The organism is Streptococcus periodonticum (genome assembly GCF_003963555.1).
In the GTDB taxonomy this organism is placed as follows: domain Bacteria; phylum Bacillota; class Bacilli; order Lactobacillales; family Streptococcaceae; genus Streptococcus; species Streptococcus anginosus.
The window spans coordinates 1,280,931-1,338,601 of record NZ_CP034543.1 but is presented as its reverse complement, the minus strand read 5'-3'; the positions used below and the strand labels follow the sequence as shown (position 1 = coordinate 1,338,601).

At 37.8% G+C, this 57,671-nt stretch carries 55 protein-coding genes and 2 pseudogenes (2 of these 57 cut by a window edge); 46 read left to right on the top strand and 11 right to left on the bottom strand.

Annotated features, from left to right (window positions below):
- From EHW89_RS06495 to EHW89_RS06450, 10 genes are all read left to right on the top strand, one after another.
- Positions 1-908: the 3' portion of a D-alanine--D-alanine ligase gene (locus tag EHW89_RS06495; protein ID WP_126467426.1), read on the top strand. 139 nt of this gene lie to the left of the window's left edge; 908 of the gene's 1,047 nt are visible here — the last part of the coding sequence; the start codon falls outside the window, past its left edge; its stop codon occupies positions 906-908.
- 131 nt (positions 909-1,039) lie between these two features.
- Positions 1,040-2,410 carry a UDP-N-acetylmuramoyl-tripeptide--D-alanyl-D-alanine ligase gene (locus EHW89_RS06490; protein ID WP_126467424.1) on the top strand — a complete coding sequence of 457 codons (1,371 nt, stop codon included), beginning with the start codon at positions 1,040-1,042 and terminating at the stop codon, positions 2,408-2,410.
- A gap of 38 nt (positions 2,411-2,448) precedes the next feature.
- Positions 2,449-2,952, top strand: a complete 504-nt coding sequence (locus EHW89_RS06485; protein ID WP_126467422.1) for a DUF1697 domain-containing protein — start codon at positions 2,449-2,451, stop codon at positions 2,950-2,952.
- A gap of 3 nt (positions 2,953-2,955) precedes the next feature.
- Positions 2,956-3,654, top strand: coding sequence for a YwaF family protein (locus EHW89_RS06480; RefSeq protein WP_126467420.1), 699 nt, complete (start codon positions 2,956-2,958; stop codon positions 3,652-3,654).
- Positions 3,655-3,660: 6 nt separating this feature from the next.
- Complete coding sequence (locus EHW89_RS06475; RefSeq protein ID WP_167747260.1) at positions 3,661-4,341, top strand: YwaF family protein; 681 nt, start codon at positions 3,661-3,663, stop codon at positions 4,339-4,341.
- 133 nt (positions 4,342-4,474) lie between these two features.
- On the top strand, positions 4,475-4,882 hold the full coding sequence (locus EHW89_RS06470) for a helix-turn-helix transcriptional regulator (protein ID WP_126467416.1): 408 nt from the start codon (positions 4,475-4,477) through the stop codon (positions 4,880-4,882).
- Between the two features lie 11 nt (positions 4,883-4,893).
- The gene (locus EHW89_RS06465; RefSeq protein ID WP_106384256.1) at positions 4,894-5,214 is read left to right on the top strand and encodes a hypothetical protein; all 321 of its coding nucleotides are present in this window, start codon (positions 4,894-4,896) and stop codon (positions 5,212-5,214) included.
- A gap of 189 nt (positions 5,215-5,403) precedes the next feature.
- A complete protein-coding gene (locus EHW89_RS06460; RefSeq protein WP_126467414.1) occupies positions 5,404-6,948 on the top strand; it encodes a peptide chain release factor 3 in 1,545 nt (514 codons plus the stop codon).
- 647 nt (positions 6,949-7,595) lie between these two features.
- Positions 7,596-8,504, top strand: a complete 909-nt coding sequence (locus tag EHW89_RS06455) for a magnesium transporter CorA family protein (protein ID WP_106082617.1) — start codon at positions 7,596-7,598, stop codon at positions 8,502-8,504.
- A 319-nt stretch (positions 8,505-8,823) separates the two neighbouring features.
- Positions 8,824-10,380 carry a DEAD/DEAH box helicase gene (locus EHW89_RS06450; RefSeq protein ID WP_126467412.1) on the top strand — a complete coding sequence of 519 codons (1,557 nt, stop codon included), beginning with the start codon at positions 8,824-8,826 and terminating at the stop codon, positions 10,378-10,380.
- Positions 10,381-10,444: 64 nt separating this feature from the next.
- Here the strand turns inward: EHW89_RS06450 and lacD are convergent, their stop codons facing one another.
- Positions 10,445-11,395: a tagatose-bisphosphate aldolase gene (gene lacD, locus EHW89_RS06445; protein WP_126467410.1), complete on the bottom strand. Its 951-nt coding sequence runs from the start codon at positions 11,393-11,395 to the stop codon at positions 10,445-10,447.
- 170 nt (positions 11,396-11,565) lie between these two features.
- Between lacD and EHW89_RS06440 the strand changes: the two genes are divergently transcribed.
- Positions 11,566-12,312 carry a DeoR/GlpR family DNA-binding transcription regulator gene (locus EHW89_RS06440; protein WP_003023761.1) on the top strand — a complete coding sequence of 249 codons (747 nt, stop codon included), beginning with the start codon at positions 11,566-11,568 and terminating at the stop codon, positions 12,310-12,312.
- Between the two features lie 135 nt (positions 12,313-12,447).
- Here EHW89_RS06440 and lacB read toward each other — a convergent pair whose 3' ends face one another.
- Positions 12,448-12,966 (bottom strand): galactose-6-phosphate isomerase subunit LacB, encoded by a 519-nt coding sequence (lacB, locus tag EHW89_RS06435; RefSeq protein WP_126467408.1) that lies wholly within the window; start codon positions 12,964-12,966, stop codon positions 12,448-12,450.
- Positions 12,967-12,984: 18 nt separating this feature from the next.
- Positions 12,985-13,416 (bottom strand): galactose-6-phosphate isomerase subunit LacA, encoded by a 432-nt coding sequence (gene lacA / locus EHW89_RS06430; protein WP_022526652.1) that lies wholly within the window; start codon positions 13,414-13,416, stop codon positions 12,985-12,987.
- A 165-nt stretch (positions 13,417-13,581) separates the two neighbouring features.
- Here lacA and EHW89_RS06425 point away from each other — a divergent pair, with 165 nt between their 5' ends.
- The 10 genes from EHW89_RS06425 to EHW89_RS06380 all read left to right on the top strand — a co-directional run bounded on the left by EHW89_RS06425 (position 13,582) and on the right by EHW89_RS06380 (position 24,473).
- Positions 13,582-14,061, top strand: coding sequence for a PTS sugar transporter subunit IIA (locus EHW89_RS06425; RefSeq protein WP_003023767.1), 480 nt, complete (start codon positions 13,582-13,584; stop codon positions 14,059-14,061).
- A gap of 17 nt (positions 14,062-14,078) precedes the next feature.
- Positions 14,079-14,384 (top strand): PTS sugar transporter subunit IIB, encoded by a 306-nt coding sequence (locus EHW89_RS06420; RefSeq protein ID WP_003023769.1) that lies wholly within the window; start codon positions 14,079-14,081, stop codon positions 14,382-14,384.
- Between the two features lie 130 nt (positions 14,385-14,514).
- Positions 14,515-15,990: a PTS galactitol transporter subunit IIC gene (locus EHW89_RS06415; RefSeq protein ID WP_003036213.1), complete on the top strand. Its 1,476-nt coding sequence runs from the start codon at positions 14,515-14,517 to the stop codon at positions 15,988-15,990.
- Between the two features lie 78 nt (positions 15,991-16,068).
- Positions 16,069-17,001 (top strand): 1-phosphofructokinase family hexose kinase, encoded by a 933-nt coding sequence (locus tag EHW89_RS06410; protein ID WP_126467406.1) that lies wholly within the window; start codon positions 16,069-16,071, stop codon positions 16,999-17,001.
- A 98-nt stretch (positions 17,002-17,099) separates the two neighbouring features.
- Positions 17,100-17,633, top strand: coding sequence for an isoprenylcysteine carboxyl methyltransferase family protein (locus EHW89_RS06405; protein ID WP_126467404.1), 534 nt, complete (start codon positions 17,100-17,102; stop codon positions 17,631-17,633).
- A 254-nt stretch (positions 17,634-17,887) separates the two neighbouring features.
- Complete coding sequence (locus tag EHW89_RS06400) at positions 17,888-18,724, top strand: PRD domain-containing protein (protein ID WP_021001915.1); 837 nt, start codon at positions 17,888-17,890, stop codon at positions 18,722-18,724.
- 10 nt (positions 18,725-18,734) lie between these two features.
- Positions 18,735-20,135, top strand: a complete 1,401-nt coding sequence (gene lacG, locus EHW89_RS06395) for a 6-phospho-beta-galactosidase (RefSeq protein ID WP_022526657.1) — start codon at positions 18,735-18,737, stop codon at positions 20,133-20,135.
- A gap of 13 nt (positions 20,136-20,148) precedes the next feature.
- Positions 20,149-20,472 carry a PTS lactose/cellobiose transporter subunit IIA gene (locus EHW89_RS06390; RefSeq protein WP_003030041.1) on the top strand — a complete coding sequence of 108 codons (324 nt, stop codon included), beginning with the start codon at positions 20,149-20,151 and terminating at the stop codon, positions 20,470-20,472.
- Positions 20,473-20,476: 4 nt separating this feature from the next.
- On the top strand, positions 20,477-22,132 hold the full coding sequence (locus tag EHW89_RS06385) for a PTS lactose transporter subunit IIBC (RefSeq protein WP_126467402.1): 1,656 nt from the start codon (positions 20,477-20,479) through the stop codon (positions 22,130-22,132).
- A 112-nt stretch (positions 22,133-22,244) separates the two neighbouring features.
- Complete coding sequence (locus tag EHW89_RS06380; protein ID WP_126467400.1) at positions 22,245-24,473, top strand: glycosyl hydrolase 53 family protein; 2,229 nt, start codon at positions 22,245-22,247, stop codon at positions 24,471-24,473.
- A gap of 34 nt (positions 24,474-24,507) precedes the next feature.
- Here EHW89_RS06380 and EHW89_RS06375 read toward each other — a convergent pair whose 3' ends face one another.
- The 3 genes from EHW89_RS06375 to EHW89_RS06365 all read right to left on the bottom strand — a co-directional run bounded on the left by EHW89_RS06375 (position 24,508) and on the right by EHW89_RS06365 (position 27,952).
- Positions 24,508-24,765: a GIY-YIG nuclease family protein gene (locus EHW89_RS06375; RefSeq protein WP_022526317.1), complete on the bottom strand. Its 258-nt coding sequence runs from the start codon at positions 24,763-24,765 to the stop codon at positions 24,508-24,510.
- On the bottom strand, positions 24,755-25,501 hold the full coding sequence (locus EHW89_RS06370) for a tRNA1(Val) (adenine(37)-N6)-methyltransferase (RefSeq protein WP_022526316.1): 747 nt from the start codon (positions 25,499-25,501) through the stop codon (positions 24,755-24,757). The genes EHW89_RS06375 and EHW89_RS06370 overlap by 11 nt, the downstream gene beginning before the upstream one ends.
- Positions 25,502-25,597: 96 nt before the next feature.
- Positions 25,598-27,952, bottom strand: coding sequence for a cation-translocating P-type ATPase (locus EHW89_RS06365; protein ID WP_126467398.1), 2,355 nt, complete (start codon positions 27,950-27,952; stop codon positions 25,598-25,600).
- Between the two features lie 119 nt (positions 27,953-28,071).
- On the opposite strand from EHW89_RS06365, the gene EHW89_RS06360 reads away from it, so the two are divergent.
- From EHW89_RS06360 to EHW89_RS06340, 6 genes are all read left to right on the top strand, one after another.
- On the top strand, positions 28,072-28,812 hold the full coding sequence (locus tag EHW89_RS06360; protein WP_126467396.1) for a lysophospholipid acyltransferase family protein: 741 nt from the start codon (positions 28,072-28,074) through the stop codon (positions 28,810-28,812).
- A gap of 306 nt (positions 28,813-29,118) precedes the next feature.
- A complete protein-coding gene (locus EHW89_RS06355; protein WP_126467394.1) occupies positions 29,119-31,200 on the top strand; it encodes a C69 family dipeptidase in 2,082 nt (693 codons plus the stop codon).
- Between the two features lie 189 nt (positions 31,201-31,389).
- The gene (locus tag EHW89_RS06350) at positions 31,390-31,665 is read left to right on the top strand and encodes a helix-turn-helix transcriptional regulator (protein ID WP_126467392.1); all 276 of its coding nucleotides are present in this window, start codon (positions 31,390-31,392) and stop codon (positions 31,663-31,665) included.
- Positions 31,666-31,846: 181 nt separating this feature from the next.
- Positions 31,847-32,038: a hypothetical protein gene (locus EHW89_RS09530; protein ID WP_226997564.1), complete on the top strand. Its 192-nt coding sequence runs from the start codon at positions 31,847-31,849 to the stop codon at positions 32,036-32,038.
- A 15-nt stretch (positions 32,039-32,053) separates the two neighbouring features.
- On the top strand, positions 32,054-32,314 hold the full coding sequence (locus EHW89_RS09525; protein ID WP_226997563.1) for a DUF3169 family protein: 261 nt from the start codon (positions 32,054-32,056) through the stop codon (positions 32,312-32,314).
- A gap of 302 nt (positions 32,315-32,616) precedes the next feature.
- Complete coding sequence (locus EHW89_RS06340; protein ID WP_126467390.1) at positions 32,617-33,318, top strand: CPBP family intramembrane glutamic endopeptidase; 702 nt, start codon at positions 32,617-32,619, stop codon at positions 33,316-33,318.
- Between the two features lie 125 nt (positions 33,319-33,443).
- On the opposite strand, the gene nrdF is transcribed toward EHW89_RS06340, so the two are convergent.
- From nrdF to nrdH, 3 genes are all read right to left on the bottom strand, one after another.
- Positions 33,444-34,403: a class 1b ribonucleoside-diphosphate reductase subunit beta gene (nrdF, locus tag EHW89_RS06335; RefSeq protein ID WP_126467389.1), complete on the bottom strand. Its 960-nt coding sequence runs from the start codon at positions 34,401-34,403 to the stop codon at positions 33,444-33,446.
- A 152-nt stretch (positions 34,404-34,555) separates the two neighbouring features.
- Positions 34,556-36,715, bottom strand: a complete 2,160-nt coding sequence (nrdE, locus tag EHW89_RS06330) for a class 1b ribonucleoside-diphosphate reductase subunit alpha (RefSeq protein WP_126467387.1) — start codon at positions 36,713-36,715, stop codon at positions 34,556-34,558.
- A gap of 255 nt (positions 36,716-36,970) precedes the next feature.
- Positions 36,971-37,189, bottom strand: coding sequence for a glutaredoxin-like protein NrdH (nrdH, locus tag EHW89_RS06325; protein WP_021001901.1), 219 nt, complete (start codon positions 37,187-37,189; stop codon positions 36,971-36,973).
- Between the two features lie 397 nt (positions 37,190-37,586).
- On the opposite strand from nrdH, the gene EHW89_RS06320 reads away from it, so the two are divergent.
- The 15 genes and pseudogenes from EHW89_RS06320 (at position 37,587) to EHW89_RS06250 (ending at position 52,995) form a co-directional block, all read left to right on the top strand.
- Complete coding sequence (locus tag EHW89_RS06320; RefSeq protein WP_003023815.1) at positions 37,587-37,850, top strand: phosphocarrier protein HPr; 264 nt, start codon at positions 37,587-37,589, stop codon at positions 37,848-37,850.
- Between the two features lies 1 nt (position 37,851).
- On the top strand, positions 37,852-39,585 hold the full coding sequence (gene ptsP, locus EHW89_RS06315) for a phosphoenolpyruvate--protein phosphotransferase (RefSeq protein ID WP_126467385.1): 1,734 nt from the start codon (positions 37,852-37,854) through the stop codon (positions 39,583-39,585).
- 150 nt (positions 39,586-39,735) lie between these two features.
- Positions 39,736-41,535 carry an excinuclease ABC subunit UvrC gene (gene uvrC / locus EHW89_RS06310; RefSeq protein WP_126467383.1) on the top strand — a complete coding sequence of 600 codons (1,800 nt, stop codon included), beginning with the start codon at positions 39,736-39,738 and terminating at the stop codon, positions 41,533-41,535.
- A gap of 63 nt (positions 41,536-41,598) precedes the next feature.
- Positions 41,599-42,606, top strand: a complete 1,008-nt coding sequence (locus EHW89_RS06305; protein ID WP_106100966.1) for a hypothetical protein — start codon at positions 41,599-41,601, stop codon at positions 42,604-42,606.
- Positions 42,603-44,324, top strand: coding sequence for an AAA family ATPase (locus EHW89_RS06300; RefSeq protein WP_126467381.1), 1,722 nt, complete (start codon positions 42,603-42,605; stop codon positions 44,322-44,324). Before EHW89_RS06305 ends, EHW89_RS06300 begins: the two co-directional genes overlap by 4 nt.
- Positions 44,325-44,428: 104 nt before the next feature.
- Positions 44,429-45,034: a nitroreductase family protein gene (locus tag EHW89_RS06295; RefSeq protein ID WP_003068452.1), complete on the top strand. Its 606-nt coding sequence runs from the start codon at positions 44,429-44,431 to the stop codon at positions 45,032-45,034.
- A gap of 19 nt (positions 45,035-45,053) precedes the next feature.
- Positions 45,054-46,454, top strand: a complete 1,401-nt coding sequence (gene pepV / locus EHW89_RS06290) for a dipeptidase PepV (RefSeq protein ID WP_126467379.1) — start codon at positions 45,054-45,056, stop codon at positions 46,452-46,454.
- Positions 46,455-46,509: 55 nt separating this feature from the next.
- Positions 46,510-47,367, top strand: coding sequence for an SDR family oxidoreductase (locus EHW89_RS06285; RefSeq protein WP_126467377.1), 858 nt, complete (start codon positions 46,510-46,512; stop codon positions 47,365-47,367).
- A gap of 9 nt (positions 47,368-47,376) precedes the next feature.
- The gene (locus EHW89_RS06280) at positions 47,377-47,958 is read left to right on the top strand and encodes a uracil-DNA glycosylase family protein (protein ID WP_126467375.1); all 582 of its coding nucleotides are present in this window, start codon (positions 47,377-47,379) and stop codon (positions 47,956-47,958) included.
- A 241-nt stretch (positions 47,959-48,199) separates the two neighbouring features.
- Positions 48,200-48,652, top strand: coding sequence for a MarR family winged helix-turn-helix transcriptional regulator (locus tag EHW89_RS06275; RefSeq protein WP_126467373.1), 453 nt, complete (start codon positions 48,200-48,202; stop codon positions 48,650-48,652).
- Positions 48,649-50,181, top strand: a complete 1,533-nt coding sequence (locus tag EHW89_RS06270) for an ABC transporter permease/substrate-binding protein (RefSeq protein WP_126467371.1) — start codon at positions 48,649-48,651, stop codon at positions 50,179-50,181. The genes EHW89_RS06275 and EHW89_RS06270 overlap by 4 nt, the downstream gene beginning before the upstream one ends.
- A complete protein-coding gene (locus tag EHW89_RS06265) occupies positions 50,178-50,897 on the top strand; it encodes an ATP-binding cassette domain-containing protein (RefSeq protein ID WP_126467369.1) in 720 nt (239 codons plus the stop codon). Before EHW89_RS06270 ends, EHW89_RS06265 begins: the two co-directional genes overlap by 4 nt.
- A gap of 23 nt (positions 50,898-50,920) precedes the next feature.
- A pseudogene (locus tag EHW89_RS06260) lies at positions 50,921-51,874 on the top strand (zinc-binding dehydrogenase).
- 106 nt (positions 51,875-51,980) lie between these two features.
- Complete coding sequence (gene ldcB / locus EHW89_RS06255; protein ID WP_126467367.1) at positions 51,981-52,679, top strand: LD-carboxypeptidase LdcB/DacB; 699 nt, start codon at positions 51,981-51,983, stop codon at positions 52,677-52,679.
- 25 nt (positions 52,680-52,704) lie between these two features.
- Entirely contained in the window at positions 52,705-52,995 is a 291-nt protein-coding gene (locus EHW89_RS06250; RefSeq protein WP_049507921.1) for an AraC family ligand binding domain-containing protein, read from the top strand.
- A gap of 129 nt (positions 52,996-53,124) precedes the next feature.
- On the opposite strand, the gene EHW89_RS06245 is transcribed toward EHW89_RS06250, so the two are convergent.
- Positions 53,125-53,370: a type B 50S ribosomal protein L31 gene (locus EHW89_RS06245; RefSeq protein WP_003023866.1), complete on the bottom strand. Its 246-nt coding sequence runs from the start codon at positions 53,368-53,370 to the stop codon at positions 53,125-53,127.
- Between the two features lie 103 nt (positions 53,371-53,473).
- On the bottom strand, positions 53,474-54,412 hold the full coding sequence (locus EHW89_RS06240) for a DHH family phosphoesterase (protein WP_126467365.1): 939 nt from the start codon (positions 54,410-54,412) through the stop codon (positions 53,474-53,476).
- A gap of 151 nt (positions 54,413-54,563) precedes the next feature.
- Between EHW89_RS06240 and EHW89_RS06235 the strand changes: the two genes are divergently transcribed.
- From EHW89_RS06235 to thrS, 4 genes and pseudogenes are all read left to right on the top strand, one after another.
- Positions 54,564-55,007 carry a flavodoxin gene (locus EHW89_RS06235; RefSeq protein ID WP_003030007.1) on the top strand — a complete coding sequence of 148 codons (444 nt, stop codon included), beginning with the start codon at positions 54,564-54,566 and terminating at the stop codon, positions 55,005-55,007.
- 133 nt (positions 55,008-55,140) lie between these two features.
- Complete coding sequence (sufB, locus tag EHW89_RS06230) at positions 55,141-56,526, top strand: Fe-S cluster assembly protein SufB (RefSeq protein WP_106100957.1); 1,386 nt, start codon at positions 55,141-55,143, stop codon at positions 56,524-56,526.
- Positions 56,527-56,968: 442 nt separating this feature from the next.
- Positions 56,969-57,440, top strand: a pseudogene (locus tag EHW89_RS06225) (AAA family ATPase).
- On the top strand, positions 57,433-57,671 hold the start of the coding sequence (gene thrS, locus EHW89_RS06220; RefSeq protein WP_126407453.1) for a threonine--tRNA ligase. It continues 1,714 nt past the right edge of the window; only the first 239 of its 1,953 coding nucleotides appear in the window; it begins with the start codon at positions 57,433-57,435; its stop codon lies beyond the right edge, outside the window. The pseudogene EHW89_RS06225 and the gene thrS overlap by 8 nt, the downstream one beginning before the upstream one ends.

The window sequence follows — 57,671 nt, the reverse complement described above, 5'->3', positions numbered from 1 at the left end:
GTGACTTTATCAAGACGCAAGAATTTTCAAGCAAACCTGCTGACAATGAAAAATTAATGACAAACGATAGTGTTGTTGAAAGTCAAAAGATTAAACCAAGTGATATTTACGAAGAAGGGGCGGTTGTGTTCCCCGTTCTTCATGGTCCAATGGGAGAAGACGGGTCTATCCAAGGATTTCTTGAAGTGTTGAAAATGCCTTATGTGGGTTGCAATATCCTTTCTTCTAGTGTTGCTATGGACAAAATCACGACAAAACGAGTGTTAGCTTCTGCTGGCATTCCGCAAGTTCCCTATGTAGCAGTGATTGAAGGGGAAAATATAGACGAAAAGATTGCAGCAGTAGAAGCCAATCTGACTTATCCAGTTTTTACAAAACCGTCAAATATGGGCTCTAGTGTCGGCATTTCTAAGTCTGAAAATCAAGATGAATTGCGCTCTGCTCTTGAATTGGCTTTCAAATATGATAGCCGTGTCTTGATTGAGCAAGGTGTCAATGCGCGTGAAATTGAAGTTGGTTTACTTGGAAATGAAGGATCCAAAAGCAGTTTGCCAGGTGAGGTAGTGAAAGATGTTGCTTTCTATGACTACGAAGCCAAGTACATTGACAACAAAATCACCATGGATATTCCTGCAAAACTCTCTGAAGATGTCATTGCCACTATGCGGCAATATGCTGAAAAAGCATTCCATGCTATTGGCGGTGTTGGTTTAGCTCGCTGCGATTTCTTTTATACTGATAAGGGCGAGATTTTCCTTAATGAGTTAAACACGATGCCAGGTTTCACTCAATGGTCGATGTATCCGTTGCTTTGGGAAAATATGGGCATTTCTTATACAGATTTGATTGAGAAATTAGTTCTCTTAGCGCAAGAAACATTTGCAAAACATGAAGAGCATTTGTTGTAAGACAAGATTGAAAGAGCCGAAAGGTTCTTTTTTCTATTGTTTTAGTATGTCTTTGGCGAGTGTGTGTAAAAGTAGGTTATTCTGTGGTATAATGAGAGAGTTAGAGAAATTTAAGACATATAGGTGAAAAAATGCAATTAACGTTCTATGAAGTAGCTTCTGTATTGAAAGCACAAAATGATGTTCATCAATTTTCAGATTGTACATTTGGAAAGGCAGAATTTGACAGTCGATTGATTGGAGAGGGAGACTTGTTTGTTCCTCTTAAAGGAGCACGTGACGGGCACGATTTTATTGTGACGGCATTTGAAAATGGTGCTGTGGCAACCTTGTCAGAAAAAGAATTGGACGACTATCCTTATATTTTAGTTGATAATGTGTTGGCAGCATTGCAGCGTTTGGCACAGTATTATCTGGAAAAAATGAAGGTAGATGTCTTTGCAGTTACGGGTTCTAACGGTAAGACGACGACCAAAGATATGCTGGCTCACCTCTTGTCAACAACTTACAAGACTTATAAAACGCAAGGAAACTACAATAATGAAATTGGTCTTCCTTATACGGTTTTACACATGCCAGATGACACCGAAAAATTGGTTTTGGAAATGGGGCAAGATCACATGGGGGATATTCACCTTCTGTCCACAATTGCGCAGCCAAAAGTAGGTATTGTGACGCTGATTGGCGAAGCGCATTTAGAATTCTTTAAAAGTCGTTATGAAATTGCAAAAGGAAAAATGCAAATTGTCGACGGCATGAAAGACGGGGCTCTTTTGGTTGTTCCAGCGGACAAGATTATTAATGATTTTCTACCGAGCCAGCTAAATGTAGTCCGTTTTGGTCCAGACGAAGATATTTTCCTAACGAAATTAGAAGAACGAAAAGATAGTTTGACTTTTGAAACCAATTTCTTAGATAACGCCATTGACCTTCCAGTAACTGGGAAATACAATGCAACAAATGCCATGATTGCAGCTTATGTGGCATTGAAAGAAGGAGTAACACAAGATAAGATCCAAAAAGCATTTGCAACGCTTGAATTAACACGAAATCGCACCGAGTGGAAGAAAGCTAAAAATGGTGCGGATATCCTTTCAGATGTTTACAATGCCAATCCAACCGCTATGCGATTGATTTTAGAGACATTTTCAACGATTCCGTTTAATGAAAAAGGTCGGAAACTAGTAGTTTTAGCTGATATGAAAGAATTGGGGGCTGATTCTAAACAAATGCACGGTGCCATGATAACCAGCCTAAATCCAGAAATTCTCTCAGAAATTTTCCTTTATGGAGAGGACATGGCTGCTCTATTTGCCTATGCTAAGGAAATTTTCCCGCCTGGAAAAGCCCATTATTTTGTAAAAAATGCTGAAAAAGATCAATTTTCTGACTTAGTAAAGGCTGTTAAAGAAGCACTCAAACCAATGGATCAATTACTAATAAAAGGAAGTAACTCTATGAACTTAGCTAGTTTAGTGGAGGAATTGGAGAATGAAGGGTAACAAATAAAGTACAGTATCTTGCCCTCCTTCGTGGTGTGATGCCAACAGGACCAAATCGGATCCCTAAGATGAGTGATTTGGTTCAAATGTTGGAACAATCTGGTTTAGATAATGTTTCAAGTTATATTCAATCAGGCAATGTGATTTGCGAAACAAGCCTACCAGCTGAAGAATTAGCACAACACATGCATCAGGTGATATTGGAAAGCATTGGTGCAAATTTATCCATTATCGTAAAAGAAAAGTCCGATTTAGAAAGGGATATTTTAGGAAATCCCTTTTCTGAGGAGTTGGATTCGTCACGGATTCATCTCGTTTTTACAAACAATTACATTTCAACGGAGCAATTGGCAGAACTGCAAGTAATGAACTTTATGGACGAAATATTTGCAGTTGGAACTACTTGCCTTTATATGTATTTACCAAGAGATGCCAGAAAAAAGAAGTTAAATAATAATTTTCTTGAAAAGAAGTTAGGTATTGTCGCCACAACAAGAAAGCTAAGTGTTATCAAAGAATTAAGTAATAGGATGGATGAGTAGGAGATGAATCTACAAGAATTTTTTACAAGTCATAAAACGGAGGCCCCTCAATTAACTCCATTTTGGTATGGAATGATGTTTTTAGGAATCATTTATGTCATGTATAGTGCTGTAAAATATCATAAAAACAGGCGCTATCAGAACTTTTTGAAAGCTGTACAAGGTTTACAAATTTTAGTGCTTTATGGCTGGTATATTGTGACCTTGTCACCAATTTCTGAATCACTTCCTTTTTATCATTGCAGATTGGCGATGTTTGCTGTTTTGCTACTGCCTGGTTCTTCAACCTATAAACAGTATTTTGCGCTTTTAGGAGTATTTGGACCTATTTGTGCATTGGTCTATCCTTTATTTGACCCATTTGCTTTTCCTCACATCACTTTAGTCTCCTATTTGATTGGTCACTATGCTCTTTTGGGAAATTCTCTCACCTATTTGCTGAATCATTATGATAGCGAGTTATTGAGTTTACGGCGAATTGGAGAGATTAGCTTTAGTATGAATCTTTTATTATTATTTGTAAATCTGGTGAGTGGTGGAAATTATGGATTTTTGAAAGTACCACCTTTAGTTGGAAGTCATGGAATGATTGCTAACTATATTTTTGTTTCATTGATCTTGATTTTAGCAATTTTCGTGGTTTCTCTGATCTTTAAACAAATTAGACGAGAACAAGGAGAAACAGTAAGACAGGAAAATTAAGCTATGCTGAATAATTTTTTAACGACTCAAAAGACAGCACCGCCTCCCATTTCTGCTATGGGCTATGTGACGATGATAGGAATTCTCTTGTTCCTCATTTATATTTCAGTTCGCTATGCGCAAACCCCACTGTATCAGAAAACTTTTAAATATTTACAAGCTTTTCAATTAGTTATACTTTATTCTTGGTATTTTGGTTTCCATATTTCATTTGCAAATAACCTGCCTTTTTATCATTGCCGCTTAGCCATGTTTGTCATGTTGCTGCTGCCAGATAAATGTCGAAGCAAGCAGTATTTTGCTCTTTTAGGTGTCAGCGGGGCGATTTTTGCAATTGGTTACCCAGTTTTTGACCCTTATGATTTTCCGCATCTCACCAGTTTTTCATTTCTTCTGGGGCATTACTGCCTGCTGGTTAATTCGCTGGTTTATCTTATCAACCACTATGACAAGCAGCTGTTGAAGAAGTATGAGATTGTGGGCTACACATTTGCTTTGGATTTGTTTTTAGTTGGTGTCAATGCCGTAACTGGTGGAAATTATGGATTGATGACTCATCCCCCGCTTATAAAAGGAGACCGGATCTGGGTGAATTACATACTTGTCTCACTGGTTCTGGCCACCGCTTTGCTCCTTTTTGATGAATATTTTAAAAGGCGATGGAAAAAGCAATCAAAATTAGTTTAAAGCTTTAAGCATTACATCCTCTGTCAAATTTATTTGGCAGGATTTTTTATTGTTTTTTCTCAATGTAAAAAAATTTTGCTAGATTTTATGAAAGAAAATAGTAAAATAAAGGTAGAAAGATAGGAGAGGGATAATGGAAATTGGTAAAAAATTAAAAAAAGCGCGGCAAATATGTGACCTGACACAAGAAAGTGTCGCAGAAGAATTAAATGTATCTAGACGAACTATCTCAAATTGGGAAACAGAAAAATTTTATCCGGATATTTTATATGTTTTGCAGTTAAGTGATTTATACCAGGTTAGCTTGGATGAATTGCTGAAAGGAGATGAGCGCATGATTCAGCACTTAGAAAATTCGACGAACGTTGTAAAGAGCAACCAAAAGATTTTACTGGATTTTATATGTAATATTTGTCTTTTATTCCTTTTCTTTATTTTTATCATTCCAATCTCCAAGAGTTATCTGCTGACCTTGTTGGCAGTAGCTCTGGTGGTTGGCACCACAGGTTATATATTAGTACAAATTATTCGTAAAATATAGGAGGTTCTATCATGACTTGGTATCTATTGACCTTGATTGGCTTACTCGTCGTAACAAATGGGCTGTTTGTGTATCAATTGTTTAAACTAGTTGAATTAGATGCTGCGGTTCGCGGGATGAAACATCCTAAGTTCTGGGGAGTTTTGGCAGCTGGCGGTCAACGGGGAGAAGGCTTGATTTTATACTTATTAAACCGAAACAAGGCTGTTTTTTCTATGACGGAAGAAGAAAAAGAAGAACTTCAAATGAGAAAACAACGGATTATTTATTTACTGGTTTTAATCATGATATTGGTAATTTTTCTCTTTGCTAGTGTGATTGTGAGATTCTAAAATGTAGTCTCTTGTATCAAGAAACAGAAAATCGCTCGAACAGAGCGATTTTTATATGTTCTAAGCAATTGAAAAAATCCTTTGAATCCGCTATAATAGGTAGGTTGAAACAAGTTAGGAGCAGTCCAATGTAATAAGAGTTTTCACAGAAATCGAAAGAAAAAGTATAAAAAAGAAAAAGAGGATATAATGACGATTCAAGATGAAATAAAAAAACGCCGAACTTTTGCGATTATCTCTCACCCGGATGCAGGGAAGACCACGATTACAGAGCAGTTGCTCTACTTTGGAGGCGAGATTCGTGAAGCAGGTACGGTCAAGGGTAAGAAGACCGGAAACTTTGCCAAATCTGACTGGATGGATATTGAAAAACAGCGGGGGATTTCAGTGACCTCTTCTGTCATGCAGTTTGACTATGCTGGAAAACGGGTCAATATTCTTGATACACCAGGTCACGAAGATTTTTCAGAAGATACCTACCGTACCCTCATGGCTGTGGATGCAGCAGTCATGGTGGTGGACTCTGCAAAAGGGATTGAAGCCCAGACTAAAAAGCTCTTTGAGGTTGTCAAACACCGCAATATCCCAGTCTTTACGTTTATCAATAAACTGGACCGCGACGGACGTGAACCCCTTGATTTGCTGGAAGAATTAGAAGAAGTACTTGGTATTGCCAGCTATCCGATGAATTGGCCGATTGGGATGGGGAAATCCTTTGAAGGTCTCTATGATTTGCACAATCAGCGGCTGGAGCTCTATAAAGGTGATGAACGCTTTGCCAGCATCGAAGAGGGAGAAAAAATATTTGGCAACAATCCCTTTTATGCTCAGGTTTTGGAGGATATTGAACTCCTACAAGAAGCGGGAAATGAATTTTCACAGGAAGCTATTTTTAATGGGGAATTAACCCCTGTCTTCTTTGGTTCAGCCCTAACTAACTTTGGAGTGCAGACTTTTCTTGACACTTTCTTGGAGTTTGCACCAGAGCCTCATGGACACAAAACCACAGATAATCAGGAAATCAGTCCGCTGGATAAGGATTTTTCAGGATTTGTCTTTAAAATCCAAGCCAATATGGATCCAAGACACCGTGATCGCATTGCTTTTGTCCGCATCGTATCGGGCGAATTTGAGCGCGGTATGAGTGTAAATCTGACCCGTATCAAAAAAACTGTCAAACTCTCAAATGTCACTCAGTTTATGGCAGAATCACGTGAAAATGTAGAAAATGCGGTGGCCGGTGATATCATTGGGGTTTACGATACAGGGACTTATCAAGTTGGTGATACTTTGACAGTTGGTAAAAATAAGTTTGAGTTTGAACCCCTGCCAACTTTTACCCCAGAAATTTTCATGAAGGTTGCAGCTAAAAATGTCATGAAGCAAAAGTCCTTCCACAAAGGAATTGAGCAATTGGTCCAAGAAGGAGCTATCCAGCTCTACACCAACTACCAGACTGGTGAGTACATGTTGGGAGCTGTCGGTCAGCTTCAGTTTGAAGTCTTCAAGCACCGCATGGAAAATGAATACAATGCCGAAGTAGTCATGACACCCATGGGCAAAAAGACTGTCCGCTGGATTTCACCAGATGATCTGGACGAGCGTATGTCCTCCAGTCGTAATATTTTAGCCAAGGACCGCTTTGACCATCCTGTCTTTCTCTTTGAAAATGACTTTGCCTTGCGCTGGTTTGCCGATAAATATCCAGATGTCAAGTTGGAAGAGAAGATGTGAGAGCGTTAAAAATCCGACAGAAAATTAGAAAATCTGACGAAGAAGCGATTGCTTCTAGGAGGATTTATCTATTTTCCGAGGATTTAGCTCGAACTCAGTTAGAGAAAATGTAAGACGTTGCCAATGACTAGTAACTGAAGTTACTGTCATTGGACGGCAGCCACTATGTGCGGTCTGCCTAAACGGCCTACTAACTGTGTCGAATAAGTAAAATCGAATTGTTCGACTTCGTGTCGTAACTCAGTCCCAACAATTGGAACTGAAGGTTCCTAATTGTTGGACGCTAGCCGCTGTAGGCGGACTAGTTAACTGCCTTACTAACTTCGTCAGACGAATAAAATTGATTCGTCTGACTCCGTGTCGTAACGCTAGGAAAAATAGGAAACTTTATCTATTTTCCGAGGATTTAGTTTGAACTCAGTTAAAGAAAATGTGAGACTTACCACTGCATATTAGCAGAGTAATTCATTTAAAAACTATGCTATTGTTGGAGTTTTATCGTAATGATTTTTGAAACAGAACTGGGTTAAGTGAGTTCGTTTGTTAGCATATCAAGCATTAGATAAAGAAGTGCAATAACGATTGATGAAGGATTGAGCGTTTTTCTCAATCCTTTAGATTATTTAAAGTCAAGAAAGGAGAAAAGGGTGTTTATTGAAAAAGAGTTGAAAAATGGAATGTCTTGGATAAACTTAGATGCAGATATTTTAAGTCAACATCCAGATTCTTATAAGGAATACAATATTGATGAAGAAACGATTGAGTATGCGTTAGATAAAAATGAACGAGCGCACATGGACTACAATCGTGAGACAGGAACAGTCGTTTTTATTTTCAACGTATTAAACTTAAAAAGGGATAAGGACTATTATGAAACTATTCCTATGACCTTTATTGTACAGAAAGATAAACTCTTAACAGTCAGCAATCGAGCAAATACTTATGTTGTAGACATGATGAAAAACTATATTGAATATCATGAACCTGTGACGGTGTACAAATTTCTATTTGCTAGTTTAGAATTAGTGTGCAATTCTTATTATCCTGTTATCGAAAAAATGGATGAGACAAAGGATCATATCAATCAGTTATTGCACAAAACGACCACCAAGAAAAATCTCTTTGCTTTAGCAGACTTAGAAACTTCCATAGTCTATTTGGTAGCAGCTGCAAAGCAAAATCGTATGCTGTTAGAGCACATTAAAGGACATGCAATTTATCGCCATTTAGATGAGATTGAAAAAGAGCAGTTTGACGATGTCATGATTGAAGCTCGCCAATTAGTAGCAATGACAGACTTGATTTCTCAAGTTCTCAGTCAACTATCTGGTTCCTACAATAACATTTTGAACAATAATCTAAATGATAATTTAACCGTTTTAACAATCATTTCAGTCCTTTTAGCAGTCCTTGCAGTTATTACGGGATTCTTTGGCATGAATGTGCCACTTCCATTGTCTAATGATAAAAATGCTTGGATTTATATTGTTGTTATTAGTCTCGTTCTGTGGGTTGTATTGACCAAAGCTTTAAAATGGCTGGCCAATAAAAAGTAAAACACGCCAAGCGCATGAAGAAATTATCGTTTTCAATTAGCGTGTTTTCACGATAAATATCACTTTTTAAGTATAATTTATGCTATAATTCATTCAAAATGAATGTATTTAGTTTTAATTGGTAAATCTGTTTGAAAATTTTTTTGAAAAATGCATGTATTCCGGAAAAAAGGGTTACATGCATTTTCTTCATGCGTACGGCGTGGAAGTAAAAAATAAAACCTATCTTTTTATCATTCTTTGTGTTATACTAGATAGGTTGCAAATAACTATGTTTTATAAGGTAGCTTCGCACTGCCTTTTTAGAAAGAAGAAAAAATTGAAATTTAATGAATTACATTTATCTGCTGAATTGTTAGCAGAAATTGACAAAGCGGGCTTTGTGGAAGCCAGCCCAATCCAAGAACAAACAATCCCGCTTGCTATGGCAGGAAAAGATGTGATTGGACAAGCTCAGACTGGTACAGGAAAGACAGCCGCTTTTGGTTTTCCGACTCTTGAAAAAATTAACACAGAAAATCCTATTGTTCAGGCTTTAGTCATTGCACCAACTCGTGAATTAGCTGTCCAAAGTCAAGAGGAACTCTTCCGCTTTGGTCGAAGCAAAGGTGTGAAAGTCCGTTCTGTTTATGGCGGATCCAGCATTGAAAAGCAAATCAAGGCTCTCCGTTCAGGTGCGCACATTGTTGTTGGAACTCCAGGACGTTTATTAGACCTCATTAAGCGCAAAGCACTGAAACTCAATCATGTAGAAACGCTTATTTTAGACGAAGCGGATGAAATGCTCAATATGGGTTTCTTAGAAGACATTGAAGCAATCATCTCACGCGTGCCGGAAGAGCGTCAGACTCTTCTCTTTTCAGCTACTATGCCAGATGCTATCAAGCGGATTGGCATGAAGTTTATGAAAGAGCCAACACATGTCAAAATTGCAGCAAAAGAATTGACAACAGAACTGGTGGATCAATATTATATCCGTGTAAAAGAAAATGAAAAATTTGATACCATGACACGTCTAATGGATGTGGAACAACCAGAACTTTCTATCGTTTTTGGGCGTACCAAACGCCGAGTTGATGAATTGACTCGTGGGCTTAAAATCCGTGGTTTCCGCGTAGAGGGGATTCATGGTGATTTAGACCAAGGAAAACGTCTCCGTGTTCTTCGCGACTTTAAAAACGGAAATTTAGATGTTCTTGTTGCGACAGACGTTGCTGCGCGTGGTTTGGATATTTCTGGTGTTACACATGTTTACAATTATGACATTCCACAAGACCCAGAAAGTTATGTACACCGTATTGGGCGGACAGGTCGTGCTGGAAAATCTGGTCAGTCCATTACATTTGTTGCACCAAATGAAATGGGTTATCTTCAAATCATTGAAAGTTTGACCAAAAAACGTATGAAAGGCATGAAACCAGCCACTGCAGAAGAAGCCTTTCAAGCTAAGAAAAAAGTTGCACTTAAAAAGATTGAGCGAGATTTTGCGGATGAAAACATTCGCAACCAATTTGAAAAGTTTGGCAAAGACGCTCGCAAGTTGGCAACTGAATTTACACCGGAAGAATTGGCTTTATATATATTGACCTTAACCGTACAAGATCCAGACACTCTACCAGAGGTAGAAATCGCGCGTGAAAAGCCATTACCATTTAAGTATGTTCCGGGAGCTAATAAAGGCAATCGTAACAACAAAAATGGGCGTCGTAGTAATGATCGTCGTGACCGTACTAATGGGCGTGACAATTACAAAAAGGGTGGTCGTCACGATCGCTTTGACAAAGAAAAACGTTATCGCAAAGACCACAAAAAACCTCGCAATACTTCAAGTGAGAAGAAAACAGGTTTTGTCATCCGTAATAAAGGTGATAAGTAATTATACAATAATAAAAAGGCGAATAGCAATTCGTCTTTTTATGTTTTTATAAGGAGATACAAAGTTATTTAAATACAATAGGCGTAGCAGTCTCTTGGAGAACTGCATCTAATTCAACAATATTTTGTTTACCTATTGTTTCAAGCCATTTAATTGTAGCAGCTTCGCCACCTTCTTGATAGGCTTTGGTAGCACCAGCCCAAGTTGCACGGCCACAAAGGACACCGTTGAAAGTTGAGCCGGATTCCTTAGCAAAGCGAAGTGTATCTTGGAAAAGCTGTGCCGATACTCCAGCAGATAAGAAAATAAATGGAAGAGAAGTTGCATCACTTTGTTCTTTGTAGAAGGCAGCAGCTTCTTCTTTGGTGTAAAGAACTTCATTTTCTGCGAATCCTTCAACATATTTCATATTGACTGGAACTTCAACTTTGAGAACATCTACGCCAAATCGTTCTTGTGAGTAAAGCTTCATTGCTTCAATGACTTTGCGAGGTTTGAGTTTAGCATATTCTTTTTCATCTGTCACATTGGCGTCATAAGAAACCAACTCAAGGAAAAATGGCATGTCTTCTGCTTTACATTCAGAAGCAATCCGTTCGATAAAGGCTTCTTTGACGTCATTGACTGTTCTATCTTCGTCAACATCTATATAGAGTAAGACTTTCACAGCATCAGCACCGTTTGCTTTGAGACGTTGGACGGAGATATTTTCAACGAGGTCAGGATAGCGACCGGGAACAGTTTTGTCATAACCTGTTTTTTCATAGGCAACTAATAATCCAGCGTTTTTATCACGAGCTTCCGCCGCTTTCCAACCTAACTCTGGATCAAGAAGGATAGAAGAAGCGTATTTTGTTAAGTATTTCGAAACTAGCACTTTAAAGGTTTCCAATTGCTCAACTGGAGTATCTTCACCAAGCATGCGACGCAAAGCTCCTCGTTGATCAATAGCTAAAGCGCCGATAATTCCGTTTTTATCACATAAACGTTTTAATTTTTCTTGTTTTGTTGTCATCTTTAGACTCCTTTTGTTTTGTATAGTTTAATTATAGAACACAAATAAAACAAAGTCAAACAATATTTTACAAAAATCAAAAAAATATTGTTTTTAATTTTTCAAAATGAATAAATTGTTGTATAATATATTTGAGGAATAAAATTATATAAAACTAGAAAGGAGATAAAATGAAAGAAGGACGGCATAGAGTGATTCTCCAAGAATTGGATCAGCAAGGAGTGGTTTCTGTCAAGAAATTAAAAGAGTTACTAGATGTAACAGATATGACGATACGTCGTGATTTGATTGATTTGGAAAAGCAAGGCTTGTTGACTCGTGTTCATGGAGGAGCTCACAAAAAAGTAAAAAATGGCTTGAATGAAGCCTCCCATACTGAAAAAACGATGTTAAATATTGAAGAAAAACGAACAATTGCTCAAAAATGTGCCAATTTGATTTTTTCTGGTGATACAGTTTTTATCGGTTCGGGAACAACGACGGATTTTATCGGAGATTATTTGGCTGATAAAAGTGTGAGTATTGTGACAAATTCGCTTCCTATTTTTGAAAAATTAAAAGATAATCCCAATTGTGATATTATCCTGATTGGTGGTCGTTATCGGGTGAAGACACAAACGTTTGTCGGACAATTTGCTAATAAATTATTGAAAGAAATCAAAGTTTCTAAAGCATTTATTGGTGTCAATGGAATTGACGGTCATAATGTCACGACTGCCAATGAAGAAGAAGGAAATGGCAATGCCATTATCTTGAACAATGCGATTGAAAAGTACATTGTGGCGGATAATAGCAAATTTGATAGCTATTCTTTCTATTGTTTCTATCAGTTGGATGATTTGGATGCAGTAATCACAGATGATCATATCTCACCAAAGGTCAAGGAAAAGTATAAATCATATACAAATGTTTTATAGTTAATATTTTAATCACCTGTTCATAGAGGAGCAGGTGATTTTTGTTTTGTATCTTTCGTGCGGTATTGACACATCCTATTAAAAAACAGGCCTCGTCCATATTAGACTGAGCCTGATTTTCTGAGTATTGAGTTTTTAGTCGTGGTATTCACCGCGAGCCCATTTAGCATTTTCTTCATCGAAAATATGGTCATTTTCAGCGATTTCAGGGCTAACTTCAATGCTATTATCGATTTTTTCAATCAATTGTTTGTTGGCTTCTGTTGGTTCGTACTCTGTTTCAAGAAAGACATCAACGATATTGTGAATAAGATTTTGACCAAGAATACGTCCACCAAAAGCGATGATATTTGCATTGAGTTCTTTCTTTGCATAGCGTGCGGTTAGAACGTCACCAACAAGAACTACACGAGTACCGGGAACTTTGTCAGCAGAAGCAGAAATACCGACTCCTGTACCGCAAAGGGCAATTCCAAGATCAGCTTTTCCTGAAACAACATTTTCTGCAATCAGACGACCAAAGATTGGGTAATGAGTCCGGTGAAAGTCATAGGTTCCGACATCAATGACTTCATGACCGAGGTCTTTTAAATGTTCAGAAATTTTCATTTTTGTATCTGTTACGATATGGTCACAGCCAAGAGCGATTTTCATAATTTTTCCTCCTACCCTTTAACATAATTTATTAAGCATATCAATGCGAACTTGGTGGCGTCCAGCATCATAGTCAGCTTTTAAATAAGCTTCTGCACAGGCGTTTGCCAATTCTTCACCGAGAATAGCTGCACCGAGAGTGATAATGCGTGTAGAATTGTGGCGAATGGTCATCATAGCAGAATGCTCATCTGAAACAGCAGCACAAATGATGCCACGGTGTTTATTTGCAACCATATAGGAACCAACTGCAAAGCGATCAAACAAAATACCACGGGCAGTATCATCTTTTCGCAATTCTTCAATAAGAGCGTCTGCCGAGTCGACAAAATCAGCAGCACCTTCTTGTTCGTTGAGATCTTTAATGTCATAACCAAGTTGGAGTAAATGAGTTTTTACTTTATTTTTTAACTCAAAACCATCACGGTCTGTACCTAGTATAACTTTCATTGTTATACCTCCTTTTTTTATTTCACAACAACATCATAACATCTCGCGCAAATATTGTCAAACAAAAAATAACATAAAAAAAACAAAACAAACTATTGACATCGTTTACATATAATGATATACTTTGCTTATAAACAAAATAGAACAAAATAGAAGGAGGCTATGATGGAACTTTATCAGTTGTTCGATAAAGATTTAGTCTTTTGTCTGCATGCTGACAGTCAAGAAGAGCTTTTCAATCAGGTTGCGAATCTCCTTGAGGAGAGACACATTGTAACGTCTTCTTATAAAGACGCCTTGATTGAGCGAGAGAAGTCCTTTCCTACGGGGCTGGACATGGAATTTTTAGGGAAAGATTTGCCGAATGTAGCAATTCCGCATACGGATATTGTCCATAATTTAGCAGAAAAGGTGGTTGTAGTCCGCTTAGATCAGCCGGTGACTTTTCATAATATGATTGTTCCGTCAAATGAAGTACAAGTATCGCTTTTGTTCTTCATTATCAATAATTCTAATGCCAGTCAAACGAATATCTTGGCTCAATTGATGGATTTTTTTACTGCTGACGGCAACCTAGAGTCCTTATCCGAGCTGGATGAGGCAGATAAACTATTTCACTATATATCAGAAACAATAAATCATTAAAAATGGAGGATTTTACAATGATTAAAATTTTAGCAGCTTGCGGAGCAGGAGTAAACTCAAGCCACCAAATCAAAAATGCTCTTGAAGAAGAACTTTCAAATCGTGGCTATGATGTCCAATGCGATGCGGTAATGGTCAAAGATGTGAATGAAGACTTGATAAAAGGTTATGATATTTTCACACCAATAGCAGCCACAGATTTGGGATTTGAACCGGGAATTCCTGTTATTGAAGCAGGACCAATTTTATTCCGTATTCCAGCCATGAGTGCACCAGTATATGATAATATTGAAGCAGCTATTAAGGAACATGGACTTAGTTAAAGTAATTCATTAGAAAAAAACAAGAAAATGAAAAATTGAAATGCTAGATAAAAACAATTTTTATCTACTGAAATAGTTATTTCACTTTTTGTTCACTATCATTCAAAAAATAAAATCGGGAGGATTTTTTATGAATGTCATTATTGACTTAGCGAATCGCTTCTTTAAACCCATTTTGGATATGGGTGCACCAATTATCATGTTGATAGTCTTGACGGTGCTTGCTTTATGCTTTGGAGTGAAGTTTTCCAAAGCCTTGGAAGGTGGTATTAAACTTGCCATAGCTCTTACGGGTATTGGTGCCATTATCGGTATGTTAAATGGTGCTTTCTCGGCTTCACTTGCGAAATTCGTTGAAAATACAGGAATTCAACTCAATATTACAGACGTTGGTTGGGCACCATTGGCGACGATTACATGGGGTTCTGCTTGGACGCTTTACTTCTTACTCATTATGCTCATCGTCAATGTTGTGATGTTAATTACGAAAAAAACGGATACCTTAGATGTTGATATTTTTGATATTTGGCATTTATCAATTACAGGTCTATTGATTAAATGGTATGCGGATAATAATGGTGTTAGCCAAGGAGTGTCGCTCTTTGTAGCAACGCTTGCAGTCGTACTTGTCGGAGTAATGAAAATTATTAACTCTGACTTAATGAAACCAACATTTGATGACTTGCTTAATGCGCCTAGCTCATCACCAATGACCTCTACTCACATGAACTACATGATGAATCCAGTTATCATGGTTTTGGATAAGATTTTTGATAAATTCTTCCCTTGGTTGGATAAATATGACTTTGACGCTGCAAAATTGAATAAGAAAATTGGTTTCTGGGGCTCTAAATTCTTCATTGGATTTATCCTTGGGATTGTAATTGGGATTATGGGAACGCCGCATCCAGTATCTGGCGTTGCCGAAGCAGCAAAATGGTCACTTGTTATCAAAGGTTGGTTATCTCTTGGTTTGACAGCTGGTGTCTGCTTGGAATTGTTCTCACTTATTGGTTCTTGGTTCATCGCAGCAGTAGAACCTCTTTCACAAGGAATTACAAATGTTGCAACAAAACATCTTCAAGGACGTAAATTCAATATTGGACTTGACTGGCCATTTATCGCAGGTCGTGCAGAAATCTGGGCATGTGCCAATGTTTTAGCACCAATTATGCTAGTAGAAGCAGTCCTTCTTTCTAAAGTCGGAAATGGTATTTTGCCACTTGCTGGGATTATTGCAATGGGTGTTACTCCAGCACTTCTGGTTGTTACACGCGGTAAGCTTATCCGAATGATTGTATTTGGAACTTTGTTGCTTCCGCTCTTCCTTCTATCTGGAACACTTATTGCGCCATTTGTTACGGACTTAGCGAAAGGCGTAGATGCATTTCCTAAGGGGGTAGCTAGCACACAATTGATTACCCACTCTACTCTTGAAGGTCCAATTGAAAAATTACTTGGTTGGACAATCGGAAATGCTACAACAGGCGATATCAAAGCTATCTTTGGTGTTATTGTCTTTCTAGTGTTCTATATTGGTATCTTTGCTTGGTATAGAAAACAAATGATTAAGCGAAATGAAGAATACGCTACAAATGCAAAATAGAATAATAAGATAACAATAAGCTGGACTATTCCTTTTGAAATAGTCTGGCTTTTGATTGAAAAAAAGAAAGGAAGAAACATGATCCATTTAGTTTGTCCAAATCCAGCTTTGGATCGGACAGTTTTACTTAGTCATTTTAAAGAAGATGTGGTCAACCGATCAAGTCAAGTTCACGAGAATGCTGGTGGGAAAAGTTTTAATGTTGCTTATGTCCTGAATTGCGAGAAAGGCGAAGAGCAAGGAAATTTTTGCATTCATACAATGTTAGGTGGCAAAATGGGCGAATATATTCAACAATTAAATGAAGAAGACGGTATTCCGCTCGTTGTGACAGAAGTTGATAAAAATACGCGTACTTGTACAATTATGATTGATACAGAATTAGGAAAGACCTATCTTGTGTATGAAGCGGGATTTGAGCTGAATAAGGATTTATTAGAACAATTCACTGCAAATCTTATAAAGTGCATTCAATCTGGCGATAGCGTTGTGTTTTCTGGCTCTTTGATGAAAGGGATGCCAGATGATTATATTGCACAAATTGGTCGTCTTTTGCCAGAGGATGTGAATTTAGTAGTAGACACAAGCGGTGCCGCACTAAAAGCAGCTTTTTCAGCACAACCTGACATTGTAAAAATCAACGATGAAGAATTGGCAGAATTAACAGGATATCCAGTTGAAACTGCAGAAGAAGCAGCAAAACTTCTCAAAGAATATGATGAAATTCCCTATTTCATTGTGACAATGGGAGGAAAAGGAGTCGTCGCACGCCTACAGGATGATGTTTTCCAACTGACGTTTCCAACAATTCATGTTAAAAATCCTATTGCGTCAGGCGACTTTTTCCTTGGAAGTCTCTGCCATGCTTTAGAAAGTAAGGGGAGAGTTGATAGAGAGGCTGTCATTCGTGCCTGTGCTTATGCAACAGCTAACTGCCTGCAATGGACTCCAAAAGTAGATCCAGCCGATGTAAAACGAATTGTAGACGAAATCGAACTAACAACTTTGTAAATTCTTTCTACAGTTTATATGATATTTTTTGAATGTATTGACTTAGGAAATCCCCTCTTTATATAATAAAATAGATTATTTTATTATAAGGAGGTCGTATGACTTTATCAGGACTTATTGTTTTAGCGGTATTTATATTTCGGTTGGTATTTCTAAAAATATCGATGAAGAATGAGAAAGCGATATTGGCAAATGGTGGGCGTGAATATGGCGTGCAAAATACCAAGTATATCACTATTCTTCACATTTTATTTTACCTTTCTTGCTTTGCCGAAGCTACGATACGTCAGGTTCGGTTTGACGCACTTAGTGCTATAGGTTTGGGGCTATTGCTATTTTCAATGTTTATGCTCTATGTTGTGACGCAATTATTAGGGGACATTTGGACAGTGAAATTGATGCTTGTAAACGATCATAAGTTTGTCGATCATTGGCTTTTCCGCTATGTGAAACACCCAAATTATTTCTTGAATATCGTTCCAGAGTTGATTGGTTTAGCATTACTTTGTCATGCACTAATTTCATTTTGTATTCTATTTCCTCTGTATGCGGTAGTTTTGTATAATCGCATCAAGGAAGAAGAGAAACTGCTCAAAGAAGTCATTATCCCAAATGGTATTGCGCAGAAGTAAGTTATTTTTTTAAGTGTAGAATGAAAGATTTTAAATTTATACAAATTATCCATTTTGTATAAATTTTTAAAAAATAAAGTAAGAAAGGGTTTACAAAAGTTTGGAAATGTGTTAAACTCTATTCATAAAGTTAAATAAAACATGGATTGTAACTAAGAAATTAGGCGAGACCATAAATGACCCAAGTAAAAAATCTTGGTTTGTTTATGGTTTTTTTATGTTTTACAAAAATATTGTTAGAAAGGAGGACACAAATGTTTCGAATTGTCCAGCCACTAAATAATAATGTTGCGGTGGTCAAAAATGAAAGTGGTGAACAGGCTGTTGTCATGGGGCTCGGTATCATTTTTAAAAAGAAAAAAGGGGATTTGCTGGCAGAAGAACGAGTAGAAAAAGTCTTTCAACTAAAAAGTGAAGAATCGCGCGAAAACTTTTCTGCTTTGTTAAAAGATGTTCCCTTGGACTTTATCACGACTAGTTATGAAATTATTGATTATGGTATTCAACAGTTCCAATTTCCAGTTCAAGAGTACATCTATGTAACTTTGACAGATCATATTTATTGTAGTTATCAAGCGCTGCAAAGAAATACTTATAAAAGCAACCACTTGCCGGATATGTCGGAGCAATATCCGACGGAGTACAAAATTGCTGAGCATGCTTTGGTGATTTTAAAAGAAAAATTGGATGTGGATTTTCCAAAAGATGAGATTGGGCGGTTGGCCTTACAGTTTATCAATGCGAAAGGCGAAGATGTCGTGATTAGTAAAGATGAACAAACACTGACCCGACAAATGATTGCTTTGGTGCAAGAGGAGCTCTTAAAACATGGTATTAAGCGGACGAAAAAGAATAGTAATTTTTATGATCGTTTAATGATTCATTTGACGTACTTTATTGAGCGTTTGGATCAAGATGACAGTGATTCAAAAGTTTCCATGAAGAATTTAGAAGAACATATCAAAAAGGATTATCCAGAAGCCTATCAAATTGGCGAAGATATTTATGAAGTCATTCGTCAGCATTTGGGTGGAGGGCTTCATCCAAATGAAAAGGTGTATTTGGTGATTCATATTCAAAGATTATTGTAAAGGAGAAGACATGTTTCAATTACCAGAAGATTTTATTTTTGGCGGTGCAACAGCTGCTTATCAAGTAGAAGGAGCTACAAAAGAAGGTGGAAAAGGTCCGGTCGCTTGGGATGAATTTTTAGAAAAACAAGGACGATTTTTAGCAGATCCGGCTAGTGATTTCTATCATCAATACCCAAAAGATATTGAGCTGTGTGAGAAGTTTGGTGTCAATGGTTTGCGCTTGTCTATTGCTTGGAGTCGGATTTTTCCGAATGGACGTGGTGAAGTGAACCAAGAAGGAGTAGATTTTTATCACCGTGTGTTTGCTGAATGTGCGAAACACCACGTCCTGCCATTTGTTACACTGCATCACTTTGATACTCCGAAAGTTTTGTTTGATCAAGGTGATTTTCTCAATCGTGATACGATTGAAGCGTTTGTGGAATATGCTGAATTTTGTTTTCAAGAATTTCCAGAGGTTCATCATTGGAGCACTTTTAACGAAATTTATCCTGTTGCGACCAATCAATACTTGCTCGGTGTCTTTCCTCCGGGGATTCAGTATGATTTGAGTAAGGTGATTCAATGCCTGCACAATATGATGTACGCGCATGCGCGTGTAGTAAATCTTTTCAAGGAGAAGGGTTACCTTGGTGAAATTGGAGTGGTGCATTCTTTGGAAACAAAATATCCAGCAACAGACAGCGAAGAAGATAAGCATGCAGCTTTTCTGGATGATGCGCTTTCTATTCGTTTCTTGCTAGACGCTACTTATCTAGGTTATTATTCAAACGAAACAATGGAAGCTCTTAATGAAATTTGCGCTGCTAACAATGCTAGTTATGAATTCCTTGAAAGTGACTTTGAAGAAATGAAAAAAGCTAGTCACCGAAATGATTATCTTGGAATCAACCATTATCAATGTCATTTTGTTAAGGCTTATCAGGGCGAATCAATTATTCATCATAATGGAACGGGTGATAAAGGCACTTCAGTTTATAAAGTGCAAGGCATTGGAGAACGGATTTACAAGGAAGGGATTGAACGAACAGACTGGGATTGGATTATTTACCCAGAAGGTTTGTATGACCTTTTATTGAGAATTAAGAAAGACTATCCACATTATCAAAAGATTTATATTACTGAAAATGGAATGGGCTATAAAGACGAGTTTGACAATGGTATCGTCATGGATAAGCCACGGATTGATTATTTGAAAGTGTATTTGCAATCTCTAAGCAAAGCTATTGATGCTGGTGTTGTGGTAAAAGGGTATTTTCTTTGGTCTTTAATGGATGTTTTCTCATGGTCAAATGGCTACAATAAGCGCTATGGCTTGTTTTACGTTGATTTTGAAACTCAAAAGCGTTACCCTAAGGAATCAGCTTATTGGTACAAGCATGTTAGTGAAACAAAGATTGTGATTTAAGAAGGGAGATAAGATGAATAAAAACGAATTACAAATGTTAGGATTTGAAATCGTAGCTTATTCGGGGGATGCACGTAGTTGTTTACTGAATTTGCTGAAAGAGGTTCGTCAAGGTAATTTTACAAATGTAGATGCTGCTTTAAAAGAAGCAGATGAAAATTTAAATTTAGCCCACAATTCACAAACGCAGATTTTAGCACAAGAGGCAGCTGGGGAAGATTTAGATTTAGGATTTATCTTTATTCACGGTCAAGATCATTTGATGACGACATTATTGTTAAAAGAATTGATCGTAGATTTTATTGAATTATATAAAAATCAATACAAGGAGGACTAATTCCATGAACGGAATTATCAAACAAATCGAGAAAGGAAAACCTTTCTTTGAAAAAATATCACGCAATATTTATCTGGGTGCTATTCGTGACGGTTTTTTAGCCGCCATGCCTGCAATTTTATTCTCAAGTATTTTTATCTTGCTAGCAGCAATTCCAGAAATTTTTGGATTTAAGTTGCCAAATGATGTTTCCACCTGGCTTTGGAAAGTATATGGCTATTCTATGGGTGTAGTAGCTATTCTCGTGTCTGCTACGACCGCTCTTTGTTTGTCAGAATCAATGAACCGCAATATGCCGACCAACAAGACTATCAATTCGGTTTCTGTTATGTTGGCTTCCATTGTGAGCTTCCTCCTTTTAAGTGTGGATCAAATTGAAAACGGTTTAGCCAATGGCTACATGGGAACAAAAGGGATTTTAGCGGCTTTTGTAGCAGCTTTTATCACGGTGAATGTTTATAAATTCTGTGTATTGAAAGACATTACTATTAAGATGCCAAAAGAAGTTCCTGGAACAATTTCTCAAACTTTCCGTGACGTCTTTCCATTTTCATTTGCAGTATTTGCTGCTGTTCTGATTGATACAATCGTACGTTATTTCTTTGGGCATTCGTTTGCAGAAGCTGTTATCACACTTCTCCAACCTTTGTTTACCGCAGCTGATGGCTATTTAGGAATTTCAATTATTTGGGGAGCAATGGCGCTCTTCTGGTTTGTTGGTGTGCATGGTCCTTCAATTGTAGAACCAGCTATTGTCGCGATTATTTATGCAAATGTGGAAACAAATTTACAGTTGGTAAAAGCAGGTCATCATGCTTCAAACGTGTTGACAGTTGGGCTTGGAAACTTCGTTGGCACAATGGGTGGTACAGGTGCAACATTGGTTGTTCCATTCCTCTTCATGCTCTTTGCAAAATCTAAGCAATTAAAAGCTGTCGGAAAAGCTTCCTTTGTTCCGGTTTGCTTTGCAGTCAATGAGCCATTGTTGTTTGCAACACCGATTATTTTAAATCCTTATTTCTTTATTCCATTTTTAATCACTCCAATGATCAATGTTTGTGCTTTCAAGTTCTTTGTTGATGTGTTAGGTATGAACAGTTTTATGTATGTCCTTCCTTGGGCAACACCAGCACCGATTGGCTTGATTTTAGGTACGGGTGCAGGAATCTTATCTATTGTGTTGATGCTGTTGTTGATTGTAGTTGATTCTCTCATCTACCTTCCATTTATCAAAGCGTACGATGATTCATTAGTAGAAGAAGAAGCGAAAAAGGCAGAAGTGATTGAGCTTGAAGAAGCAGCAGAAGCTGAAATAGACGATCAAATTCAAGCGGTTGCAGATGGAAAGCATCATAATATTTTGGTTCTATGTGCCGGTGCAGGGACAAGCGCCATGCTAGCAAATGCACTAACAGAAGGTGCAGCAGAACTAGGCATAGACCTCAGTTCAACAGCTGGTGCTTATGGTTCGCACTACGATATTATGAAAGATTTTGACATGATTGTGCTAGCTCCACAAGTCAATTCTTACTATGAAGATATTAAGAAAGATACGGATAAATTGGGCATCAAACTTGTTGCGACAAAAGGTGCTGAATATATCAAATTGACGCGTGATCCTAAAGGTGCTGTGCAATTCGTTCTTTCGCATTTTGAATAACTAGCCTTCTTATAAAATGTTCGTTTAAAAACTGATAAAACCTATTTCTTGTTTTATCAGTTTTTTAAAGCGAACACTAAAATATTAAACCAATTAGAAATAGGAAAACTGTATGAAAATAGGATTAAGATTGTCGCTTGTTTTTGCTGCTAGTCTTTGTTTGCTTGGAGGAGTCATTCCTATTAAAGCTAATGAAAATACTAAAATACGTGTTGATAAAGTAGAAAATTTATCATCTGATTTTATCATGGGGACGAATATTTCAACAGTAATTGCTCAAGAAAAAAGTGGTGTAGAGTACAAAGATGAAAATGGAAATATCAAAGATATCTTTGATATTTTGAAAGAAAATTGTGTGAATTACATTCGCGTTAGAGTATGGAATAATCCTTATGATCATAACGGACATGGTTATGGCGCTGGAAATAGCGATATAGAAAAGGCGATTGAGATTGGCAAACGAGCTACAGTACATGGTATGCGGCTACTAGTGGACTTTCATTATTCAGATTTTTGGGCTGATCCAGGACGTCAAGTTCCACCAAAAGATTGGACAAATATGAATGTGTCTGAAAAATCAGAGGCTTTATATCAATACACCAAAGCTAGTCTTGAAAAAATAAAAGCAGCTGGTGTAAATGTAGGAATGGTTCAAGTTGGTAATGAAACAACGAGTAGCGGGATAGCAGGTGAAGCAGGAGAGGAACGCTATCAGTTGTTTGCAGCAGGCGCCAAAGCAGTGCGAGAAGTGGATGCAAGTATACTGATAGCTTTTCATTTTACAAACCCAGATAAAACGGAAACGATACTGAATTACGCAAAAGGTTTATCAGATCACCATATTGATTATGATGTATTTGCTACTAGTTATTATAGCTTTTGGCATGGTAATTTAGATAATCTGACTTCAGTTTTAAAGACAGTAACCGAAAAGTATAGGAAAAAGACACTTGTAGCAGAGACTTCTTATGCCTATACATTAGAAGATGGAGATGGTCAACAAAATGTTATCCGAACACAAAATCAAATGCTGGTAGGTGGCTATCCCGCATCTGTTCAGGGGCAATCGCATGCCTTACGAGATGTCATTGATGCAGCCAATAAAGCAAGTGCATTAGGCATCTTTTATTGGGAACCAGCTTGGACACCGGTTAGTTCCAAAGGAAAAGAAGTAAATACACCTATTTGGGAAAAATACGGTTCGGGCTGGGCTTCTAGTGCCGCCATTGGGTATGATCCAAATGTTAATCAGGAAAATTACGGTGGATCTGAATGGGATAATCAAGCATTGTTTGATTTTACAGGAAAAGCTTTGCCATCACTTGCGACATTTAAATATGTTTATACTGGGTTGAATACAAATCTAAAATATGATAAGAATGAAGAAGCAGAGCTGCAAGAGAGTTTGTTATCAAATTCTAGCTTTGAGGAAGAAGATCTTTCAGATTATACTTTTAACGATTTTATCAAGCGTAGACAAGACACGCCTAAAACAGGCAAGTATGCCATGAATTTCTACAATGGCGCAAACGATTACACAACTGGCATTGAAAGAAAGATAATACTTCCAGCAGGAACTTATCAATTTTCTGCTCAAATTCAAGGTGGTGATACGAATGGCTCTGAAGATATTTATGCTTTTGCTCGTGCTGAGGCAGTAAATGTTCAAAGTGAAAAAGCCAAACTAGCTGGTTGGTCAAATTGGCAGACAGCGAAATTGAACTTTACACTAACAAAAGAGACAGAGGTGACACTGGGAGTATTTGTGAAAGCAAATAAAGGTTCATGGGGAACAATTGACGATTTGCTTTTAACCAGAGAAGGAGTAGATAAGACAAAGTTGGGAACCGCTCTTTCTTCGGCAAAAGAAAAATTAGCGGAAACTATGCATTATACAAAGGATTCACTTGCGAACTTAAAAGAACAAGTAGAAGAGGCGCAAGCTATTTTACAAAAAGATGATGCGACACAAGCAGAGATTGATGCAGAATGTGAAGCATTGCAGACTGCCATTCAAGCCCTTGTACCACTAGAAAATCAATCTTCATCTAATGTTCAGCATGAAGATACCAAAAAAACAAAGGAAAATTCTAATAATAAAGAACAAAAAGGAGAAAACTCCCATGCTGGGTTGACAGATTCTGATTCGTCTAATAAAAATGGGAAGTCTTCTCAAACGAATAGGAACAAGGGAACTTTGCCTACTACAAGTGACAAAAAATTAGCTAAAACCAAAGAATTATTACCAAGTACAGGAACTAGCATGTCATATTTAGCTGGTATCGGTGTTGTTTTTCTGAGCGTATTTGTTGCTGTCATTTCTAAGAAAAATAACCAATAAATCATTGCAAAAAAGTAGAAAGACCTCCCGCTTTCTACTTTTTCTTATCTGCAATATATTCTAATTTTTGTTGTCGTGTTTTTCTTTTAAAGAGGGCTTCGGCTGACATGGCAGAAGGTTTGTCGGGAAATTCTTCTTGATACAAAAGAGTAACAGGTAATCGTGCACGAGTATATTTGGCGCCCTTTCCAGTATTATGTGTATGAAGTCGTTTTTTAACATCAGTCGTGTACCCTGTGTAGAGAGAGCCGTCGGCACATTCCAGAACATACATATAGGCTTTAGTTTCCATAGTAAATCTCATGAATTTCTGGAGTGTAGCTGCCATCTTCATTATGAATGAAAAGCGGTGGCAGGATTTTTAGCCCGTCACGGGAACCATCTTTGATAGCTTCAATGAGGAGCATATTGGCTTCGCGATTTGTCTTTGGGTAAACAAATTGAATGCGTTTTGGTGCTAAATTGTGAGCAGTCATAGTGTCAACAATATCAAGGAATCGTTCGGGACGATGAACTATTGCTAAGCGTCCGTTGGATTTCAAGACCCGTTGGGAAATTTGACAGATTTCTTCCAGATTGGTCGCAATTTCATGCCGTGCAAGTAGATAATGTCGGCTTGCATTGAGATTAGAATGTTCATCCACTTTAAAATAAGGCGGATTGCATAAAATCATGTCCACTTTACTACCGTCGATATAGTGGGTGAGATATTTCAAATCATCCTGAATGACCTGCATTTGGTGGGTTAAGCCATTTAGCTCAATAGAGCGCTCTGCCATATCTGCCAGTCTCTCTTGAATTTCAACTGCTATGATTTGAGCCTTGGTTCGGGTGCTTGCAAAAAGCCCAACGGCACCATTTCCAGCACAAAGATCCACGATAAGACCACGCTTAGGTAAATTTGGAAAGCGAGAGAGGAGCACGCTATCTACTGAGTAGCTAAAGACCTCTCGATTTTGAATAATTTTGACGTCAGTAGAAAAGAGCTGATTGATTCGCTCACCGTCTTTTAAAAGAATTTCTGCCATATATCCTTATTATATCATGATGTAGAGGAAAAGAAGCAACAAAAATAAGCAGTAAGACAAAAATGTACGTTTTTTCTTACTGCTATACCTTAAATTTTATAAATTTTGTTCCCGTTTGTTCTGTATGTGTGTCACGACAATAAAAGTAATTGTAAATAAAATCATCAAAATGATATAGATTGGGAAGCTGTTGCTGGTTAGAGTAGTAATTTCGATGTACTTTTGCAGGAGAACTGCTGTTCCAAAGAATCCAACGAGGGACCAGAGGATCAGCAGGATCCGCCAGAGATTGAGTGGTAGGCAGGCACGGACAACAGATAGAAAGCCGATAGAACCTAATAAATAATAAAGCAAAGTTGAGATTTCTAGTTGTGACCAGCCATGCAGCCCACCGAAAATATTGACAAATAAAACGCTAAAGACGACCATTAAACCGCTCGGTAGAGCCTTAAAAATAGCTTTTTTAAGAAAGTCGGGTTCGACTGGTTTGATATTGCGCTCAAAGGTGAGGACAAAAGGTGGTAAACCTTCAACAAATTGGTCAATTAAGGTGATTTGAATGGGGATAAATGGAAAGACCAAGAGCCATTCTGCTCGTCCCAGTAAGATACTAGAAATACAAATGATTGTCAAAATGAACGAATAGGTTGTTTTAATGAGGAAAATCGGTGCAATGCGGGCGATGTTATTAACAACACGGCGTCCTTCAAAGAGAATTTCAGGGACATCGTTAAAGTCAGAATTGAGCAAAACGAGATTGGCAACTTGTCGTGTTGCGGGATCTCCTTCAGCCATGGCAATGGAGCAGTCTGCTTCCCGTAATGCCAGAATATCATTGACTCCGTCACCAGTCATAGCTGTGGTGTGCCCTGCTTTTTTCAGGGTTTGAATGATAAGTTTCTTTTGATGAGGAGAAACACGACCAAAGATAGCAGTCGTTTCTGCCAGCTCAATCAACTCTTGATTCGTTACTTTTGAGCAATCAACATAACTTTGGTAGTTTGCAAATCCTGCCTTTGCAGCAATGTTTGATACAGTAATTGGATTGTCACCTGAGATGATTTTTAAGCCCACTTCTTGTGAGCGTAAGTATTCCAAAGTATCAGCTGCTCCGTCACGAATCGGATCTGTGATTTCTAAAATGGCAATGGGTTGAATGCTACTTGGTAAGTGAATGTGTTTATGGTCAATGCGTTCAGGACTAATAGCTAAAGCAAGCACACGCGAACCACGCTTTTGAGCGTCCTGTGCTAGCTCAATTTCTTCATGAAAGAGCATTTCAGGCGCACCGAGAAAGACAGTACCTAAGTCCGACATTTCCATAGCTCCCCATTTACGGTCACTCGAAAATGGAATCATATTACTTGTTTGATAGTCAGTCGGAGTAGTAAATTGCTTGCGAATGGCTTGGGCAGTTGGATTATTGTCATCGCTTGCAGTGATATAAGCACTAAGAATGTCAGAGATTGCTTGTTCTGAAAAATCTTCTGTGAGTGGGCTGAAGGTTTCAACGTGCATTTTCCCTTGGGTAATCGTACCTGTTTTATCAAGGCAGAGCATATCAACACGAGCTAGCGTTTCGACGGAGTACATTTCTTGTACGAGGACTTTTCGCAATCCTAACTTGATGACTGCTGTTAAAAGTGAAGTAATCGTTAAAAGTGCAATTCCTTTTGGCAACATTCCCAGAAGAGCTGTCGAAGTATTGACAACCGAGTCTTTGACAGGTAAATGTTTTACAAAGAGAGCTTCTAGAAAGAGCGCAATTCCGAAAGGGATAATGATTTTTCCTGTAAAACCTGCAATCCTGTCCATGGATTTCATGATACGAGAATTGATTGGTTTGACAGTCTTAGCCTCCAGCATCAGTTTAGAAGCATAATTATCAGAGCCTACATGAGTGATTTTGGCAATAACACGCCCGCTGGCAAGAAAACTTCCTGAGAGCAATTGCTCCCCAATCTCCTTTTGAACAAGGTCACTTTCACCTGTCAACATGGCTTCGTTCACTTCTGCAAAACCGTCTAAAACAGTTGCGTCACTTGGAATTTGCTCCCCCGTAGCCAGTTGAATACAGTCATCCAAGACTAAGTCTTCTGGATTGATTTGACTAGATTTACCATCGCGAATGACCGTTATCTTTTCTTTGTTTAAAAGATTCAGTTTGTCGACCATGTGTTTAGCTCGCAATTCTGTCACGATACCAGAGAAAGCATTGAAGCAGATAACGGCAAAGAAGACCAGATTGCTCCATGCTTGTACAATAACGAGTGCTACGGCAATGGCAAAGTTTAACGCATTAAATAACGTAAAAACATTACGCTTGACGATTTGCCAGGTGCTGGTACTTGTATTGGCTGTAAAATCATTGGTGAGTCCTTGTGAAATTTTTTCTTGGACTTGTTGGTGGGTTAATCCCGTAAATTCTTTCATGTTCATGAGGATAATCATACCATTTTTTTAGTAAAATTTCTAATAGAATCCATTCAGCTGTAACAGTTTTAAAGCAAAAAAAGTTTGCGAGTGGGCATTGGATAAGGTATAATGAAAAGGATAAGAAGGGAGAGCCTATGTTTTATAGATATTTAAGAAGATTGGTGATGTTGATTTTATGGGCTTTAAATGGCAATGCGCACTACCATCATTTGGAGAATATTCCGGATCAAGAGGAAAATTATATTTTGGTAGCACCGCACCGTACCTGGTGGGATCCTGTTTATATGGCTTTTGCGACCAGACCTAAGCAATTCATCTTTATGGCAAAAAAAGAATTATTCACGAATCGCGTTTTTGGTTGGTGGATTCGGATGTGTGGTGCTTTTCCGATTGACCGTGAAAATCCTGGAGCATCTGCTATTAAATACCCTGTAAAAATGCTGAAATCAAGCAATCGCTCGTTGATTATGTTTCCAAGTGGAAGTCGGCATTCGACAGATGTTAAGGGCGGTGTAGCCTTGATTGCGAAAATGGCAAAGGTACGGATTCTTCCAGTCGTTTATGTTGGTCCGATGCATTTGAAAGGATTGGCAAAAGGTGAACGTGTAGACATGGATTTTGGGCACCCGATTGATATTTCAGACATCAAAAAGATGAATGATGAAGGCGTGGAAGAAGTAGCACGTCGCATTCAGACAGCATTTGATCGTTTAGATGCAGAAGTAGCAGCTCTTGAAGTGAAAAAAAGTCCAAATATATTATTGCTGTTGCCACGTTTGATTGCCCTCTTACTATCCCTTGTTGTTGGCTTGTTGACATTTGTTTTTAGTTTTATCGCAAGCTTTGTTTGGGATCCTGATAAACATAGAAAATAAAATGTGTTTTAAAAGAATCTGCGGCAATAGTATCTCAGACTTGAACTACTCTCATAGTAAACATGCAGCGCATCCAATTGCGCAAAGAATTGCTTTGAGGTTGGGAATTTTTGTCCCGACCTTTTTTGTTTGTAAATTTTAAGATATAAGGAACCAAAACACACAAAACTTACATGAAAGCGCTTGCTAAAATAGATTTAAAATAGTATACTAAATTTAAGGTATACGGTTTTAAAAAGGTAATAAGAGTGATACTCACTCTTAAAAGTTGATGTATTCAACATGCAATCATAAAAGGAGAAATATATGAAAAAATTGATTTTTCGCTTAACAATTCTGTTATCTGCTCTTATGCTCTTTCCTTTTCAAGCAGTAGAAGCCTGTACAGGTTTTATTGTTGGGAAGAACTTGACAGCAGATGGTTCGACTTTGTATGGTCGTACAGAGGATTTGGAGCCTAATCATAACAAAGTCTTTAAAGTTCATCCAGCCAAGGACAATCAAGCAGGAGAAAAACTGATTGATGAAACGAATGGCTTTGAATGGCAATTACCTGCACATAGCTATAAATATACTTCTGTTTCAGACGTTACACCAAAAGAAGGTATTTTTGATGAAGTAGGCTTCAATGAGCATGGAGTTTCCATTTCTGCTACAGTATCAGCTAAGGCGAATAAAGCTATCCAGAAAGTTGATCCTTATGTAGAAAAAGGGCTAGCAGAATCCATTATGACAACGGTTGTCTTGCCACATGTCAAAACGGCTCGTGAAGGTGTGGAGCTCATTGCAGAGATTGTCAAAAAACAAGGTGCTGCTGAAGGAAACATTGTGACAATTGCAGATAAGACAGGTGTCTGGTACATGGAAATCTTATCTGGTCATCAATATGTTGCCATTAAATATCCAGACGACAAATATAGTATTTTCCCTAATACCTTCTTCTTAGGAAGTGTTGATTTTAATGATAAGGAAAATGTCATTGCTTCAGAAAATGTGGAAAAAGTAGCACGAGATGCAAATTCCTACAAGGAAATCAATGGCAAGTTCCATATTTCCCAATCTTACAATCCGCCAATGGCAGAAGCTGATCGTTCCCGGGCTTGGGCTGGTATTAAGGCTTTGAACCCAGACGCACCAGTCAATTATGATGATAAATATTTTGATTTGTTGCAATCTAGCAATAAGAAAATCAGCGTTGCAGATGTGATGCGGATGCAGCGGAACCGTTTTGAAGGAACGCAATTTAAACCCCTTGACCAAATGGAATTGGACGGGAAAGGCATTCCTCAACGTGGAAAAGTAGATCCAGTCTATAAATATCCTCTTGGCAATCCAAACGTAATGGAAGCGCACATTTTCCAATTGAAAGATAATATCCCTGCTAGCATGGGTGGTGGCACGATGTGGCTTTCTGTTGGTAGTCCTCGCTTTGCACCATACTTGCCATACTATGGAAATATCAACAATACTTATGCTGCTTATCAAGTTGATACAACGAAATATGACAAAAATTCTTGGTACTGGGTTGCGTCACACATTTACGATATGGCAGCCAAACATCAAAAATTATTTGGCAATAGCATTCAAGAAAAATGGAAAGCTTTGGAAGCACGATTGATTGAAGAACAAGCCAAATTAGATGAACAATACGCAGCTGCAGGTGGAGCTTCGTCAGAAGAAGTGACTGCGTCTAGTATGGCGCGTGCAGAGGAAGTCTTTAAAGAAATGAAAGCTCTAGAAGCTGAAATGGAAGAAAAGATTAAAAATGAGCAAACGCCACCAAGCTCTAGCTCAGAACCATCTTCAAGTACAAGTGAGTCATCTTCAACTTCGTCTACATCTCAATCTTCGTCAAGTACAAACGAAACTTCTACATCTAGTTCATCAGATGTTGAAAAACCAAAACCGAGCGAAACTTCTGATACCTTGGTGGATACAGCTACAGGTGTTCGTTTGCAAAATGCAGATTTAGTAAAGGCTAATCTCAAATTAGCAGTTAAAAAGACAATTGAAGAAAATGCAGATAGCTATGATATTACTTTGACCAATCCAAAAGGTGAAGCAGTGTCACAAGTCAGTTCAACAGTAGTGACAGTACCAGTGAAACAAGGTGCTACGGTGGATTCTGTTTATGCTATGAAAGACGGTAAGCAGGCGGAAAAATTTGATTTTGTTCTCAACAAAGACCAAACGATTAGCTTTAAAACAACACACTTCTCTACTTACAAAGTGAATTATAAAGTTGTTAAAGAAGCGCCAAAACAAAATAGACGTGGCTTCCTTCCGTCAACTGGTGAAAAAGTAACCTTCCTTGGTTTAGTAGGAATTGTCATTTTAGGAGTTGTCATCTTCATCTTAGCAAAACGTTCAAAAAAGAATAATGACTAGTTGAAGTAAGAAAATCAACATCATGTTGAAGGGATTCCCTCAAAGTTAGGTACAAACTAATTTTGGGGGATTTTTATATAAGTTGGATAAATTTCTACATTGAATTGACAATGATAATGTTATTTTTGACAATAATAGTTGTCAAAATGACACGAATGAGTTACAATAGAGATGAAAGGAGAGGAGCATATGAAGCTGGAAAATCGATTAAAAGAACTTCGAGCGCGAGATAGGTTGAATCAAACAGAGTTGGCTAAAAAAGCAGGAGTTTCTCGACAAACCGTCAGTTTGATTGAGCGGGGAGAGTATGCTCCGTCTGTCATCATTGCCTTGAAGATTGCACATATTTTTGGTGAAAACGTAGAAAATGTATTTTATCTAAAGGAGAATAGCGATGAAAAAATGGATGAAAATTATTGGTTTACTAGTAGTGAGTATTTTGCTAGGAATTTTTGTAGCAAATAGTTGGCTCGGAAATTTCCATTTTCCAACTTTTTTAAATAGTACACTTTTCGGGTGGATTATTCGTGTGCTCAATCTGCTTTTATTCTGCATGACAATTTATTTACTACAGTCTAGTCGGGAAATTCAGCAGCAATCAGAATCAAGAAAAGAAAATGAATTAAATGCTTAGGTTTATCAGAAGATGTTCAAAAATTTGGAATATGGTACTATTTTATTAGACGTTGTGACAATCTTGACGATTTTTGATATACTAACATCATTTAATGTATTCATTACTAAAAATAGTGTTTTGATTACAGGCAGTTTATTTCCTTATGTAGCACTTGCTTTTATTCTATATGGACAATATTGTCTCCAAAAGACAATTGAGTAGGTTCGGCATTTTAAATTGCCAATCGTTACATTTCCTGAAGATGTTTTAGCCTTGATGAAGACCTATGGTGAAGCAGAAAGAGAAGCACATTATGAGCAGAGCTTTAAGATTCTTTTTCAGTTAAATCAGTTCATTTTGCCAGCGCTCTACATCCTCCCGTTTACTATTTCGCTTCTATTACGTGAAATTCAATACCTTCCTATTGCAATCGTGGTCTTTATCCACCTCTACATCAATGTAGTAAATATTTCTATGATAAAGAAATACTTTAAATAAGGCTGGTCAAAAAGTATCTCTGCCTCTATCTCATTTAGTGATAAGCGAATGATGCAGTAGGTGATTGCTCAAAGCATTGCTTTGAGGTAGCGGATAGGGCTTGTGAAGCAAGTCTCAAACCTGTTCGCTTTTCAAGCTAGAAAGAACACTTTTGACGAAAACTCTGTTTTTTATCCACCGCCTCAACAGTCAGGGAGACTGTTGAGCAGTCTTGCAGGGAGGGAACTACGAACTTAAATTTTTCAAGATAAGTTCTATCCTATTACCATGAAATATAACTAGTTATACAAGGAGAATCCTTAATGAAAAAAATAGCCCATATTGGACTTGGAATTTTAAAATTATTGGGGCTGATTGTCTTAGTCATGGTCATCAATGGCATTCCTATGTTGTTTCTAGCTAGAGGGCAAGATTTGCCCGTGTATATAGAAATTTTACTGGTGTTAGCCTACCTTGTGCTCATGTTTTTTGCTATCCGCACTTTATGGAGGAGATACCAGACACATGTTTCTGATGACGTGAAGAGCTTGTCTTTTTCATGGGGAGATTTTGGGAAAGCATTGTTGTTCTTTTTAGCGGCAAGAATAGTAGCAGTAGTTGGAACTTATCTAAATATTCTTTTAACAGGACAAAGTACGACCAGCAACGATAACGCTTTACAAAGTCTAGGAAAAATTATGTCAGTTGATCACATCTTTTTTGCTTTGTTATATGTGATGACGGTTGCAGTGATAGCTCCGATAATTGAAGAACTGGTGTTCCGCGGTTTTGCGACGATCTTTTTCTTTGAAAAAGATCAAAAAATAGTGGCAGCGCTCATAACATCTATCATTTTTGCACTTCCTCATATTTCAAAATGGACAGAATTTCCATTATATTTTGCAATGGGATTAGTGCTTTATGCCGCATTTGCACGTCGAGGAAATCTCAAGGATTCAATAGTTGTGCATATTTTAAATAACACACCAGCAGCTTTGGTTATGCTGTTTGCGATGTTTCAATAGCGACTATAATACAATCTTTTACAATAACACAATAAAAACACGAATGAGTTTAATTTCAGCTACTTGCTGGTATTACTTCATTCGTGTTTTTGTGTTATTAGATGTTATTTTTGTTAATTGATATTTTATAACCCGTAATTATAATCATCATCTTGCATGGCTTCAACTTCACCAAGAAGATAACCGTTTCCGACTTGAGAAAAGAAGTCATGGTTAGAAGTTCCAGTTGAAATACCATTCATGACAATCGGATTGACGTCATCAGCCGTATCAGGAAAAAGTGGGTCTTGACCAAGATTCATCAGAGCTTTATTAGCATTATACCGAAGGAAAGTTTTGACTTCTTCTGTCCAGCCGACACCGTCATATAAGGTTTCTGTGTAGCTCTCCTCATTTTCATAGAGGGTGTAGAGCAGGTCGTACATCCACTCTCGGAAAGTTTCTTGCTCTTCTTCTGACAATTCGTTGAAACCAAGTTGAAACTTGTAGCCGATATAAGTACCGTGAACGGATTCGTCACGGATAATCAGCTTGATGATTTCAGCTACATTGGCCAATTTGTTATTTCCAAGATAGTAGAGCGGAGTAAAGAAACCAGAGTAGAAGAGGAAGGTTTCCAGAAAGACACTGGCAACCTTCTTTTCAAGAGCATTTCCATTGAGGTAAATCTCATTGATAATTTCAGCTTTCTTCTGCAAATAAGGGTTTGTATTCGTCCATTCAAAAATTTCGTCAATTTCTGATTTCGTGTTAAGGGTTGAGAAAATAGATGAATACGACTTGGCATGAACAGACTCCATGAATTGGATGTTATTCAACACAGCCTCTTCATGAGGCGTACGAATATCCCCTCGGATAGCTTCAACACCTGATTGGGATTGCATCGTATCCAATAATGTTAATCCGCCGAAGACCTTACCAACAAGGTCCTTTTCTTCAGGTGATAATTTTCTCCAGTCATCCAAATCGTTGGAGAGGGGGATTCGCGTATCGAGCCAGAATTGCTCGGTCAGCTTTTCCCAAGTGGACTTGTCAATGACATCTTCAATGGCATTCCAGTTTATGGCTTTATAATAGGTTTTCATGTTGATTACTTTCTTTTATTCCAATTGATTTTTATCGTTTACAGATAGTTTAAATTTGTTCTGAAAGGCTTTTAAAAACTTTATATAGTACAAAAGAATCTCGCTCATAGCAGCTGTTGTACTAACATAAGCAAGAGAAATTTTAATCCTCGTTAAATCACGCAGCTCTCACACTGATTCGCTCCAACTTCGCCGCCATCATCTGTAAAGGTGCGGACATAGTAGATTGATTTAATGCCCTTGTTAAAGGCGTAGTTGCGCAGGATAGACAGATCGCGCGTGGTTTGTTTGCTTTCAGTTTTCCATTCGTAGAGTCCCTGTGGAATGTCGCTACGCATAAAGAGGGTCAGAGATAATCCTTGATCCACGTGCTCAGTCGCTGCTGCATAGACATCAATGACCTTGCGCATGTCCATATCATAAGCGCTGGTGTAGTAAGGAATCGTCTCAGTTGATAGACCAGCTGCTGGATAGTAGATTTTTCCAATTTTCTTTTCTTGGCGTTCTTCGATGCGTTGCGTAATAGGGTGGATAGAAGCAGATACATCATTAATATAGCTGATAGAGCCATTCGGTGCAACAGCTAAGCGATTTTGGTGATAAAGGCCCTCCGTCATGACCTTATCTCTCAAGTCTGCCCAGTCTTTAGCAGAAGGGATAAAGATATTTTCAAAGAGTTTTTTAACTCGGTCAGATTTCGGTACAAATTCACCAGTTACATATTTGTCGAAGTAGCAACCATTTGCATAATCAGATTTTTCAAAGTTATGGAAAACCACCCCACGCTCGCGAGCAATATTATTGGATTCAACAAGTGTCCAATAATTCATGAGCATAAAGTAAATGCTGGTAAACTCAACTGATTCAGCTGAACCATATTCAATCAACTGTTGAGCCAGATAACTGTGTAAGCCCATGGCTCCTAGCCCAAAAGTATGAGCTAAGCTATTGCCATGATCAATAGTCGGAACGGCTTTGATGTGAGAGCTATCTGTAACAAACGTTAGCGCCCGCGTCATGGTACGGATAGACTTACCGAAATCTGGTGAAGTCATCATATTGACCACATTGGTCGACCCAAGATTGCAAGAAACATCCGTTCCCAAATGTACAAATTCTTGTGCATCATTCAGAAGACTGGGTTCTTGTACTTGCAGGATTTCGGAGCAGAGATTGCTCATGATAATCTTGCCGTCTACTGGATTCGCACGATTAGCAGTGTCAATATTAACTACATAAGGATAGCCAGATTCCTGCTGCAACTTGGAAATCTCAGTTTCTAAATCACGAGCTTTAATCTTTGTTTTGTTAATCTTAGGATTGGCAACCAATTCGTCGTATTTTTCAGTAATATCAATATAGGCAAATGGAACGCCATATTCCCGTTCGATAGAATAAGGACTGAAAAGGTACATTTCTTCATTCTTGCGAGCCAATTCATAAAATTTATCTGGAATGACAACTCCTAAAGAAAGGGTTTTTACCCGTACTTTTTCATCAGCATTCTCTTTCTTAGTTGAAAGAAAAGCGATAATATCTGGGTGAAAGACATTAAGATAAACAACACCAGCTCCCTGACGTTGGCCTAATTGATTAGAGTACGAAAAACTGTCTTCAAAGAGCTTCATAACTGGTACCACACCAGAAGCAGCTCCTTCATAACCTTTGATAGGGGCACCCGCTTCCCGCAGGTTACTGAGGGAAATTCCAACGCCACCGCCAATCCGAGATAGCTGCAGAGCTGAATTGATAGAACGACCGATTGAATTCATATCATCAGTGACTTGAATCAAGAAACAAGAAACTAATTCACCACGCCTAGCACGTCCGGCATTCAAGAAACTTGGAGTGGCAGGCTGATACCGTTGGTGAATGATTTCATTGGCAATATCTTTGGCAATTGCTTCATCACCATTGGAAAAATAGAGTGCGTTGAACAGAACGCGGTCTTCCATGCTTTCAAGGTAATAGTCACCGTCATTTGTTTTGAGAGCATATTGATTATAGAATTTATATGCTGCCATGAAAGATTTGAAATGGAAATCTTGATCATGAATGAAGGTAGCTAGCTCTTCGATGTATTCAGGTGAATAAAGCTGGATGAATTCTTTTTCTAAATAGTTTTCTTGGATTAAATAGTGAATTTTTTCTGTGATAGAAGAGAATTTTTTCGTATTTGGTTCAACATTTTCTTTAAAGAATGCTTCTAAGGCTTCCTTATCTTTGTGAAGCATAATTTGTCCGTTAATTGGACGGTTGATTTCATTATTGAGACGGAAATATGTCACATCTTCTAATTGTTTGAGTCCCATAGTATTCCTTTTCTAAATGTTAGGTTTGATATTTGGCAAAAGAAAGAGGGGTGGGCAAGAACTAAAAATTGAAAATTTTAGTTCGTAGTCTCACCCCACAAAATTACTCAACAGTTTTGAAAGTTGTTGAGGTGGTGAACGAAGAAAACAAAGTTTTCATCAAAGGTACTCTTCCGAGTATAAAAAGTGAACGGAGAAGGTCTTGTCTAGTTATCGCAGTTTTAACCATTTCTCTCATTAGGTACATGTCATAAATTATGATAATTTTTTTAATTTACCAGGTTGAAAACCGGAAAATGCTTCCGTTGGAGTTTGAACGACTGGAGCAGCATTAAAGCCTAAGCTTTTCACATGATTGATGTATTCAGGCTGTTCGTCCAAATTGATTTCACGATATTCCACATGGTTAGTGTCTAAGAAGCGTTTTGTCATTTTGCACTGCACGCAATTGTTTTTTGAGTAAATAGTTACCATAATGAACTCCTAATTTCTTTAAATTCAGTATGGAATTAGTATATCCAAAGCAGGGAATTTTGTCAACTATTATGTTCTAAATATTGTGTTTTGTTTTGGGGTTTTAAATACCATGATACTAGATATAGTGTTTTCTTGGAAAAAGAAAAAGATAGAATGAACTCCTGTTTTGGGCTTCGTTAGACTAAGCTTTCCTTAGGGAACAATGGATTAAAAATGTGTCAATCAATTGGACAGTGAAAATCTCGTTTTAATGAAATTTCAGTAATTCTCATAAAAAAGACTTGCTGAATACACATAAAATTCTTGAAAAAATTTTACAAAGATGTTATAATCTAGAATTGTAAGGGTTATCACATGAGACCCCAAAAAGATTACATTAAAGGAGAGTCAAACTATGGCTTCTAAAGATTTCCACATTGTGGCAGAAACAGGTATTCACGCACGTCCAGCAACTTTGTTAGTTCAAACTGCTAGCAAATTTGCTTCAGATATTACTCTTGAATACAAAGGTAAATCAGTAAACCTCAAATCAATCATGGGTGTTATGAGCCTTGGTGTTGGTCAAGGGGCTGATGTAACAATTACTGCAGAAGGTGCAGACGCTGATGATGCAATTGTAGCAATCGCAGAAACAATGACAAAAGAAGGATTGGCTTAACATGACAGAAATGCTAAAAGGAATTGCAGCATCTGACGGTGTTGCTGTTGCTAAGGCATATCTACTTGTTCAACCGGATTTATCATTTGAGACTGCTTCAGTCGAAGATACAAATGCAGAAGAGGCTCGTTTGGATGTAGCTCTTGAAGCTTCACAGAACGAGCTTTCTGTTATCCGTGAGAAAGCAGTAGAAAGCCTTGGAGAAGAAGCAGCTCAAGTATTTGATGCTCACTTAATGGTACTTTCTGACCCAGAAATGATTGGTCAGATTAAAGAAACAATTCGTGCAAAAAAAGTGAATGCTGAAGCAGGTCTGAAAGAAGTAACAGACATGTTCATCACTCTCTTTGAAAATATGGAAGATAATCCATACATGCAAGAACGTGCGGCAGATATTCGCGACGTGACCAAACGTGTGTTGGCTCACTTGCTTGGTGTACGCTTGCCAAACCCTGCTATGATCACTGAAGAAGTGGTTGTGATTGCTCACGACTTGACTCCTTCTGATACCGCTCAATTAGATAAAAACTTTGTTAAAGCTTTTGTAACCAACATTGGTGGACGTACAAGTCACTCAGCTATTATGGCTCGTACTCTTGAAATTGCTGCGGTTCTTGGAACAAATAATATTACCGAATTAGTAAAAGACGGTGATACAGTTGCCGTGAATGGAATTACTGGTGAGGTTATTATCAATCCAACAGAAGAACAAGTTGCAACCTTTAAAGCAGCGGGTGAAGCCTATGCAAAACAAAAAGCTGAATGGGATTTACTGAAAGATGCTGAAACAGTAACAGCTGACGGAAAACATTTTGAACTGGCTGCAAACATCGGTACACCAAAAGATGTTGAAGGTGTGAATGCAAATGGTGCAGAAGCTGTCGGGCTTTACCGTACTGAGTTTCTTTATATGGATTCGCAAGATTTCCCAACAGAAGATGAGCAGTATGAAGCTTATAAGGCTGTTTTGGAAGGAATGAATGGCAAACCAGTTGTTGTCCGTACAATGGATATCGGTGGGGATAAAGAACTTCCTTACTTTGATTTGCCAAAAGAAATGAATCCGTTCCTTGGATTCCGTGCTCTTCGTATTTCTATTTCTGAAACAGGAAATGCAATGTTCCGCACACAATTACGTGCACTGTTGCGTGCATCTGTGCATGGACAATTGCGTATCATGTTCCCAATGGTTGCTTTATTGACTGAATTCCGTGCAGCAAAAGGCATTTTGGAAGAAGAAAAAGCTAAATTGCTTGCAGAAGGTGTGGCAGTTGCGGACAATATTCAAGTTGGTATCATGATTGAAATTCCAGCAGCAGCAATGCTTGCTGACCAATTTGCAAAAGAAGTTGACTTCTTCTCAATTGGTACTAATGACTTGATTCAATACACAATGGCTGCTGACCGTATGAACGAACAAGTTTCTTACTTGTACCAACCATACAATCCTTCTATCCTTCGCTTAGTGGATCGAGTAGTTAAAGCTGCTCACGCTGAAGGTAAGTGGGCTGGTATGTGTGGTGAAATGGCAGGCGACCAAACTGCTGTTCCACTTCTAGTTGGTATCGGTCTGGATGAGTTCTCAATGAGTGCAACATCTGTTCTTCGTACACGTAGCTTGATGAAGAAATTGGATACGAAGAAGATGCAAGAACTTGCTCAACGTGCTCTTACAGAATGTGCAACGATGGAAGAAGTTCTTGAACTTGAAAAAGAATATCTTGATTTTGAATAATATCGAAACGGAGACCATGGTCAATTAAGACAATTGGAATCTCAATTATTGAAAGAGGGCGTTGTTGTCCTCTTTTTTATATTGCAGATAATTTAGGTTTTCCATGCTCCTTTTCACTTCCTTTTGGTCATTTCTGCTATAATGTTAATTATGAATAACTTGATTCAATCAAAATTAGAATTGCTGCCGACTAGTCCCGGTTGCTATATTCATAAAGATAAAAATGGTACCATTATTTACGTAGGTAAGGCTAAGAATTTGCGCAATCGGGTGCGCTCTTATTTTCGTGGGAGCCATGATACTAAAACGGAAGCACTGGTGTCTGAGATTGAGGATTTTGAGTTTATTGTCACGGAGTCTAATATTGAAGCCTTGCTGCTTGAAATCAATCTAATCAAGGAAAATCGGCCTAAATATAACATCATGCTTAAGGACGATAAGTCCTACCCTTTTATCAAAATCACCAATGAGATATATCCGCGACTTATTATTACACGTCAGGTTAAAAAAGATGGTGGTTTATATTTTGGTCCGTATCCTGATGTAGGTGCTGCGAATGAAATTAAGCGCCTGCTGGATCGCATTTTTCCTTTCCGCAAGTGTACCAATCCACCTGAGAAAGTTTGCTTCTACTATCATATCGGACAGTGTCGAGCTCATACTGTCTGCCATAATGATCCACATTTCTTTCAAGAGATGGCTCAAGAAGTGGCAGATTTCCTCAAAGGTCATGATAATAAGATTATTGATGAATTGAAAGGAAAAATGACTAGTGCTGCTGAAAAGATGGAATTTGAAAAAGCGGCTGAATACCGAAATTTGCTTCAAAGTATTGCGACACTTCGCACCAAGCAACGAGTGATGGCAAAGGATTTACAGAATCGGGATGTCTTTGGCTATTATGTGGACAAAGGATGGATGTGTGTACAGGTTTTCTTTGTCCGTCAAGGAAAACTCATTGAGCGAGATGTAAATATGTTTCCTTATTACAATGACCCTGACGAGGATTTTCTGACCTATATTGGTCAATTTTATCAGGAAAAATCTCATCTGATTCCCAATGAAATTTTGATTCCATCTGATATTGATGAAATAGCTGTTCAGGCTGTGGTGGATACGAAGATTCTCAAACCTCAGCGAGGAGAGAAGAAACAGCTGGTTAATTTGGCTATTAAAAATGCGCAAGTTAGTTTGCAGCAGAAGTTTGATTTGTTGGAGAAATCTGTTGAAAAAACACAGGGAGCTATTGAAAATCTAGGTCAGTTGCTCAATATTCCCACTCCAGTTCGGATTGAATCGTTTGATAATTCCAATATTATGGGAACTAGTCCTGTTTCAGCTATGGTGGTCTTTGTCAATGGGAAACCCAGCAAAAAAGATTATCGCAAGTATAAAATTAAGACAGTTGTCGGTCCTGATGACTATGCTAGTATGCGAGAAGTGATTAAGCGCCGTTACAGTCGGGTTATGCGAGATGGTTTAATACCGCCTGATCTTATTATCATTGATGGTGGTCAGGGGCAAGTCAATATTGCTAAAGACGTCATTCAAAATCAATTAGGGTTAGATATTCCTATCGCTGGTTTGCAAAAGAACGACAAGCACCAGACGCATGAATTACTCTTTGGCGATCCTTTGAAAGTGGTTGAGTTATCTCGCAATTCGCAGGAATTTTTCCTCCTCCAACGTATTCAGGATGAAGTTCACCGCTTTGCCATTACCTTCCACCGCCAGCTTCGCTCAAAAAATTCCTTTTCATCGCAATTGGATGGTATTGAGGGTCTAGGACTCAAGCGCAAGCAAAATCTGATGCGACACTTTAAATCCTTGACCAACATCAAAAAAGCCAGCGTGGATGAAATTGTCGAAGTGGGTGTACCGCGAAAAGTAGCGGAGGCTGTGCAGAGAAAACTCAATCCTGCAGAATCTCAGGCAGAGTTAAAAGACTGAGGATGAATTCACTACCAATGCAAGGTCGCGTTAGCGACCTTTTGTGGTATAATTGGGAGACTAGTGGAAAATAATGAGGTGCTTGTTGTGATACCAATAGAAAAATCGAATCCAGTTGCTGTTGAAAAGATTTGCTTGGAATTATATAAGAAAATGAATTTTTCTAAGTACAAAGATTTTAAGAGGGATTTGAAAGAATGGGTACAGAAAAATATTCCCGAACTTGGAAGTGAAGATGATGTATTTATAAAGATTATGACTGCAGATTATCACCTTTTACAAAAGTATAAAGATATTGGTAAGTCAGAAAATTTCTCAAAAAAAGAAGAAAAAATATCAAAGTATTTGATACAATCGTACGGTAAAATTGATTCTGAGTTCCGTAAAAAAATCATTGATTTAAAGAATATTACAGTATGTCCATATTGTAACCGTAATTATATAAATTCGATTTATAAAAGTATTCATTGTAGCCAATGTAATCAAAATTTCTTTATCCTTGATGAAGCTGATAAAAAATGTCCTACATGTAAACGGAAGAGTAGGAAAAAAGGAAAACCGATTAATACAGCACAATTGGATCATTTTTTTCCTAAAAATAAGTACCCACTTTTTGCAGTGTCCTTTTATAACCTGATACCTAGTTGTTATAGCTGTAATCATGTTAAGTTGGAAAAAGAATTAAAATATAGTCCGTATAATACGAATTTTCGATTTGATGATGTAAAATTTACCTACATACCTAAAGCTATTGATGGCCTTGAAATTAAAATTTCTTCTCAATATTCAGGATTTAAGCAATCTATAAAGGATTTGGGAATTGAAGAATTGTACCAAAGTCACATTGATGTAATCGATGAATTATTGTGGAAGAAAGAAGTATATACAAATGAGTATAAGCAAGGCTTATCAGCTATTTTGGATAATACTGATTTGAAATTAACAAATCATGAAATCGATAGATTTATAACTGGATTCTATATCAATAAAGAAGACTATGGGAAGCGTCCACTCTCAAAAATGGTTGCAGATATTAGTAGAGAAATTGGACTGATAGGAGGAGAGCAATGAAATTAATTGCTTTGGTTATTAAGCAGTATGATAAACTTTTTAAAGAACAAATTTTTAATTTTTCAGACGAATATAAAGTTGATTTTAACTTTGAAACGAATGAATTAAAAATTGATAAAAATCCAGATTATATTGAAAATTTTTATGGAGAGTCTATTTATAATATTTCACCAATAGTTGGGATAAATGGGACTGGGAAATCAACTTTATTGAGATTGATGAGGGAATTAGGAAAAAAATCAGATTCTCATTTAGAAAGTAATAGTTCTTATTTTAAAGTATTTAGGGATAATGAAAAATTCAAAGTAGATAAGCACAATATAGATATACAAGAGAATGAGAATTTTGAAGTTTATGGTGATGATGAACAATTTCAAGAACCAAATGTAAACACAGCAATAAATTATTATAATTTGCATAATCAATCTTTTTGGGGTGTGACAGGGGTGCCAGAAAACAGCAATATATTAGAAATGGAAATCAATTGGTCCTCGTTAGCAAATTATTTTAGGATTTACTCAGAGTTTTATGATAAAGAGATTTTTTCTGATTTCAAATTTAAAATCTTATTAACAAAGTCTTCTTCTTATTCTGAGTCTTCAACTAAAGAACTAAATAATAAGAAAGAATTTATTAAAGATGTTTGTTTAAGATTAATTTCATTTTTCATAGAAAAAAGACAGGATAGTTTAGGAGATTTGAAAGAAAAGATAGATAAAGCATTGAAAGATATAGCTCATTTTAAATACAGAAATGATGATGACTGTGAGTCAGATATTACATTTTACTTAGAAAAAATGCGTTATTTAGATAATGAGTTAGCTTCACTAATGAATAGTTTGAAAGTAGAAAATCAGAAAGTTAGTTTTTTTGAAGTTTTTCAAAAGATTTCTGATTTTTTATTTCTTCTTAATAACTATATTATGTCTATAGAAAATGAAAAAATATTAATAAAATTTTCACGAGATTTATCACAAGACCAAGAGTTTTTAGATATTTGTAAGAAATTTGACTCACTTCGTAGTTTTTTAAATCAGAATTCATATTTGGGATTTAATATTCTAGAATTTGATTCTTTTTGTATGTCAGCAGGTGAAACTAACTTTATTAGATTATTTTCAAATGCTTTGACTTCACAACAATTTAATGAGGATATCAGAGATTATATATTTTTAATTGACGAAATAGAAATGGGAATGCATCTGGAATGGTCACGAAAGTTAATTAATAACTTCGTAGAGTTTTTGAAAAGAGAGAGACGACGGGAAGACGTAAATTTACAGCTTATTTTCACAACCCACTCTCCCTATATGTTATCTGATATTAAACCAGGAAATGTGATTATGCTTGAAAAGAATCAAGAAACTGGATACTCAGAAGGGAAAGTTTTGCAAAATACTTTCGCTAAGAATATCCAAGAAATCATGAAGGAAAATTTGATTGATAATATTTATGGTGATTTTGCCTTAGCAAAGATTAATTCTATGATAAGTAGACTAAATGGAGAAGTGGCGCAGGCAGGAGATGAAGAAGAGGGACTATTAAAAGAAATTCATTTGATTAGCGAGCCTATTCTCCGTAATAAATTATTAGAGATGTATGATAAGAAGTATAAGACAGAGGAGTCCAGCATTGATAAGCAATTGAATCAACTTAACCTTAATGTTCAACAACGTATGCAAGTTAAAAAAATGATTGAAGAGAACAATAAAAAATAGAGTTAGAGCAGTAGGATTTTGTTGGAGTATTTTACTCAAACCCCTGCAAGCTCTTCCAATTTATGGTAAAATGGAATGAGTATAATAAGAAAAGGAAAGTCCTTATGAAATTTCTTGAATTAAATAAAAAGCGTCATGCAACTAAGCATTTCAATGATAAAGCAGTTGATCCAAAAGATGTGCGAATGGCGATTGAAATTGCAACTTTAGCGCCAAGTGCTCATAATAGCCAGCCTTGGAAATTTGTAGTTGTGCGTGAGAGAAATGCAGACTTGGCTGAGATTGCCTTTAATGCTAATCAGGAGCAAATCAAAGAAGCGCCTGTGACGATTGCTCTCTTTACAGATACAGACTTGGTGCAGCGCGCTCGTAAGATTGCTCGTACTGCTGGTATAAAAAATATGTCTGAAGAAAAATTGCAATATTACATGCAAAATCTTCCGACTCAGTACAGTCATTACACTGAACAGCAAAAGAGTGATTATTTAGCTCTCAATGCTGGATTGGTAGCTATGAATTTAGTGTTGGCATTGACTGACCAGGGCATTAGTTCCAATATTATCCTTGGATTTGATAAGTCAAAAGTCAATCAAGTGTTAGATATTGATGAGCGCTTCCGTCCAGAACTTTTAATTACTGTTGGCTACACAGACGATAAACTGGATCCAAGCTATCGTTTGCCAGTGGATGAGATTATTGAAAAACGTTGATAGAAAGGAATCTGATTTTATGACGATTGATTTTAAAGCAGAGGTTGAAAAACGTCGCGATGCTCTATTGGCTGACTTATTTAGCCTTTTGGAAATCAACTCCGAGCGAGATGATACGAAAGCAGATAAAGAACATCCTTTTGGGCCTGGACCTGTTAAGGCTTTGGAAAAATTCTTAGAATTAGCCGCGCGTGATGGCTATCCAACGAAGAATGTTGACAATTATGCAGGGCATTTTGAATATGGTGAAGGAAAAGAAGTGCTTGGAATTTTTGCGCATATGGATGTTGTGCCGGCTGGAAGTGGCTGGGATACAGATCCCTATACGCCAACTATCAAGGACGGTAAATTATTTGCGCGTGGTGCGAGCGATGACAAAGGGCCGACGATGGCTTGCTATTATGGACTGAAAATTATCAAAGAATTAGGCTTGCCGACATCTAAGAAGGTTCGTTTTGTAGTTGGTACAGATGAGGAATCCGGCTGGGCTGATATGGACTATTATTTCAAACACGTTGGTCTGCCAGAGCCAGACTTTGGCTTTTCGCCAGATGCAGAATTTCCGATTATCAATGGTGAAAAAGGAAACATCACTGAATATCTTCATTTTGCAGGGGAAAATGGCGGAGCTGCGCGCTTGCATAGCTTTACTGGCGGACTTCGTGAAAATATGGTTCCTGAATCTGCAACAGCAGTGGTATCAGGAAATGTGCCAAATCTTGTAGATAAATTGAACGAATTTGCAAAAGAATACGGACTTCGATTTGAATACCAAGAATTACCGAGTGGTCAAATAACAGTTACGATTGTTGGGAAGTCTGCTCATGGAGCCTCTCCACAATCCGGTGTCAATGGTGCGACTTATCTGGCAAAATTCTTGACCCAGTTTGATTTTGCAGATTCTGCTAAAGACTATCTTGAAGTGGCAGGAAACATTCTTTTAGAAGACCACGAAGGAAAAGCTCTGAAAGTGGATTATATAGATGAAAAAATGGGCGCTCTTTCTATGAATGCAGGGGTCTTCCGCTTTGATGAAGCAAGTGATGACAACACCATTGCCCTTAATTTCCGCTATCCACAAGGAACCAATCCAGAGGTGATCAAATCTAAATTGGAAAACTTGCCTGTGGAGAAAGTGACATTGTCAGAGCACGAGCATGTTCCTCATTATGTTCCAATGGAAGATCCACTTGTGACAACGCTTTTGGACGTGTATGAAAAGCAAACAGGGCTGAAAGGTCATGAACAAATCATTGGTGGAGGAACCTTTGGTCGTCTCTTAAAACGCGGTGTTGCTTATGGCGCTATGTTCCCAGGCTATACAGATACCATGCACCAAGCAAATGAATTTATAGATGTAGAAGATCTTTTCCGTGCAGCAGCTATTTATGCTGAAGCAATTTATGAACTGATTAAATAAAACAGGTAAACTCAGCTAGAAATAGTTGAGTTTCTTTCAAAGAAAGAGAACAATTATGATTTACACCATTACGAGTGCGACAGGTCAATTGGGGCAAAAGGTTGTTGCTGAAGCACGAGAACATTTAAATTCTAATGAAATTCGGCTATCTGTTCGAAGTCCCAAAAAAGCAAGTCAATATGTAACAGCAGGGATTGATGTTAGAGCAGCTGATTATTTAGATGTGGATTCTATGGTCGAGGCCTGGCGTGGAACGGATGTTTTGATTTACATTCCAAGTATTTCCCATCCAAGCATTGTGCGTGTGCCAGAATTTGAAAATTCGGTCATTGCAGCAGAAAGAGCTGGGGTTAAGCACTTTATCTTTGTTGGATTTTTCGCCGATCAAGTCAATAGTCCATTTCACATGGCGGCTTTCTTTGCTTATGCCAATACTCGTTTAGCATCAGCTGGATTTTCTTACAGCATTATCAAAAATGCTATGTATGCTGATCCATTGGTGCCTTATTTACCTGAGTTAATAGAGCGCAAGGCTGTTATTTATCCAATGGGAAATGCCAAAATGAGCTTTGTTTCGCGGGAAGATAGTGCAGAAGCTATTGTCAAACTGGCTATGTTACCTGCCTTACAGGGAAAGACGTATGTTTTGACCCAAGAACGCAATTACACAATGTTGGAGCTGGCTAATCTTTTGTCCGAGGTTTCTGGTCACGAGATTGGCTACCAACCAGTGACGGTTGAGGAATTTGCTGCCCTTTATGATCAACCAAAAGGTTTCGGTGTTGTGCTGGCTTCTCTTTACCAAGCTGGAAGTCAAGGCTGTTTAGACATTGTGACAGATGATTTTCGGACTATCACGGGACGGCAGGCAATGGATTTGAAAAATTATATGATGAAAAATTATCAAAAATAGAGGCAACAAATGGAAACGCTAGAAGACATTAAGAAAGCTATTATAGCTGATTCACAAAATCAAGCATATACCGAGCGAGGAATTGAGCCACTTTTTGCAGCGCCTAAAACGGCACGTATTAACATTGTCGGGCAGGCGCCAGGCATTAAAGCGCAGGAAACGCGCTTGTACTGGAATGATAAGAGTGGTGATCGCTTACGTGAATGGATGGATGTTGACTATGATACATTTTATCATTCTGGCTATTTTGCTGCGATTCCGATGGATTTTTATTTTCCAGGACATGGAAAATCAGGTGATTTGCCACCTCGCAAGGGTTTTGCTGAAAAATGGCATCAACAGATTTTAGAATTGTTACCAGATCTGGAATTGACTATTCTTATTGGCCAATATGCTCAGAAGTATTACCTTCATCAAAAAGGAACTGTAAAACTAACTGATACGGTAAAACATTATCAAGACTACTTGCCAAAATTTTTCCCGCTTGTCCACCCCTCACCACGAAATCAAATTTGGATGGCTAAGAATCCTTGGTTTGCAGAAACCGTAATCCCTGATTTAAGGGAACGGGTACAAAAGATTATTTCATAGAGTGTAGCAAAAGTTAATCATTTAAAAGTCTTTGATTTTATTGCACCAGAGTGGTTCATTAGTACTGAAGCGCCTAATGAATTTCTCCAAACCGCTGCGCTTTGCAAACATAATGCATAAATGATAGAAGCTAGGAACTTTTTTTCCAGCTTCTTTTTTAAAACAAAATCTTTGACAAAGAAGGTTCTATATAGTAGAATAAGCATAAATTTCTATATCGTATATTTTAGAAAGAAGAAAAATGAGTAAAAAAGTAATCAATGGTGGGTTTTACATCGGGAAAATTCATCGTTTGTCCAATCGACTGATGAATCACATTTTATTAGAACGAGGAATTCAAGCCTTTAATGGAGAGCAGGGACGTATTTTACATGCGCTTTGGAAAAAAGATTATCAGAGTCAAACGGAGCTGTCAGAGCAGACCGGCTTGACGCTGAACACACTTACTAAAATGATTGACAGAATGATTAGCATGAACCTTGTGGAGCGGTGCTCTCATGAAAAAGATAAGCGAAAAAAGATGATTTGCTTGACAGATTATGCCAAAGGATTGAAAAAGGAATATGATGCCATTTCGGATAAAATCATTGAAATCTTTTACAGCGGATTTTCTGACCTAGAAATTGATGAATTTGAGACTTATTTGGAGCGTATCGTGGCAAATTTAACCAAGCCAAGAAAGGATGAAGCATGAACGAGTTAATCAAATTAGTTACCAATCAATGGCAGTTTCTATTTAGTCTGGTGTGGGATCATATCTGGATATCGGGCTTGTCTATCTTGCTTGCTTTAATTTTGGGAGTTGGGCTTGGAATTTTCATCAGTTCCAAAAAAAGCTGGGCTGGTGTCGTTATCGGAATAGTGAATATTCTTTATACAATTCCCTCTATTGCCCTTTTAGGGATTTTGATTTCAATTACAGGAATTGGTAACAAGACAGCAATTGTAGCTTTAACCTTGTATGCACTGTTACCCATGGTACGGAGCACTTATACAGGGATTACAGGTGTTGATCCGCTTCTCGTTGAAGCAGCAGAAGGAATGGGTTCTACTCGCAAACAGATTTTAACCAAGGTTCAATTGCCACTTGCCTTTCCGGTCATGATGTCAGGTTTTCGCAATATGGTGACGATGACCATTGCACTAGCCGGGATTGCCTCTTTCGTCGGTGCTGGCGGTCTGGGGGTTGCAATCTACCGTGGGATTACAACCAATAATCAAACCCTAACCTTGGTCGGAAGTATTTTAGTAGCTTTGTTGGCACTGGTCTTTGATTTTATCCTCTCTTTGGTCGAAAAATCAATCTTAAACCATAAAAAAGTATCCAAAAAATGGTTGGTTGTTTTAAGTTTCATAACTCTTTTGACAGCAGGAACAATCGCGTTTTTGCAAATGAATCCAATGGGCGGAACGGTCAAGATTGCGACCAAGCCACAGACAGAAAACTATATCTTAGGAGAAATGCAAAAGCAAGTCATTGAAGAATATACCAATCTGAAGGTCAAAATGACCAAAGGTGTTGGTGGTGGTACCTCAAATATTCATCCAGCAATGGTTAAAGGTGAATTTGATATTTATGCTGAATACACCGGTACAATCTGGGAAGTTATTCTCAAAAAATCAGGCTCGTATGATGAAAGTCAATTTAAGACGCTTGAAAGTCAATACCGCAAGAAATATCAACTTGCATGGGCAAATACATTTGGCTTTAATAACACATATGGCTTAGCCGTTCGCAAGGATGTAGCAGAAAAATACAATATTAAAACCTTTAGTGATTTAGCCAAAGCTAGTCCTAATTTAACTTTTGGTGCAGAGTATGACTTCTTTGGTCGTGAAGACGGTTTTGCACGTTTGCAATCTACCTATGGTATGAAGTTCAAATCTCAAGTGGATATGGATAGCGGATTGAAATATCAGGCTATTAAATCCAGAAAAGTTGATGCGATTGATATTTTTACTACAGATGGACAACTTTATGGTGCCAATCTAGTGGTTTTGAAAGATGATAAAAAAATCTATCCTTCTTATCAGGCAGGAACAGTTGTTCGAGAAGCCACTCTAAAAAAATACCCACAATTGAAAAAAGCATTGGCAAAATTAGACGGTATTTTAACGGATAGTAAAATGGCAGAATTGAACCACAAAGTAGAAAACGACAAAGAAGAGCCTGCTAAAGTTGCTCATGACTATCTTGTAGAGAAAGGGATTTTGAAGAAATGATTGAATATAAAGAAATTAGCAAATCTTATGGAAAACAAGACATTATCAAAAATCTAAATCTAAAGATTGAAGACGGCACTTTTCTGACAGTTGTGGGGACTTCTGGCTCAGGCAAAACGACATTGTTAAAGATGATAAATGGTTTGGTCAAGCCGAATCAAGGGCAAATCCTTATCAATGGTCAAGATGTGCAGGACACGGATTTGATTGAATTGCGGCGAAACATCGGTTATTCGATTCAAGGAAATGGGCTTTTTCCGCATTTGACAGTTGCCGAGAATATCGCTTATGTGTTGAATTTGCAAAAGAAAAATCAAGCAGAAATAGAGAAGATTATTAATGAAAAGTTAGCTATACTTGGTTTGGATACCCAGCTAAAAAATCGCTATCCAGCAGCTCTTTCTGGCGGACAGGCGCAACGAGTGGGGATTGCACGTGCATTAGCTGCAACTCCTAATATTTTGCTAATGGATGAGCCTTTTGGAGCAGTGGATGCTATTACGCGCTATCAACTGCAGCATGAGTTGAAATCCTTGCATGAAGAAACCGGAATTACAGTTGTGTTTATCACACACGATATAGCAGAAGCTTTGAAACTAGGTACGAAAATCCTCGTTTTAGATAAGGGAGAAATCCAGCAATATGGCACGCCAGAGGAAATCAAACAACAGCCAGCTAATGAATTTGTAAGAAAACTACTAGAATTAGCAAGCTAAAGAGAAGTTCTATGAATCCAAAAATGAAAGCCATGGTGATTTATGAGCCTGGTGGTCCAGAAAAATTTGTTCTAGAAGAACGAGAAATCCTGAATGTAAAAGAAGGCTAGACTCTAGTCAAGATTAAAGGTTTTGGGATCAATCATTCAGAAATTTTCACTCGGAAAGGTCTATCTCCAACTATTCAATTCCCACGCATTTTGGGGATTGAGTGTGTAGGACAAGTGGTTGAAACGACAAGGAGAGATTTACAAATTGGACAAAAAATTGTCTCTATCATGGGTGAAATGGGACGTGCGTATGACGGTTCTTATGCTGAATATGCTCTACTTCCAAATGAGCAGATTTATCCCGTAGATAGCCAATTATCTTGGTCTGAGTTAGCAGCAGTACCAGAGACCTATTATACCGCTTTTGGCTCCTTCAAAAATCTGCAGATAAAAGAAGGAGATTCAATCTTAGTCCGAGCTGCGACAAGTGGCGTTGGATTAGCTTTCTTAAAATTGGTAAAGGCGCAATTCCCACAGAATCGTGTAGTTGGCGCAGTTCGTTCTCTCGCTAAAAAAGATTTACTTCAATATCTAGGTTTTGATGAGATTATTTTAGATGAAAAAGGAGTTTTGCAAACTGAGGAAAAGTTTGATAAAATCCTTGAATTAGTCGGTCCGGCTACTCTAAAAAATTCATTTGACCATATTCAAAGTGCAGGAATTATCTGTAACACTGGTCAATTAGGTGGCAAATGGTATGTAGAGGAGTTTGACCCAATCGTAGAAATAAAAAATAATAGTTTTTTGACGAGCTTTTATTCAGGCAATGTGAGCCAGCAGCTTATTGATGAACTTTTTAGCTATATTGATGCTTACCAAAGAAATTTATCTCCTCAACGAATCTTTTCGTTAGAGCAAATCCCAGCAGCCCATTCTTATATCGAAAGTCAAGCGGGATTTGGGAAAGTGGTCGTCTTAAATGATTAACTAGAAAAAATGAAAAGTGTGCAAATTGCATGCTTTTTTGAATTGACATACAGTATATCTATGCTTATAATGAAAATTAGAAAATTCTATAAATGAGGCAATACAGATGAAAAAAAGAATTGGGATTTTATTAGTAGCGAGTTTGTTTCTTTTGACAGCTTGTGGGGGAAAGAAAACGAATGTGGAAACGAAACAAGAAGGAAAAGCAACGTCTGCAAAAGTTGCGTCCTCTGAGCAAGCAAAGAAAAAAGCAAAAGTTCATTATAATGGTTCTTACTATAGTGTAAAAGGGAAATACGATGAAATTGTTATCGCAAATAAACATTATCCATTATCTTCAGATTATAACCCCGGTGAAAATCCTACTGCTAAAGCAAAATTGCTGGAATTGATTGCTGCTATGCAGCGCGAAGGCTATCCTATCAGTCATCAATATAGCGGTTTCCGTAGTTATCAAACGCAGGTTACTCTTTATCAAAATTATGTCAATCAAGACGGGAAAGAAGCAGCAGATCGTTATTCTGCCCGACCTGGCTATAGTGAACACCAAACAGGCTTGGCATTTGACTTGATTGGCACAGACGGAAATCTAGTAACAGAAGAAAAGGCAAGTCGATGGCTTTTGAAACATGCAGCTGAATATGGATTTGTCGTGCGCTATCTAAATGGTAAAGAAGACAAAACTGGATATATGCCAGAGCAATGGCACCTGCGTTATGTTGGGAAAGAAGCAAAAGCGATTGCAGATTCAGGACTATCTTTAGAAGAATATTACGGTTTTGCTGGGGGAGATTATAAGGATTAAAGTTGAACACAAGGAGACAATACACATGAAAATTTACACAATGAATCCTACTATTGATGTCGTGGAAACACCTGTTGAAGAAACTAGTCGTATCATCCGTCACCTTCACTTAGGAGAAGGAAAAATGATTCCTGAACACAAGGCTGATGCTTTGGTGACTGTTGTTTGTCTAGAAGGAAAGGTTGATTTTACAGCATCTGGTCAAACCGTTCAACTTGTTCCCGGAAGTTTTTTAACCATGGAACCCAATGAACTTCATAGTTTATATGGTGTGAAAGATAGCCATGTATTGGTTATTCAGCAATTAAAATACTGAATGTGAAAAAAGGTAAAAACTTGGAAGTCATACTGTCGTAGATTCCAAGTTTTTTTGATTATATAAAAAACCTTTCCCAAAATTGGAAAAGGCTTATTATCAACATTTTTTGTAATGTAAATACGATTTTTATTTGAGACCGTATTTTTTGTTGAAACGATCCACACGTCCATCTGCTTGAGTGAATTTTTGACGTCCAGTATAGAATGGATGTGAGTCTGATGAAATTTCCACACGAATCAAAGGATAAGTGTTTCCATCTTCCCATTCAACAGTTTCGCTAGAATACTTAGTAGAACCACTAAGGAATTTGTAGCCAGTTGAAGTATCCATAAAGACAACAGGACGGTATTCAGGATGAATATCTTTTCTCATTTTTAAAAATTTCCTTTCTGCCATGGTCTCTCTGCGAGCCATAGATTCGTTACTTTGATAGTTTACCAAATTCTAGCGGATTTGACAAGTCTTTTCTACCAAATTATTTCCTTTTTGCCAATTCTTTCAATTCTTGATAAACTTCTTCGATTTCTTCTTTGGAGTAAGCATTGGCACCACTGGCAAGAGGATGACCGCCTCCGTCGTGTTTTTTAGCTACTTCATTAATCGGGATAAATTTACTCCGCAACCGAACGCGATAATTGCCATTTTCTTGCTCAACAAAAATTCCCCATAATTCAACGCTGTCAATACGCCCCGGAGCTGAAACGATAGCAGAAGTGTCAGCATCTGTTAAATGATTGGCTTTGAGAAGTTCCTGAGTTAAAATGACACGAGCTGCACCATTTTCATCGACTTCTAAATGGTCATAAACATAGCCTTGAAGTTTAGCGATTTGATAGCTGAAAGAGTCCATTTTTCGAGCCAAAGCAGCAAAATCAAAGGGATACTCGCGAAGTTTACTTGCGACAACCATTGTGCGGGCAGTTGTGGCAGGATATAGGAATCGTCCTGTATCACCGACAATTCCAGCATAAAGTAGTTTAGCAGAATAATCATCTAGTTTCAGTTTATTTTCCAATGCAAAGAGAGCAATTAGCTCACTAGCACTACTAGAGCTAGTATCTACCCAAGAAATATCCCCGTAAATGTCATCGTTTGGGTGATGATCGATTTTGATGAGAAAATCTCCTTTGTTGTACCGTTCGTCATCAATCCGAGCAGTATTTGCTGTATCACAAACAATAACTAAAGCATGTTTGTAATCATCGTCTGAAACATCATCCATTTTGGCCAGCCAAGCAAGAGTCGGTTCAGTCTTTCCCGCTGCTTTAATCTTTTTCTCAGGAAAATTGACTTGAAGTAATTTTTTCAAACCGACTTGACTTCCTAAGGCATCAGGATCAGGTCGCATGTGACGATGAATGATGATCGTATCATATTCTTTAATTTTATGTAAAATTTGCTTGAAAATTTCCATATGATAACCTCCGCTCTACCTTTTATTCATTGTATCATAAGATGATTATTTTAAAAAGTAAAAGGGGAAAGTAGGGAACTTCAAGAGATTTGAAGTGCAACAATTTGTTCAATGTGTTATAATAAACTGATAGAATTTTTTGGAGGAAATTATGGCTTTAGCAAAAATTGTATTTGCGAGTATGACAGGAAATACAGAAGAAATCGCAGATATTGTAGCTGATAAATTAAAAGAACTTGGTTTAGAAGTAGATATTGATGAGTGCACAACGGTTGATGCAGAGGAATTTCTAGAAGCAGACATCGCAATCGTTGCTTCTTACACATACGGTGACGGCGAGTTGCCTGATGAAATTGTTGATTTTTATGAAGATTTAGCTAGTCTTGACTTGACTGGAAAGATTTACGGTGTTGTTGGATCAGGCGATACATTTTATGATGAGTTTTGTAAGGCAGTAGATGATTTTGATCGCGCTTTTGCAGCGACAGGTGCTGAAAAAGGTGCTGAAAATGTCAAAGTCGATCTATCAGCAGAAGATGAAGATATTGAAAATCTGGAGAAATTCGCTGAAGCATTAGCCGAAAAAGTACGGTAATCATGTAAGAAGGCTGGGAAATTTTCCTAGCCTTTTTTAGCTTAATTTATTCGATTTTAGGCATATATTCTGACATTTCTAATATAGAATAGTATAATAAGAGAAGAGAATTTGTATCAATGGGAGGAATGAGATGACGAAAGAACGAGATTATGCCTTTGGATTTCATGACGATGTGAAACCTTTGTTCTCAACAGGCAAAGGTCTGACAGAAGAGGTTGTTCGTGAAATTTCTGAAATTAAAAATGAGCCGCAATGGATGTTGGATTATCGCTTGCGTTCTTTAGAATTGTTCCATAAATTGCCCATGCCTGATTTTGGACCAGATTTATCCGGCATACGATTTGATGATATTATCTATTATCAAAAATTAAGTGGAGATCGGGCTAGAAGTTGGGATGAAGTGCCAGATGAAATAAAGAAAACCTTTGAGCGTTTGGGTATTCCTGAAGCAGAGCGCCAATTTTTGTCAGGAGCTGTTGCTCAATATGAATCTGAGGTAGTCTATCATAACATGAAAGAAGAATTTGCCAAGCAAGGCATTATCTTTACCGATACCGACACGGCAGTACAAGAATATCCGGATTTGGTGAAAAAATACTTTGGCACAGTCATTTCTAATGCAGAACACAAATTTTCTGCTTTAAATAGTGCTGTTTGGTCAGGTGGTACATTTATCTATGTTCCTAAAAATGTTCAATGTCAGGTGCCAGTTCAGACCTATTTCCGTATCAATGGAGAGAATGCCGGTCAGTTTGAACGCTCGCTCATTATCGTAGAAGAGGGTGGCTCTATTCAATACATTGAGGGCTGCACAGCGCCGACTTATACGACCAATAGTCTTCATGCTGCAAATGTGGAAATTATTGTCAAAAAAGATGCTTTTTTCCGCTATACAACGATTCAAAACTGGTCAGACAACGTTTATAATCTGGTGACAGAGCGTGGAACGGTTGAAGAAGGCGGTACTTTGGAATGGATTGACGGAAATCTGGGCAGCAAGGTCAATATGAAATATCCTTGTAGCATTTTGAATGGCCGCAATGCAAGAACTTCAGTCCTTTCCATGTCCTTTGCTAATTATGGTCAGCATTTGGATGCGGGTTGTAAAGTCTATCACAATGCGCCAAAGACTTCTAGCACATTGATTTCCAAGTCTGTTGCCAAAGACGGTGGTAAGACGGATTACCGCGGTCAAGTCCGTTTTGGCAAGAACAGTGCTGGTTCAAAGTCTCACATTGAGTGCGACACGATTCTTATGGATGGTGAATCCAGCTCAGATACCATTCCATTTAATGAAATTCACAATTCAAATGTTGCACTTGAACACGAAGCTAAGGTTTCTAAGGTTTCAGAGGATCAGCTTTATTACCTTATGAGCCGCGGTATTAGCGAAGAAGAAGCAACTGCTATGATTATCAATGGCTTTATGGAACCAATCACCAAAGAACTCCCAATGGAGTATGCAGTCGAACTTAATCAGCTCATCAATATGAGTATGGAAGGCTCTGTAGGATAAAAGTAAAAACAGTCGTGAGGCTGTTTTTTGTGTTCCTGATTGAAAGAAGAGAAAGAAAAAAGCACCGAATCGGTGCACGCTTTTGCAAGCTTGAGTACGGACAAAGCCTTATTTTAACTTGCTGTGCTGTTTCGAATGGTTCCAAAACACAATACACTTTAATCATAGGACTTGCAAAATTTTTCAATCGTGCTATAATACTTTTTAGAGACATATCGCTGACTGGAATCTTTTAGAGAGCGCGTGGAGCTGAAAATCGCGCAGAGGAAGGCAGTTGAGACTACTCTGTTAGCTTTTATGCAAACATAAAACGGTGGCTACGTTAGAGCCAATCAGAGGTGTCAACAAACTTTTTTGTTGTACATGAATGAAGGTGGAACCACGTTGCGACGTCCTTTTCGGGATGTCGTTTTTTTTTATTTTGTTGAAGGGAGGAAAAGTTATGCTCTATATGATTGGCGGATCACCCTGCAGCGGGAAATCAACGCTCGCTTCCCTTCTTGCTCGGAAGTACGATTCGCTTCATATCAAGCTGGATGATTTGGTAGATGAGATGATGGCTCAAGCAAGAGAGGACTTAAAGCCGATTTCCTTTCTGAGATAGGACAGAAGTCCGGATCAAATCTGGCTGAGAAGTCCAGAGGAGATGGCAGAAAAAGCATTATAAGCAGAGAGAATGAGTTCCTTATGTTTTAGAGGGAACTTCCAATCCTGAGCAAGCTTTTGAAAACTGGATGCAGCGTGACATTCTTTTTGCCCAAATGGTGCGGAAGGAAGCTCAGAAATTAGGCTATCCCAGTCTCATGACAGACGGCAGTCAATCAATCGGAAAAGGAGACTGCTTAAGAGATTGCCAGGCTCTTGAAATTGCCCAATACAAATAAATAGATATTAAAGGAGAAAACTATGATTAAGATTACTTTCCCAGACGGCGCTGTTCGTGAATACGAAAGCGGCAGCACAACATTTGATATTGCTCAGTCTATCAGCAATTCCTTGGCAAAGAAAGCCTTGGCTGGTAAATTCAACGGCAAACTCATCGATACCACTCGTCCTATTACAGAAGACGGTAGCATCGAAATTGTGACACCTGACCACGAAGACGCCCTGCCTATCTTGCGCCATTCGGCTGCTCATCTCTTTGC

What these genes read in the sequence shown, in the direction of transcription:
- EHW89_RS06420 (WP_003023769.1), top strand. Translation starts at nt 14,079, where the DNA reads ATGATTAAAATTTTAGCAGCTTGCGGAGCAGGAGTAAACTCAAGCCAC.
- EHW89_RS06485 (WP_126467422.1), top strand. Translation starts at nt 2,449, where the DNA reads ATGCCAACAGGACCAAATCGGATCCCTAAGATGAGTGATTTGGTTCAA.
- EHW89_RS06355 (WP_126467394.1), top strand. Translation starts at nt 29,119, where the DNA reads ATGAAAAAATTGATTTTTCGCTTAACAATTCTGTTATCTGCTCTTATG.
- ldcB (WP_126467367.1), top strand. Translation starts at nt 51,981, where the DNA reads ATGAAAAAAAGAATTGGGATTTTATTAGTAGCGAGTTTGTTTCTTTTG.
- EHW89_RS06490 (WP_126467424.1), top strand. Translation starts at nt 1,040, where the DNA reads ATGCAATTAACGTTCTATGAAGTAGCTTCTGTATTGAAAGCACAAAAT.
- EHW89_RS06425 (WP_003023767.1), top strand. Translation starts at nt 13,582, where the DNA reads ATGGAACTTTATCAGTTGTTCGATAAAGATTTAGTCTTTTGTCTGCAT.
- uvrC (WP_126467383.1), top strand. Translation starts at nt 39,736, where the DNA reads ATGAATAACTTGATTCAATCAAAATTAGAATTGCTGCCGACTAGTCCC.
- EHW89_RS06405 (WP_126467404.1), top strand. Translation starts at nt 17,100, where the DNA reads ATGACTTTATCAGGACTTATTGTTTTAGCGGTATTTATATTTCGGTTG.
- EHW89_RS06300 (WP_126467381.1), top strand. Translation starts at nt 42,603, where the DNA reads ATGAAATTAATTGCTTTGGTTATTAAGCAGTATGATAAACTTTTTAAA.
- EHW89_RS06390 (WP_003030041.1), top strand. Translation starts at nt 20,149, where the DNA reads ATGAATAAAAACGAATTACAAATGTTAGGATTTGAAATCGTAGCTTAT.
- lacD (WP_126467410.1), bottom strand. Translation starts at nt 11,395, where the DNA reads ATGACAACAAAACAAGAAAAATTAAAACGTTTATGTGATAAAAACGGA.
- EHW89_RS06265 (WP_126467369.1), top strand. Translation starts at nt 50,178, where the DNA reads ATGATTGAATATAAAGAAATTAGCAAATCTTATGGAAAACAAGACATT.
- lacA (WP_022526652.1), bottom strand. Translation starts at nt 13,416, where the DNA reads ATGAAAGTTATACTAGGTACAGACCGTGATGGTTTTGAGTTAAAAAAT.
- EHW89_RS06465 (WP_106384256.1), top strand. Translation starts at nt 4,894, where the DNA reads ATGACTTGGTATCTATTGACCTTGATTGGCTTACTCGTCGTAACAAAT.
- EHW89_RS09530 (WP_226997564.1), top strand. Translation starts at nt 31,847, where the DNA reads ATGTTCAAAAATTTGGAATATGGTACTATTTTATTAGACGTTGTGACA.
- EHW89_RS06250 (WP_049507921.1), top strand. Translation starts at nt 52,705, where the DNA reads ATGAAAATTTACACAATGAATCCTACTATTGATGTCGTGGAAACACCT.
- ptsP (WP_126467385.1), top strand. Translation starts at nt 37,852, where the DNA reads ATGACAGAAATGCTAAAAGGAATTGCAGCATCTGACGGTGTTGCTGTT.
- EHW89_RS06375 (WP_022526317.1), bottom strand. Translation starts at nt 24,765, where the DNA reads ATGGAAACTAAAGCCTATATGTATGTTCTGGAATGTGCCGACGGCTCT.
- EHW89_RS06240 (WP_126467365.1), bottom strand. Translation starts at nt 54,412, where the DNA reads ATGGAAATTTTCAAGCAAATTTTACATAAAATTAAAGAATATGATACG.
- EHW89_RS06460 (WP_126467414.1), top strand. Translation starts at nt 5,404, where the DNA reads ATGACGATTCAAGATGAAATAAAAAAACGCCGAACTTTTGCGATTATC.
- EHW89_RS06385 (WP_126467402.1), top strand. Translation starts at nt 20,477, where the DNA reads ATGAACGGAATTATCAAACAAATCGAGAAAGGAAAACCTTTCTTTGAA.
- EHW89_RS06415 (WP_003036213.1), top strand. Translation starts at nt 14,515, where the DNA reads ATGAATGTCATTATTGACTTAGCGAATCGCTTCTTTAAACCCATTTTG.
- pepV (WP_126467379.1), top strand. Translation starts at nt 45,054, where the DNA reads ATGACGATTGATTTTAAAGCAGAGGTTGAAAAACGTCGCGATGCTCTA.
- EHW89_RS06275 (WP_126467373.1), top strand. Translation starts at nt 48,200, where the DNA reads ATGAGTAAAAAAGTAATCAATGGTGGGTTTTACATCGGGAAAATTCAT.
- EHW89_RS06295 (WP_003068452.1), top strand. Translation starts at nt 44,429, where the DNA reads ATGAAATTTCTTGAATTAAATAAAAAGCGTCATGCAACTAAGCATTTC.
- EHW89_RS06470 (WP_126467416.1), top strand. Translation starts at nt 4,475, where the DNA reads ATGGAAATTGGTAAAAAATTAAAAAAAGCGCGGCAAATATGTGACCTG.
- EHW89_RS06365 (WP_126467398.1), bottom strand. Translation starts at nt 27,952, where the DNA reads ATGATTATCCTCATGAACATGAAAGAATTTACGGGATTAACCCACCAA.
- EHW89_RS06340 (WP_126467390.1), top strand. Translation starts at nt 32,617, where the DNA reads ATGAAAAAAATAGCCCATATTGGACTTGGAATTTTAAAATTATTGGGG.
- lacB (WP_126467408.1), bottom strand. Translation starts at nt 12,966, where the DNA reads ATGAAAATCGCTCTTGGCTGTGACCATATCGTAACAGATACAAAAATG.
- nrdF (WP_126467389.1), bottom strand. Translation starts at nt 34,403, where the DNA reads ATGAAAACCTATTATAAAGCCATAAACTGGAATGCCATTGAAGATGTC.
- EHW89_RS06350 (WP_126467392.1), top strand. Translation starts at nt 31,390, where the DNA reads ATGAAGCTGGAAAATCGATTAAAAGAACTTCGAGCGCGAGATAGGTTG.
- sufB (WP_106100957.1), top strand. Translation starts at nt 55,141, where the DNA reads ATGACGAAAGAACGAGATTATGCCTTTGGATTTCATGACGATGTGAAA.
- EHW89_RS06400 (WP_021001915.1), top strand. Translation starts at nt 17,888, where the DNA reads ATGTTTCGAATTGTCCAGCCACTAAATAATAATGTTGCGGTGGTCAAA.
- EHW89_RS06280 (WP_126467375.1), top strand. Translation starts at nt 47,377, where the DNA reads ATGGAAACGCTAGAAGACATTAAGAAAGCTATTATAGCTGATTCACAA.
- EHW89_RS06320 (WP_003023815.1), top strand. Translation starts at nt 37,587, where the DNA reads ATGGCTTCTAAAGATTTCCACATTGTGGCAGAAACAGGTATTCACGCA.
- EHW89_RS06245 (WP_003023866.1), bottom strand. Translation starts at nt 53,370, where the DNA reads ATGAGAAAAGATATTCATCCTGAATACCGTCCTGTTGTCTTTATGGAT.
- nrdE (WP_126467387.1), bottom strand. Translation starts at nt 36,715, where the DNA reads ATGGGACTCAAACAATTAGAAGATGTGACATATTTCCGTCTCAATAAT.
- EHW89_RS06360 (WP_126467396.1), top strand. Translation starts at nt 28,072, where the DNA reads ATGTTTTATAGATATTTAAGAAGATTGGTGATGTTGATTTTATGGGCT.
- EHW89_RS06410 (WP_126467406.1), top strand. Translation starts at nt 16,069, where the DNA reads ATGATCCATTTAGTTTGTCCAAATCCAGCTTTGGATCGGACAGTTTTA.
- EHW89_RS06285 (WP_126467377.1), top strand. Translation starts at nt 46,510, where the DNA reads ATGATTTACACCATTACGAGTGCGACAGGTCAATTGGGGCAAAAGGTT.
- EHW89_RS06480 (WP_126467420.1), top strand. Translation starts at nt 2,956, where the DNA reads ATGAATCTACAAGAATTTTTTACAAGTCATAAAACGGAGGCCCCTCAA.
- EHW89_RS06440 (WP_003023761.1), top strand. Translation starts at nt 11,566, where the DNA reads ATGAAAGAAGGACGGCATAGAGTGATTCTCCAAGAATTGGATCAGCAA.
- lacG (WP_022526657.1), top strand. Translation starts at nt 18,735, where the DNA reads ATGTTTCAATTACCAGAAGATTTTATTTTTGGCGGTGCAACAGCTGCT.
- EHW89_RS06370 (WP_022526316.1), bottom strand. Translation starts at nt 25,501, where the DNA reads ATGGCAGAAATTCTTTTAAAAGACGGTGAGCGAATCAATCAGCTCTTT.
- nrdH (WP_021001901.1), bottom strand. Translation starts at nt 37,189, where the DNA reads ATGGTAACTATTTACTCAAAAAACAATTGCGTGCAGTGCAAAATGACA.
- EHW89_RS06270 (WP_126467371.1), top strand. Translation starts at nt 48,649, where the DNA reads ATGAACGAGTTAATCAAATTAGTTACCAATCAATGGCAGTTTCTATTT.
- EHW89_RS06235 (WP_003030007.1), top strand. Translation starts at nt 54,564, where the DNA reads ATGGCTTTAGCAAAAATTGTATTTGCGAGTATGACAGGAAATACAGAA.
- EHW89_RS06380 (WP_126467400.1), top strand. Translation starts at nt 22,245, where the DNA reads ATGAAAATAGGATTAAGATTGTCGCTTGTTTTTGCTGCTAGTCTTTGT.